This is a genomic window from Cyclobacterium sp. L-R (assembly GCF_056859355.1).
Map to the genome: position 1 here is coordinate 1 of NZ_JBSXOH010000094.1, position 53,679 is coordinate 53,679.

Genomic DNA, 53,679 nt, shown 5'->3' on the forward strand with positions numbered 1-53,679 from the left:
CCACTTCTGAACTGGAATTTTGAGGTTAATAACTGCAATGGGTAGGTTCCGAAGTACCCCTCCCCACTTCTGAACCTAGAAAATTTGACCTTATCCAATGACTTTTTCTGAAATTTTGTCATATTTTCCAGTTTTTACCCTTTTTCTTGTCAGTTTTTGGTCGAATTTTTCAGGTTTGAGGTGAAAAATAGGAGTTCTGAACCGGAAAATTCGAGTTAAAAGGTCCAAGCTTGTCAGTTTTAAGTACCCCAGCCCTGTTTTGAGGTGGGTAATTGAAGTTATAAACTCCAATGGGTAGGTTTGGATGTACCCTGCCCCTCTTCCGAAGTACCCCATAGGCTTTCCTAATACCTACAAATTGATAAGCCCCGTACCATCCGCCACGTTCACCTCATAGCTTTCCATTTGCCTATTGAACTTGTCGGCATAGGCGGCTGAAATGGCGGCGATAAATGCTTTTTTGTCGGTTTTCTTGATCAGGTTTAGGGTACATCCTCCGAATCCCCCACCCATCATTCTAGCACCCAGTACATAGGGCAATTGCCGGGTATAATCCACTAAAAAATCAAGTTCGGGACAACTCACTTCATAATCAAGGGAAAGCCCATCATGCGAGCCATAGAGAAATTGTCCTACCGCCTCCAGGTCCTGCTTGGCCAATGCCTCACAGGTTTTTATCAGGCGTTCATTCTCCTGAATCACATAGGCACAACGCTTGTAAACCACCGCAGACATATCCCCTTTGGCCTTGTCTAGCATTTCGAGGTTGATATCCCTAAGGCTATTTACCTCCGGAAATTGCTTCTTGAACTGACTTACGCCTTCGCGGCATTCCTCCCTCCTTTGATTATAGGCAGATTCTGCCAGGGAATGGGCCACTTTGGTATTGCATAGGATCAATTGGTAGTCCCCCAATTCCAAAGGGAAATAGAAATGCTCCAAAGAACGGCAATCCAGACGGATGACCTGGTCTTTTTTGCCCATCATGGAAGCAAACATGTCCATGATCCCACATTTTACGCCTACAAATTCATGTTCGGCCTGTTGGGAAAATTTCAGTAATTCCAGCCTTTCCAACTTTAAATCAAACAACTGATTCAGGCCAAAGCCTACTCCGTTTTCCAGCGCAGCAGATGAAGACAAGCCTGCCCCTATGGGAATGTCTCCGCCAAATACACAGTCAAATCCCTCCAACCGGTTTCCATTGTTTTGAATGGCATTGGCCACGCCCATCACAAAATTCACCCAGCCTTTAGCAGGTTTCAAGTCATCCAGTGAAAAAGTCATTTCTTCTTGAAAATCAAGGGAGAAAACACGACAATCTCTGCTGCTATTTTTAGCAAAGCCAAGGTAGATGGACTTGTCAATGGCCGCAGGCAACACAAAACCCTCATTGTAATCGGTATGCTCACCGATAAGGTTGATCCTTCCCGGAGAACGGACAATCAAGGGGCTTTCTTGGTACTTTTCCTCGAAGGTTTTTGAGATAAGTTCTGGAATGGTCATCTGGAATGAAGCGTTATATTAATAGTATTATTCTTGAAAAAGCGTAAACAAAACAGTTTGCCCAACTACGGAAAGGGTCTTCTTGTCTATGATCTCCATATTGTCCTTATGGGTATGGTGATAATGTCCAAAACCAAAATCAGGGCTGAAATCAATAATATTGATCATAGGAATATTGGCGTTCTGATTGACAAAAAGATGGTCGTCTGTGATGGGCTCTGCATTTCGCATTTGAAAGAAATCTCCAAAACCCAAATGATGGGCCTGAGTCCACACCTTGTCTACTATGTTTTTGGCAAATTGTACAGAATAGCCTTCTTTATAAAACCTTGCATTTTTTCCACCTACCATGTCCACAAGGATACCATAATAGGCAGAATAGCCTTTTACATGAGGTGTTGTGGACCAATATTGAGACCCAAGACACCACCATATTTGGCTATTGTCGCGGAAATTCCTGTGTTCAGGCTCTCCATCGTCTTCTCCATCGAAGAAAATAAAATCAATCCCTACATCGGGCTGCAAGCTATCCGTATGCAACACACGGGCTATTTCGAGCAAAACAGCTACACCACTTGCGCCATCATTGGCTCCATCTATTGGCTCATCCAATCGCTCGGTGTCCTTATCGGCAATCCTCCTGGTATCCCAGTGTGCCCCCAATAATATCCTCTTGCTCGCTTCCGGCTTATAACTTCCGATAATATTCCTCAATTGGAGTTCTATTCCATCGTAAGTTTTGTCTTTAAAAGTCTGTTCGGTCACACTCAGCCCAAAACTTTTCAACTTATTTACCATCCAATCTCCAGCCGCCTTATGGGCTTCCGAATTGGGTACCCTGGGACCAAAGTCCACCTGTTGCTGTATATAATGATAGGCCGAATCGGCATTAAAGTCCGGGGCCTGCTGATAGCTTATTACCGCCTCGGTTTTACTCTCGTTACTGGGTTTATCCCCACAGGCAGCTACCAAAAGCAGCAAGCCCAGGAATAAACCTGTACTTATATTATTCTTCATAAGCCCAATCCACACCATGCTTCATATCTTTAATTATCACTCCCAATCCTTTTAATCCAGCCCTGATCTCATCCACTTTCTGGTAATCTCGCGCCGTTTTGGCTTTGCTATACAAGTCAATGATCACTTTCAATAGTTCATCCTGATTGTCTCCCTTCTCTTCTACCAAGCCAAGAATTTCAGTAATAAACACATTAAAAGTCTGAATCAATTTATCAAATACATCTTTTCCCAGTTGAGCCGAATGCAGTTGTCCCGTATATAGGCTATTGATTTTTTTCAACAGATTAAAGAGATGACCTATGGCCTGTGCGGTATTGAAATCATCATTCATGGCATCAAAGGCAGCAGCAATACTCTTCTCTATTTGTCCCACATTCTTCTCATCCACAAGAATTTCAGGATCAGCCTTATATTGAATTTGCGAAGCTATTCTAAGCCCATTGATCAATTTTTTATACCCTTTTTGGGCAGCCTGCAGGGCTTGATTGGAAAAATCAAGGGTAGAACGGTAATGGGCCGTCAAGATAAAATACCGCACCGTCATGGGACTATAGGCCTGTTCCAATTTGTCATGATCCCCATTGAACAATTGCTGAAGGGTAATAAAATTCCCAAGGGATTTACCCATCTTTTGCCCATTGATGGTAATCATATTGTTGTGCATCCAATACTTAGCCGGGTCGGTATGATGGCTTGCATTGCTTTGCGCGATTTCACATTCGTGATGCGGAAACATCAGGTCCATTCCACCACCGTGGATATCAAATTGCTCACCAAGGTATTTGGAACTCATGGCCGTACACTCTAGGTGCCAACCCGGGAAGCCCACGCTCCATTTTGAATCCCAACGCATCAGGTGTTCTGGAGAAGCTTTTTTCCATAGGGCAAAATCTACAGGATTTCTCTTTTCAGACTGTCCATCTAGTTCCCTACTTCCACTCATTAATTCATCGACCACCCTGCCGGACAAGACACCGTATTGTTTTTCCTCCTTATTGTATTTCAAAACATCGAAATACACACTGCCATTTACCTCGTAAGCCAGGCCATTGGCAATAATCTCTTCTATAAGTTTTATTTGCTCAGGAATGTGACCAGTAGCACGAGGTTCTATGCTTGGTTTATGGGTATTCAACATTTCCATATCTCTATGGTAGGAAGAGGCATATTGTTGTGCCACCTCCATTGGTTCCAATTGTTCGAGCTTGGCTTTTTTGGCAATTTTGTCTTCCCCTTCGTCAGCATCTGCTTCTAAATGACCCACATCAGTAATATTTCGGACATACCGAACTTTATAATCCAAAAATCTTAGGTACCTAAAAACAATATCAAAAGACACAGCTGCCCTTGCATGACCAAGGTGAGCATCTCCATAAACCGTGGGTCCACAGACATACATCCCTACATTTGGGCTGCTAATCGGTTCAAATATTTCTTTAGTTCTGGAAAGGGTATTGTATATTTTTAACTTTTTTGATTGCATGGGGCAAATTTATCAAACTTTCAATACTTTTTTTAGGAAAATAATTTTATTACATTTGTGCCTGAGTTAATTCATGACAACAGAGGGGACACACAGTCCCCTCTTTCATTTATTGATCATTTTTGGGACAAAAACCAAAAGCAAGTAAGCAAAAAGATATGGATTTGAGGCAAACGATAGAAGAAATAGTGGAAAAACACCTGCCTGACAGCAGCCATTTTGTCGTAGATGTACAAATTGTGGAGAAGGGTAATAAAAAATCTTTACATATATTAATTGATGCTGACCACGGCATCAATATTGATACTTGTGCTTTGGTTAGCAGGGCCGTTGGCGAGGAGGTTGAAGCTAAAGAGCTGATGGACACTGCATATGTAATGGAGGTTTCATCCCCAGGAGTGGATTTTCCGTTAAGTTCAAGAAGGCAATACGAAAAAAATATTGGCCGCAACTTGAAAGTAACCCTAGAAGAGGGCGAGGAAAAGGAAGGTAAACTCACTGAAGTAGACCAGAGGGCTATTCAGATAATGGTGAAGAAAAAAGAAAAGGGCAAAAAGTTTGTTGAAGAACCTCTCAGCATACCTTTTGACCAAATAAAGAAATCAATAGTATTAGTCTCTTTCAAATAAAAACAATGGATGCTAAAATTCTGATTGAATCATTTGCAGAGTTTGCAAGATCAAAAAATGTGGATCGACCAACAATGATCCGCATTCTCGAAGATGTATTTAGGGCGATGATTCGTAAAAAGTATGAAACTGATGAAAACTTTGATGTGATCATCAATGCGGACAAGGGTGATTTAGAAATCGTAAGGATTAGACAGATCGTTGACGACAATTCTGAAGACATCTGGGATCATGACAAGATCAGTTTGGCGGAAGCCAAGAAGATTGAACCAGATTTTGAGATCGGTGAAGAGACTTATGAAAAAATAGAATTAGAAGATTTTGGTCGCAGAGCAGTGATGATGGCCAGACAAACACTTATCCAGAGGATCAAAGATTTGGAAAAGGATTTGCTTTTCCAACAGTATGAGGAGCTGGTAAGTGAGATTATAACTGCAGAAGTTTATCAGATACTAGGTAGAGAAATTCTACTTATGGATGCTGAAGGCAATGAATTGATCATGCCAAAATCAGAGCAAATACCAAAGGACAGGTTTAGAAAGGGAGATACTGTCCGGGCAATTGTTCACAAAGTGGAGATGATCAATGGTAACCCAAGAATTATACTTTCAAGAACTTCACCAATCTTCCTTGAAAGGTTGTTTGAGAATGAAGTACCTGAAGTATACGATGGATTGATTACCATTAAGAAAATAGTAAGGGAACCAGGTGACAGGGCCAAGGTAGCGGTAGAGTCTTATGACGACCGTATCGATCCTGTTGGAGCTTGTGTAGGTATGAAAGGTAGCAGGATCCATGCTGTAGTTAGAGAACTACAAAATGAGAACATAGATGTTATCAATTATACGGACAATCTTGACTTGTATGTTTCCAGAGCGTTAAGTCCTGCAAAGGTAACTTCACTTCAAGTGAATGAAGAAGCCAAAAGGATTTCGGTATATTTGAAGCCTGATCAGGTTTCTCTAGCCATAGGTAAAGGTGGATTTAATATCAGACTTGCCAGTAGATTGGTAGGATATGAAATTGACGTATTCCGCGAACTATCAGGTTATGAGGATGAAGAAGATGTTGATCTATCTGAATTTTCTGACGAAATTGAGAGTTGGGTATTAGAGGAGTTGAAAAAAACAGGTTTAGATACCGCGAAAAGTGTGTTGGCATTGACCAAAGAGGACCTTCTTAGAAGGACTGAATTGGAAGAAGAAACAATCGCCGATATATTTAAAATATTAAAACAAGAATTTGAATAGCAAATAACGACAGATAATTCGTTATCCCCTTTATATTTGCATTATTATAAATACAGGAATAGGTATTAGTATGTCAGAAGAAAAAATGATGCGATTAGGCCAAGTAGCCAGAAAGCTCAACGTGGGTGTTTCCACCATCGTTGAGTCTATGGCCAAGAAGGGCTTTGAGGTAGAAAGCAATCCGAACTCGAAAATTAGTTCGGAGCATTATAATATGCTTGCCAAAGAGTTCAAGTCTTCTGCCCAAGAAAAGGAAGAGGCCTCCCATCTATCTATAGGCAAAAGGCACAATGAAAACTTTACCATCAAGGCAGAGTCGGAATCTGAGCCTGAAAAAGAAATCAAAAAACCAGAGCCAAGAAAACCGGTAGCTCCTACTCCTCCTGTTGAGGACAAGAAACCTGTGGAAAAAGCTACTGACAAAATATCAACTGAAGCACCCAAACTTCAGGGCATTAAAGTATTGGGTAAAATTGACCTGGATGCTAATAAATCCAAGCCAAAGCCTGAGCCTGTAAAAGAAGTAGCGCAACCTACTCCTGCTAAGCCTGTAGCGGAAGAGCCTAAAAAGCCTGCGCCTAAGCCTGAACCTAAAAAAGAACCAGAAGTAAAAGAGGAAAAACATAAACCTCAAGTAGCTGCTGAAACAAAACCGGAACCGACAACTCCGAAACCTACTCCTGCTCCAGTAATTCCCGAAAAGCCTGTAGAAAAAGCTGCTGCTCCAAAAGCAGAAGAAAAACAAAAACCTGCTCCGGCAAAAGCACCAGAAGAAAAACCTGCTGCCGCTGCTCCTAAAGAGACTACACCAGCCCAATCGAAGCCAATTACTGAAGAAAAAACAACTAAAGAACCGGAAAAACCTATCGAAAAGACTGAAGATAAGGTGATCTCTGCAAAAGCAGATTCCCTTAAAGGTTTGACTGTATTGGGAAAAATAGAACTTCCTAAAGACAAACCAAAGAAAAAATCCAAACCTGTTGCCTCTTCTGATGAACGCAACAAGGAGAAGAAAAAACGTCCGAGAAAACGGATTGATAACCGTCCTGCCAAAACTGCAGACGGAGCGAGACCTACGTCACCTGCCGGTAGAGGACCAGGTGGACCAGGGCAAGGTGGTGGAGCCAGAAAAGGCAATAACAGAGGCGGTGTCGGAAGACCTGCAGGAAGAGGTCAAAACCCTCGTTTTCAAAAAGAGGAACCAACTCAGAAAGAAATTCAAGACCAAATCAAACAAACTCTTGCAAGACTGCAAGGTGGTGGTAGATCTGGTGGAAAAAATAAAAATAGAAGAGACAAGCGCTCTGACAGAACGAAGGAGGTTAGCGAAACACCTGAGGAAAGCAAAATACTACGGGTAACGGAATTTATTTCCGCAAATGACCTGGCTTCCCTAATGGATGTTTCTGTTAACGAAGTAATCTCTGTCTGTATGGGACTTGGAATGTTCGTTTCAATCAACCAAAGACTGGATGCAGAAGCAATAACCATTATTGCAGATGAATTTAACTATGATGTAGAATTTACTAAAACCGACGAAGAAGAGACAGAAGTCATCGAGGAGGAAAGTGAAGACACATTGATTGAAAGAGCTCCTATTGTCACCATAATGGGACACGTAGATCACGGTAAAACATCCCTTTTGGATTATATCCGTAGAGCTAAAGTGACACATGGTGAAGCAGGTGGTATCACTCAGCACATTGGTGCCTATGATGTAGAAACCAAGGATGGAAACAAAATTGCATTCTTAGATACACCAGGACACGAAGCCTTTACGGCGATGAGAGCAAGGGGTGCTAAAATCACGGATGTAGCAATCATTGTAATTGCAGCGGATGACAATGTCATGCCTCAAACAAAAGAAGCTATAAACCATGCTCAGGTAGCTGGTGTACCAATGATATTCGCTATCAACAAAATAGATAGGCCAAATTCCAACCCGGAAAGAATCAAGGAGGAACTGGCCAATATGAACCTACTGGTAGAAGACTGGGGTGGTAAATACCAATCTCAAGATATTTCTGCCAAAACAGGTGCTGGTATAGACGAGCTTTTGGAAAAAGTTTTGCTTGAATCTGAAATTCTAGAGCTTAAAGCAAATCCGGATAAAAACGCTGTCGGTACAGTTGTAGAGGCTTCCCTTGATAAAGGTAGAGGTTATGTATCTACAGTCATGGTACAGGCAGGTACCCTACATGTTGGAGACACCATTTTGGCAGGCCAACATTATGGTAGAGTAAAAGCAATGTTTGACCACTTGGGTAAAAAACTCGATGCAGCAGGACCTTCCACACCAGTACAAGTACTTGGTTTAGGCGGTGCTCCTCAAGCAGGTGATGTATTCAAAGTATATGACTCTGAAAGAGAAGCAAGAGAAATTGCCAACTCTAGAGAGCAAATACAAAGAGAACAAAGCTTACGTACCAAGAAACATATCACACTGGATGAGATCGGTAGACGATTGGCCATTGGTAGCTTTAAAGAACTTAACATCATTATCAAAGGTGATGTGGATGGTTCAGTAGAAGCCTTGTCTGATTCCTTACTGAAACTCTCTAAAGAGGAAGTGAACGTAAATATCATTCACCATGGTGTAGGTCAGATTTCTGAATCTGATGTATTGCTTGCCTCTGCTTCTGATGCGATTATCTTAGGCTTCCAGGTAAGACCTTCTGTCAATGCAAAACGTCTTGCCGAGCAAGAGGAAATTGAAATCAGACATTACTCAATTATTTATGATGCCATCAACCAGATTAAAGATGCCATTGAAGGTATGCTTGAACCTGAGTTTGAAGAGGTAATCACAGGTAATATTGAAGTAAGAGAGGTATTCAAAATCTCTAAAGTCGGAACAGTCGCTGGTTGTTATGTTACGGATGGTTATATCAACCGTAAAAACAAAATTAGAATTATCAGAGATGGAATAGTAATTCATGAAGGTGAAATCAGTGCCTTGAAACGATTCAAGGATGATGTAAACGAAGTGAAATACGGCTACGAATGTGGTGTTTCCATTAAAGGGTTCAACGATATCCTGGAAGGTGATACCTTCGAAGGATACAAAATGGAAGAGATCAAGCGTAAAAAATAAATTTAAGATTCAATACAATTCTAGGGACAGCGTAAAGTTGTCCCTTTTTTTTATCTTTATAAACATGGAAACAGTAGCCACGGGCATAGACATCCTGTTTTTTATAGCCCTTTTAGGGACGATCCTAGGGCTGATTAGACCAGTAATTGTTCTTTGGTTTATGCACCGTTTCAATAGGCTTACGGTGCTTAAATACTATGGTCTTCCTGCAGTATTCATGTTTTTCATAAAATTTACCTTGGTCCATTGGGCTTGAAATAAGCGGAAAACACATCACGCTTTTTCAGTGCTTCATTTTCCAAATTCACAATAAAAATTCTTTTATAAGAAATTCTGATGGGGGATTTGCTGCAGAATGACATTTTAACCCGGATTATGTAATAGGATTTCTCCGCCCTGACAAGGTCAGGGGTGATGCCTGTCCCGTGTTTACGGGAAGTGTTGCAATCGCAAGAAAATCAGGTTGTTTGGAGATTTTTGCATAGCATCGCTATGGTGAAATTGAAAACAGCAACGAAGTGGCTGATTTTGAAGCGATTTCAGCACGTAATAGATTGTCTATTGCAAATTTCGGGTTTAACCTTTTTTGGTATCATTGAATTGGGCTGAAGAAATGTAAAAACAGATCCGAACTTGCAAGCCTTGAAAACTCAAAATCTATCAAGTCGTTTTCATTACCTTACATTTTTACACCTCTTCAAATCGAACTTAATTCACTTTTTTATAACTGTAAACAGCCAACCCATTCACCAAGATGGCGTAGGCAAAGGTCTTCCATAACTGCGGCAAAATATCGGAAAACCCTGCGCCCTTCAACATTACCATCCGCACTACCTCCACAAAATACCTGATGGGATTGAAGGTGGTTATCAGTTGTGCCCATTTTGGCATGCTCTCTATGGGAGTAAACAACCCACTCATTAAAATAAAAATGACGATGAAAAACCAAGCAATAAACATGGCTTGCTGCTGGGTTTCTGTGAAATTGGAAATAAAAAGACCAATACCCAGAATCACCAATATATAGATCGCAGTATAAAAATAAAGGATGCCCAAACTTCCAAGTAGGGGAATATCCAAGATAAGCTTTGCCAGCACCAAGCCAATACTCAACAAACCCAAGCCTATAATCCAAAAGGGGAATAGCTTGCCAATAATAAATTGACTTTTTTTGATCGGCGTAACATTAATTTGTTCCAATGTCCCTATTTCTTTTTCCCTCACAATATTCATCCCTGAAAGAAACATTGTGATCATAGTGACCAGAAGTACCAATATCCCCGGCACCATAAATGTTTTATAATCCAGTGTGATATTGTACCAATAGGAGGGAATAATTGTAATCAACCCAGCAAAGCCACTTCGGTTTTTACTAACAGCAGACTTCAAGGCTTTACTTTTGTTAAATTCCTGTACTATTTGTTGGATATAGGCAGTCTCTACTCCTGCTGCTGCCCCATCTATGGCGTCGACGGTGAGTCCTATTGACGTTTTTTCATTGTTTACCAGTTTTCGTTCAAAATTATTGGGGATTTCCATGATCACATTTACTTTTCCCTCCAACATTCCTGAATTCGCCTCAGCATAGGATGAGTAGGGATCAAGCAGGTTGAAATAGGTCGATGAACGGAATTTTTCAATCAATGCCCTGGAGGAAGAGCTACGGTCTGCATCGATGTAGCCAAATTTTATGTCCTTTACTTCATAAGTAGCTGCATTGGACAGAATAAGGAGTTGAATGATGGGCAAAATAAAAATAATAGGAAGCATTCCCTTATTTCTAAAGATCTGTTTGAATTCCTTTTGTATCAAATATCCGATGGTTTTCATTATTCAAGCCTGATTTTATATTTGTAGGTACTGATTCCAATAAACAATAGCGTCATGCCTACAAGGATAACCGTCTCTTTCCATATAAAAGCTATTCCCACTCCCTTCAACATGATTCCTTTAATGATGATGATAAACCATTTGGCCGGAATAATATTGCTGATAACTTGTAAAGGAAGCGGCATACTGGCTATTGGAAATATAAATCCTGACAAGAGGATTACCGGCAGCATTAAGCCCATCAATGAGATCATCATGGCCGTTTGCTGCGTCTCTGTTATAGTTGATATTAATATCCCTAAGGACAAAGAGGTAAGGATAAACAACACACTTTCAGCACCTAATAAAATCAGGCTTCCCTGAACGGGCATTTTAAAAATAAATATACTTAGCAATACGATAACGATTGCATTAATGATAGAAAGCAAAATATAGGGAACCACCTTGCCTAATATCACCTGAAAAGGTTTAAGTGGAGAGACCAATAAAATTTCCATAGTTCCCAATTCCTTTTCCTTTGCAATGGATATGGAAGTCATCATGGCAGAAACCAACATTAAAATAATCGTCATCACCCCAGGCACAAACATAAACACACTCTTTATCTCAGGGTTGAAAGCCATATGGGTTTGAATCAAAACCTGTGGGCCTCCTACTTGATGGATGTTTATGGATTGATTGTACTGCTGGACAATTGATTGAATGTAATTGGTGATAGAATTGGCAGTATTGGGATCAGTCGCATCGGCAATTAGCTGTAGAGTAGATTGCCCATTTTTCACTCTTTTCTCGCCAAAGTCTTTTTCAAAAACAATGACAGCTTTAATTTTCCCTTCCTTGAAAACCCCTTCTACCTCGGATTCTGCATCTAAGTACCGGTTGATAGAAAAGTATTTGGAAGAGGCCATTTTATTAATAATCTCAATGGTGGTGGCATCCTTGGCATGGTCCAAAATAGCAATTTCCACCTTATTGATTTCATTGGTAATGGCGAATCCAAATAATAAAATCTGAGCGATAGGCATGCCAAAAAGGATAAAAAGTGACCTTTTATCCCTGTAGATATGGTAAAATTCCTTCCTTACAAAACCAATAAAACGCTTCATTTCGAAAAATTAAATTTCTTTTTATTTATTCGGGATTACTGTTTCTTGCCAGTTTTAAAAAAACCTCATTAAGGTTACTCGCCCCATATTGTTCCTTCAAAAGCTTTGGCCGATCCATTGCTTCAATTTTCCCATTGACCATAATGGATACCTTGTCACAATATTCTGCCTCATCCATATAATGGGTGGTTACAAATATGGTCGTTCCCATATCTGCTGCATGATAGATCATTTCCCAAAACTGTCTTCGGGTAATTGGATCCACCCCTCCTGTTGGCTCATCCAGAAAAACGATTTTTGGGTCATGTAGTAGAGACACCGAAAAGGATAATTTTTGCTTCCAGCCCAAGGGCAAAGCTCCAACCAATTGATCAATAATATTTTCTAATTTCAGGTCAGCCACCAATACCTTTATTTTCTCTTTTATAATGGATCGGGACAAGCCGTATATCCCACCAAAAAAGGTAATGTTTTCCCGCACCGTTAAATCATCATAGAGCGCAAACTTCTGGCTCATATAACCAATGTTTTTTTTGATAAGCTCCGTTTGGGTATAGACATCAAATCCCGCTACCATTGCTTCTCCAGAACTGGGTTTGGAAATGCCTATAAGCATTTTCATGGCCGTAGTTTTTCCCGCTCCATTGGCGCCCAGAAATCCGAAAATTTCTCCTGCCTTTACTTCAAAGCTTATGGCATCGACAGCAAGGAAATCACCAAACTTCTTTGTCAGGTCTTTGACGGTTATAACATTGTTTTCGCTCATTTTTTTGCCATTTCCATGAAAACATCCTCAATGGTAGTTTGGGTTAAACCAATATAAACCTCTGTAAGCCCATTTGCTTTCAGGTATTCTTCCAGTTCAGGCACATCCAAATTGGAACGCCTATCTGTATAATGTACATATTCGCCAAATGGATACACACTGTACAGATTAGGGAAACCCCGAAGCACTTGTATCAATTTATGCCTTTCCTTGGCCCCTATTTCATAAATTGCTTTGGGGTACTTTTGCACAATATGCTGAGGACTGTCAATTTCCAGGATGTGCCCATCCTGCATAAGGGCTACTCGATCACATAAAGCAGCCTCATCCATATAAGGTGTGGATACCAAAATCGTAATGCCTTTTGCCTGAAGGCGCTTCAGCATGTCCCAAAATTCCTTTCTTGACACCGGATCCACACCAGTGGTAGGTTCATCCAAAAAAAGCACTTTGGGTTTATGAATCAAGGCACAACAAAGGGCCAGCTTTTGCTTCATCCCCCCAGATAACTTCCCAGCCCTCCGGGTTTTAAAGGGTGCTATCTGTTCATAGATTTCCTTGATCAGAGCATAATTTTTTTCAAGGGTTGTACCAAAAATTGTTGCAAAAAATTGCAGGTTTTCCTCCACCGTCAGGTCTTGATAAAGTGAAAACCTACCTGGCATATAACCGACGGATTTTCGAATAGAAATATAATCCTCCACTACATCCATCCCTGCTACTACTGCCGTACCAGTATCTGCCAATAGCAGGGTGGTCAAAATTCGAAACAAGGTAGTTTTCCCTGCACCATCAGGCCCTATTATCCCAAACAGTTCACCTGGATTTACATCAAATGAAATGTCCTGGACAGCACTTATTCCGTTATAGGTCTTGCTGATTTGGTTGAGGGAAATACTCATTTTTATTCCTCTATTTTAATGGTAATGTTAAGGGAAATCTTTGATTTAATTGAATTGGAAATCAAGCAAGCCGCTTCAGATTTCTGAACAATTCGTTCGGCACGTTCTCTATCTTTTTCACTGGAGATGGTCACCGTAGGAGAAAGGATAATTTCTGTCATGGCAAATTTGCCTTCTTCTTTTGCCAAAATTCCTTTGGCATTACAGCTAAAAGCAGAAAAATCCAGTTTGCTATTTTCTGCTATGGCCAAAAATGTAGTCATCAAACAGCTACTCACCGAGGCAGTAAATAAATGCTCTGGGGACCAGATATTGGGCATTCCTTTAGGGAATTCCGGAGGTGTTGCCACAGCTATACAATTGGACGAATCAGAGTCGCCCATTTTAAGTTCTGGGGAACATATAAGCCCTTTTCTATCTACATTCCAATTGATATCTACATTGTACTGATGGTTTTCCATGGTGTTTTTTTGTTAATTATAAATTGCTTTCCTTACTTAAGTCATCCTCAATCCACATTTCTGCAGGCATGCCTATTTTTAAAGCACCATCATTTTTTACCTTAATTTTTACTGCATAAACCAGATTAACTCTTTCTTCCTTGGTTTGGATGATTTTGGGAGTGAACTCAGCGGTAGATGAAACCCAACTAACTTTGCCATCATATGCCTTCATTCCCTCATTTAAATCTATTTTTACAGTTACTTCTTGCCCAATGCTGAGGCTAGGTAATTGTGTTTCGCTTATGTAAACCCTCAAAAGCATATTGTCCAGATCCGCAATTTTATAGAGAGGCTTCCCAAAAGAAACCACTTCCCCAGCTTCAGTGAATTTCCCCAAAACAGTTCCATAAATTGGGTTCTTTAAAACACTTTGAGCGATTTGTTGATCGATCTGAGCTATTCGCGCATCAAAAGACAGGGCTTCTTTCTTAATAGGCAATTGCTGACTTTGAACATTTTTAATCTGCTTTTTTAAAACTTCCACCTGATTGCTTCCTCTATCCAACTGCTGCTGAGTAGCTGCCCCATCAGCAAACATTTTTGAGACACGGTCAAATTCTAAAACTGCGTTTTTCAATTGTTCTTTAAGCACATTAATCTGCGAAGTAATGCTACCGGATTTTGAGGATACCGTTTCCTTGGAGGCCAACAATTGCTGCTTTGACAAAAATAAAGGCAGGGTATCCACCAAAGCTACAATGGTCCCCTCCTCGACCACCTGCCCTTCTTCTACTGCTAAAGACAATAACTTTCCGGAAGACTCTGCTGAAACAGTAATTTCAGTTGCCTCGAAATTACCATAGCCATCTGCTTTCTCTTCATTTTCACAGGATACAATACCAAGCAGAAGAATACTTGATAAAAATAGTTTGAAGGTTTTCATTTTGGATCTGTATTTAAAAGTCACCCTTAATTAATTTATACTTGGCTTGACTCATGACCAACTGTATTTCAGTCAACTTTTGATTGATTTTTGCATCATAAAGCTTGTTGAGATCAATGATGTAAGCCGAAGAAGTGATGGTTCCATTTTGAAATTGAGAGGTATTAGACGCGATTACTTCTTCTCGCAAGTTTACTATGGCCGCATCCTGCTCTAGAATTTCTTTGTACATGCTTATGTCTTCCCAAGCTTCTTGCAGTTGAATTTCATTGTTGAGCACAAAGGTTTCTTTTTCCGTGGCTACTACCTGCTTTAACACTTCTACACCGAGCTTTTTTTCCTGATTTTTGCCCCAGTCAAATAACCTCCAATTGAACTTTAAGCCTACCATATAAAATTCCTGGAAGGAATTGTCCAACATGTTCAAACCAGGATTACCATATCCCGCTTGTGCAAAACCCATTAGACTGGGGGATTTTTCTTTATCAATTAACTCCTTAGAAATATCTAACTGCTGTGCCTTGTACTCAAATAGTTTTAGTTCCGGCCGATTTACAGGGGTTTTAGAGGCCAACAGAATTTCAGGTTTCAACAGTGTGTCACTGAGCGCGATATCCTTAAAGATGAGTGAGGAAAGGCTTTCCAGCGCTTTTTTGCGTTCATATTTAAGTTGAACTTTTTGTTGCTCCAATAGCAAGAGCTCAGCCTGCAAAAGTTGATTGGAGGAAGGCAAGGCCATTCCATTTCTAATTGCCGAAACCGCTTCCTTTGCACGCTCCTGTAATATTTTCATTTTTGAATCCAGAAGTTTTTCCTTTTCCTGAAGGAGTAAAACTTTGAAATAGGTGCCATTGACTCTTTCCTTTACTTGGTAAATGGTAACCTCCACCTCCTGTTGCCGGGTTTTTAATTCTGCTTGTTTTAACCTGGCGTTGGCCGCAATGCTACCTCCATTATAAATCAACTGGTTGACATCTAGTGTTGCTCTATATTGATCTTTGTTAGGAGGTTGGATATCAGCATTCGGTAATTCTATAGGAATCCTTGTAACTTCAGATTGATAGGTAGATTGCGCATTCAGGTCTAGCTTTGGAAGCTTCTGCAATTCGAGCACATTGACCTCAGATTGAAATTGTTGCTCCAACAAAACCTTTTGACGTGCAAGCGGATAATTCGTTTTAGCAAGGGTGAGGCACTCTTCCAAGGTGAGTACCTGCTGTGCAGGTAAAAGAAGGGGAACCATCGCCAGGATAAATATTAAAATCCCTTTCATGTTTTTTTAATTGAGTTGATAATAAAATCTGAAACAACCCTTTTACGTTGTTCCATTAGCTGCTCAAAGTCATCCTCTCCCATTTTCAAAAACCCTTTAATAAGAGGCTTCGCAACAAAGGGAAATATATTCATCGAGACAATGGTTACAAATAACTGCTCCCCATCTGTAGGTCTCAAAATTCCTTGTTCGACCTCAAGTGCTACTTGTTTTTTGAATTTATCAAGGGATGGAAAACCATTATTATTCTTGATCATTTCAAAAAACCCAGGATTGCGATTAGATTCTTGAATGATGAAATTGGGTAGGTAAGGGTGCTTCTTCATAAAGGAAATATAATTATGGGTAAAGCTTTTTACTTTTTCCTCAACCGAAGAATCATCATTTAAGACCTTATTGAGCTGTGGAGCCAATAAGGAAAATGCATTTTTAAACACCGCTTCAAAAAGCAATTGCTTGCTTCTGAAATAATAATGCAACATGGCTTTATTGATGCCCGCTGCATTTGCGATCTCCTGCATTCGGGCTCCATCCATTCCTTTATGGTGGAAAACCTCCTTGGCTGCCTCCAAAATTTTCGCCTCTGTATCTTGATTAAACTTTTTCTCTATCATTTAACTGTATGGTTTAACCATATGGTTAACAAATGTAAAATTTTTTCCAACAAAAGAATATTGAATGAAGAAAAAGTTTACAATTAAGTTAAAATACTCTAGCTCAGTGTGCTAATAAAAGGTTTATCGTCACTGCGAACCCTTTTTGGGGAGATTCTGAGGCGGAAAAGGGTGTGGCAGTCTCGGCTTAATGTCATACTATTTCAACCCGAAATATGCAATAGACATTCTATTACGTGCTGAAATCGATTTAAAATAAGCCACTTCGTTGCTGTTTTCAATTTCATCATAGCGGTGCTATGCTAAAATCTCCAAACAGCCTGATTTTCTCGCGATTGCAACACTTCCCGTAAACACGGGACAGGCATCACCCCTGACCTTGTCAGGACGGAGAAAGCCTATTACATAATCCGGGTTCAAGCTTATAGTTTAGAATGTTTACGAAAAAATCCCCCTTTAAACCAAAGGGGGATTTTGACTTATCTGCTTTCTTGAAAAAGTTTACACCTTAAAACTGAAGTTTGTCCATCTATTAAGGTACAAGCAATTAAATATTCATCCCCCCCATCTTTAAGCTTGTACCGTTTTTTTATAAGATCAGGTTTTATTGGATAATTACGTGTCAATACATTCACCTTCCCATTCGGAAAACGCGTTTTAAGGATTTTCTTATCCAACTTCAATTCCTCCAAAACTTCAAAAACTCTACCATTGACCTGCTCGGGTAATTCATTTGCAGTATATAGATGAGTATGAGGATGCAGTTTGCTTAATCCAAAACGAACAGCAAAGCTTTTAAAAGCTCCGGCTTTCAAAATGCAAGAATAGGGCAACACCAGGAATTTTTTTGGCAAAGAATAATTGACAGAGGCAGTCATTTCTTCCTCCATGGTAAAGGAAAACTGTTGTTCCTTATTGTTCCCTAATTCAGTGGCTATCACTTTGGCTTTTTCATTTGTGCCATTGTAGAGAAACAACAATTCTTTAACCTCATTTTTTACAGCCATTACATGCACTTCATTCACTTCTGGCAAGTCCGTAAGCGCTGCTTGAATGTCAAGCATAGGCGAGGCTTTTATCAAAATCACCTTGGCTTTTTGACGAAACAAGTTCCAATTCTGGGTTACATCTGGTTCAAGGTCCTTAAGCTGATACATCTTTTGATTCCCGGTACCTCTCCTAGCAGGGTCAGCATAAAGCACATCGTACTTTGCCTGGGCCTCCTCAATAAAATGAACGGATTCCCCATGCAACACATTAAGTTTAATGCCCTGCTCCTTTAATAGCCTGGAAAGATTGTGTTGCGCAAGATCCACTAGTTCTTGCTGTCTTTCGAGATAGGTAATTTCTTTAAAATTCCTGCCTATAAAAAAAGTGTCTACAGCAAAGCCTCCCGTAAGGTCAACAAAAGTTTTGCCTGACACCAATTTGGCTTTGTATACCGCTGTTAGCTCAGAGGAACACTGTTCCATAGACAAGCTAGGTGGAAAAATTAGGGAAGGGTAACTGGCCCAAAAAGGGAGTTTTTTGGCCGCCTTTTGTCGCATAGCGATTTGTTGGGCAGCTACTTTTAAGTCTATTCCAGGCACAGACTTATGGCTTAAAAGCAAATGTGCAGGATCTTCCGTAAGATGATCCTGCACAAACTGCATCAATTGTTGATGATATATATTTTCAAGGTTCACTTAAACCATGCTGTGTTCCAATAAATACTCGGCTATCTGCACCGCATTTGTAGCTGCCCCTTTTCTTAGGTTATCAGCTACAATCCACATATTCAAGGTATTGGCTTGGGTCTCATCTCTTCTCAACCTTCCAACAAATACCTCATCCTTTTTATGCGCATTCAAAGGCATAGGATAGATATTGTTTGCCGGATCATCTTCTACGATTACCCCTGAAGTGTTGGCCAAGAGCTCCTTAACTTCAGCAAGATCAAAATCATTGTTGAATTCCACATTTACTGCTTCAGAGTGACCTCCCATGACAGGGATTCTTACGGCTGTAGCAGTAACTTGGATGGAATCATCACCAAAAATCTTTTTGGTTTCATTGATCATCTTCATTTCCTCTTTGGTATATCCATTTTCCTGGAACACATCAATATGAGGCAATACATTCAAATCAATTTTATAAGGATAAACCATCTTCGCGGTTTCACCTTTTCTCTCAGCCATCATTTGATCCACTGCATCTTTACCTGTACCTGTTACGGACTGATAAGTAGAAACTACAATTCTTTTGATGCCATATTTTTCATGCAAGGGTGCCAATGCCAATACCATCTGAATGGTAGAACAATTAGGATTGGCGATGATACGGTCATCAATTCTAAGGCTTTTACCATTAATTTCTGGTACCACCAATTTTTTTGAAGGATCCATTCTCCAAGCAGAAGAATTATCAATCACTATTGTACCCACTTCAGCAAACTGAGGTGCCCATTCCTGAGAAGTACCTCCACCGGCGGAGAAAATTGCCACATCAGGCTTTTCTGCAACTGCCTGTTTAAGGCCAATTACCGTATATTCCTTACCCTTATAAGCTATCTTTTTTCCTGCAGAACGCTCAGAGGCAACCAACAATAATTCATCGAAAGGGAAATTGTGCTCTCCAAGCACTTCCAGGATTTCTGAGCCTACCAGTCCGGTGGCTCCAACTACGGCTAACTTCATTTTGATTATAATTTTGACCGATTAAACTTTCCCGGTTCTGTCCCGGGAAAAAATTCTTTATGTAAGTACCTAATTAGTACAGTTTTAGTTATATTAATGTTATGAAAACCATCGCTTTAATTTGGACTTTCATGGCATTCCCCTTATTTGGTTTCACAATTTTACCAACAAGCGAAATTTTAACCAAACAAGACTTTGAAGCCGAATTTACCCTTGCCTCCTACCCTGATGAATTTTTACCCGGATGGTCAGCAAACTTGATCCGTCCAGGAAATTCCAGAGTCTTTCAGGCTGCAGGCGATGGAGTAAATCAATCCAAAGCACTGGGTATCCAAACTACCGGTAGTTTCAATGCGCAAATTTACATAAAAACATTGACTGTTGGGTTACAACGCCCTACAATTTCCTTTTGGGCCAAGACTAAAAACAACGGATCAGGCAACAGACCGGTTACTTTGACCCTCACTTTTTCTACAGATCAGGGAAATTCTTTTAGCACTCCCCTGCAAATTGGTACAGAAACCAGCTTTCCAAATGAAGACAGGGCCTATCAGCTTTACAGCCTTCCCTTGCCTGATTCGCTCAGCAACAGGCAAGCAATAATGCTTAAGTTAGAGGTCATATATGGAGAAGGGGCTGGTAGTGCCGCAAGGTTATTTTTGGATGACTTTAGCTTATCGGAATCAGAAGAACAAATTGACTCTTTAAGGGCAAAGCTTCTGAACACGGAAAAAGACAGTTCCATTTTATTGGAATTCAACCAACCTGTATCCCTGATTTCAAAAATTACAAGGCTGGACAATACTTATGGTCAACCTACAGAAGTCTCCCAGGTAAAAGACAATCAGGTACTCCTAAAATTTGACGATTACCTCTATAACAACACTTACCAACTTGTTTTTGAGCAAATAAAAGGCTTGGTTTCAGACAAAATATACACAGACTGGACTTATACTTTTGACCTTGATCAACCAACGCCAAAAGGAGCGATTGTTATCAATGAGATCATGCCGGATCCCAACCCGAAAGGATTGGAACCTCCCAATCCTGTCTTGCCCAATGCGGAATTCATTGAGCTTTTTAACCGAACAGACAAACCTATCAGGTTAAATAAATTCACTTATAACGAAGCCATAATTCCACAGCTAAGCCTCGGCCCACAGGCTTACCTGATCCTTTGTTCAAACACAAATCAGGAATTGTTTGAGCCTTTTGGTCAGGTTGCTGGCATGGAGGCATTCAAGACACTGGTTAATAGCGGGGGAGAGATCATCTTGAAAGATGGCTTTGGAAACCTGATAAATAGTCTGCAATATGATCGCTCACTTTATGTGGACAAGGAAAAAGAAAACGGCGGTTGGTCCATTGAACAGGTCAACCCATTTCTCAACTGTAGCGATCCTTACAATTGGAAAGCTTCTCAGGCCATAGAAGGGGGAACTCCTGGAAAGATAAACGATAGGTTTAGCGAAGCCCCAGACCAAAGGGTTTTTGAAGTGCTGGAAATCCGGCCTATCGCAACCAACCGGATTCAGCTCACTTTTTCTAAAGCACTGCCACAAAAACTCTCACCCCTAGTAACTTTCTCACTCAATGGACAGGAATTGGAACTGCTGGAACTCACTCCTTATACCCTGCTTCTTTCAATTCCAGCCCCATTGATCTCTGGAGAAGGCTACCAATTGAACATCGCTAATCTACAAGATTGCAATGCTATGCCAATGCAAGAAAGCACACTTACCTTTACCTATGATGGCAGCCCTCCGAAAGTAATAAATCTTTGGGGGATAGATGAAAAAACCTTGGTTTTGGTTTTTGATGAGGCCATTGATCCAGTTGAAGCCCTGAAGTCAGCTAACTATCAGTTTGTGCAAAGCGAGGAAATAAGTTTCCAAGCCAGTGTTAGGGAAGAAGCGCCAGAGGAAGTTCAGCTTGACCTTTCAGAAGCGCTGATCATAGGTAAAACTTATCAATTGAGCCTTACAAATATTGCTGATCTATCAGGAAACCAAATCCTTTCAGATACCATTTCCTTTGATTGGGAAGATGTATTGGATACGGTCATGGTTCATTCTCCCAATTCGGTGAAGGTGATTTTTTCAGAAACCCTAAATCTGGAGACGGTCACAAACCCGGAAAGTTATCAGGCTGGATCAGCCCTTTCACATCCTGTCAAAGTCCTGCTAGATCAAGAAGAAAAAAACAGCTTTATTCTGGTCTTTGATGTGGAAATTCCGGAAAATGAAATCCAACATTTGCTTGTACGCGGTATAAAAGACAGAGAAGGTAAAGACAGAATCACCTTAAAAAAAGCCTATATACGGGATACTAGACCAATCACATTGGATCAACTGGAAATCCCTTCCGACCAAAGCCTCCTGTTGACTTTCAACAAAGCACTGGATCCAAAATGGGCTTTGTTACCTCAGGTTTACAGGATAGAAGACAAGAATGAACATCCCAATAACCTAGAAATGCCCAATAAACATCAAGTTTTACTGCAGTTCCCTTTTAAATGGATTACCGGTGCGGAGTACCAATTGACCATCGATGGCCTTGAAGACGGCTATGGAGAAAAGATGGCCAAGCCGATAGAACGAACCTTTATCTGGGATACGCTTGCCCCGGCAATTGACACGGCCTTTGTGATCAACCCTTATGCTTTGGAAATCATTTGGAGCAAAAGCATTGATCCGCCGGATTCATTGTTGATCAACAATCAATTGTATACCCAATTTGAGCTTACGGAGGCTGGAAAAAAAATAACGGTCAACCACGAGGCAGGCTGGCCTGTAACAACATTAGAAATAAAACTTCCTCTCGTTACCAGCAAAAGTGGAGAGGCTGCGGAAAACCTTATATTCACCATCGACAACAGTCTACTGTTAGTAGCAGAGGCCATGATTTGGGATGAGAAATCCATCCTAATTACTTTCACGAAATTCTATGATGCAGCTACGGTTTTATTCCGGGAGCAATATAAAATCGATGGGGAGTTCCCAAAGGAGCTTAGCCAGGAAAACACCTATCAGGTCAAACTACATTTGTCCGAAAACTTAACATTGGGAAAAACCATTTCCCTTGAAATAGCTCCCATTCAAGATGAGCCAGATCTGTCGGGAAATTTATTCCAAGAGGAATTGCGCTACGAAGATGGAGTGACGGATATTTGGCTGGAAAACGAGCAACTACTCATAATCAACCATGAAGCAGGGCTTCAAAAAAACCAGCCCTGGCTCAATGCTTTTCACTTCATAGAGGAAGGATACCAATTGGAACCGTTTTTAAGTCAGACCTATGCCAATCAAATTCAGGTGCTGATTTCTCCTCCACTTCCCACTGGCCTTCAATTGACCTTGAAAATCCCTCCACGAATATTAAACAGCAATCGAATTTTGCCTGGAAGTTTAAGGGAGATATCCTGGAACCCGCTCCCTCCTAAATTATTGGATGTAGTGGTGCTACCAGACAAGCAACTGGCCTTGTATTTTGACAAAAAACTGGATCCTATTCTGGCCATAGTCCCTCAATTCTACAGCATAGGCAATAAAGCTCCGCAATCCGTACATTTGGAAGAAAACGGAAAAGAAGTGATTTTGGAATTCGAAAATACCTGGTCAGACAGTACTACACTTTCCTTAGAAATCCATCAACTCGAAGACCTGGACGGGAATGAAATCGATCCAATTATTTTTGACTTTGTCTACCAACAAGTAGCGATTCCCGGTTTTAAAGATTTGCTGATCAATGAGGTCATGCCCGCCCCTAGGGATGGTAGTATATTGCCTGCTTCTGAATTCATAGAACTATTCAATTCCACCGACAGCACATTTAATCTTGGAGGCATGAAACTGGCCAACTCAAGAAACCAAAGCACGCTTCCCCGGGAAGATATAAAGCCAGGAGAATATATTATCCTTTGCCCATCCTCTTCAGTAGCCGCTTTTACCAACTACGGTAAAGTGATTGGCTTAAGTCCCTGGCCTACCTTACTGAACGGAGGAGACGAGATTTCACTTCTGAATCACAAAGACGAGCTTGTGGACAAGATGAATTATGGACCTGAAATCCCACTAGCCAGTGAGATTCTAACCAATGGTTATAGTTTGGAATTGGTCAATCCTTGGGCCACTTGTGAGGGGCTAGGCAATTATGCACCCTCAAGGAGTGAGACCAAAGGTACCCCGGGAAGCACCAATTCCGTTTTTGACAACAGCCCGGATCGCATTGCTCCCCAACTGATCAAAGCTTTTGTCAGAGACAAATACCAAATCGTATTGCAATTTTCTAAACCTTCTGCTGAAAATACTGGAGAGGTAGCCGATTTTGAAATTGTCCCATCCATCAAAATCCAAAGTGCTGTAAAAGATCCCAATGATCCTTTTCAGTGGATCCTAAGTCTTGAGGATTCTTTAAAAGTAAATCAATCCTATGAAATTACGGTTGAAAATTGGAGGGGTTGCTCGGGAAATGCTTTGGACAAGGAAAGCAATACAGCCTTTATAAAAATACCGGGTTTACCCGCTGATGGAGACATCGTTTTGAATGAAATCCTTTTCAATCCCCCAGGTGGAGCGCCCAAGTTTGTGGAGATTTACAACAATTCAAGTAAGCTGATCAACCTTAAAAACTGGAAATTGGCCAATGTCACAGAAGGAGCAATAGACAACAGGAAAATAATAGCAACAGAAGACCTTATCCTCGACCCCTTTTCCTACCTGGCACTTACTACAGATCGACAAAGCCTGATCACCTACTTTCCAAAGGCGGTAAATCGTCCAGTTTTGGAAATGAGTCTACCTAGTTATCCCATCCGCTCAGGAACAGTAGTTTTATTGGACCCGGAAGAAAAATGGCCAGAAAGGTTCGATTATGATGAAAACTATCACCATGGATTTCTGAGGGATGCAAAAGGAATTTCTTTGGAAAGGTATGCGTTGGACAAATCTGCAAATGACCCTAACAACTGGCATTCTGCCGCGGGTACTGAAAATTTTGCTACTCCCGGTTATAGAAACTCTCAGGTATTTGATGGCAAAACGGCAGGGGTTGGATTGACGATCTCACCGGAAATATTTGTTCCCGATGCAGCAGGAGAGCAACCCTTTACGACCATTTCCTACAAAATGGACCAGCCCAATTATCAGGCAACACTAAGAATTTTCACTCCTACTGGCATACAAGTAAGGCTCCTATGTCAAAATGAACGCTGGGCGGCCAATGGATTTTATACCTGGGATGGTACAAATGAAAAGGGAGAAAAGGTAGGCGCGGGCTATTATGTGATTTCCGCAGAACTCTTTCATCCCAATGGTCATGTGCAGCACATCAAAAAAACCGTGGTGGTAGGGGCTAAATTTTAAAAATTGAATGCCATCGGTTATAATTTTTTGTACTTTGGATTGATTTTCCAGAATTGAATGGAAAATTTAATAAGAACAGTTTTATAATGAACCCAAACCGATCAATTCCCTTTCTGCTCCTTTTTTTGGTAGCCAGTTTTTGGAGCTGTGCACCTTCTGATGAAAAGAAACCCGAATACGTCCTTCGCTTTGGACATTTGGCCAACAACCAGCACGGCTGGCACCTGGCCAGTTTGAAATTTGCAGAGGAAGTAAAAAAGCGTTCCAATGGCAGAATAGAAGTAAAGGTCTACCCCAACGAACAACTGGGCAAGGAGATGGACGTTTTGACGGGGCTTTTGGTGGGAAGTGCGGACATTATGATTACCGGGGAATCCTTACAGAGTTGGAGTCTGCCAAAGGCCATCCTTTGCGCTACCCCCTTTGCCATCCGGGATTCTGATCACTTAAAAAAAGTCGCCGGTGGCCCATTAGGAAAGGAAATCGAACAGCATATTTTGGATGGGGCCGGATTCAGACCCATCGCCTGGTTTGAAAGAGGCGCCAGAAACCTTACCTCCAACCGAATTATTCGGCATCCCGACGATCTTCAGGGAATGATTTTGCGGGTACCTCCTGTATCCCTTTATGTGGATACCTGGAGCGCGCTGGGAGCCAAACCTACCCCTATGGCATTTTCAGAAGTTTTTACCGCCTTGCAACAATCCACCATCCACGGTCAGGAAAATCCTTTTGCCTTGATCAAAGATGCTGGACTGTATGAGGTGCAAAAATATTGCATGCTGACCTCCCATGTGAAAAGCTGGGCCTATGTGGTCATGAGTGGTAAAAAATACGATAATCTTCCCAAAGACCTGCAAAAAGTAATCGATGAATCCGCTGAAATAATGCAGGAATACGAACATGAGTTGTTTTTAGTCCAGGAAAAGAAAGACTACGATTTCCTTGTAGAAAAAGGAATGGAGTTCATCGAAGTGGACAATGAAGCTTTTCAAACTGCTGCAAAAGAGGCCGTTTTGCAATCCTTTGATGCAGAGCAAACAGATCTTTTAAACAGAATCCTGCAAGTGAAATGACAAAATCTCCCTTCCCTACCCTTGATAAAGTACTGGGTTTTCTAGTTAACCTGAGTTTTATATTAATGATTGCAGTGGTTTTGTTGCAGATCATTGCCAGGTATGCCTTGCCCTGGTCCCCCAACTGGACAGAGGAATTGGCCCGTTTCTGCTTCATTTACCTTGTCAGTATGGGAGCAGCCCTTGCGGTAAAAGACAACGGATATGTAAGTGTAAATTTTTTACTGGACCGTCTTTCGCCCAAATACAAGTCCCTTTTGGAGAACATTATTTTGGTCTGCATTATTGGCTTGATGTTTACCCAATTTGTAGTAAGCCTGCCATTAATGGAGATCGTAAGCATACAAAGATCCCCTTCCATGAACCTTAACATGGCCTTTATGTATGGTGCGATGGCCATAATGGGACTATCCGTAGCCTTTTACAGTACCTTGAAATTAATTGAAAAAAATAGATGACTGCACTTTTATTCATTGTCTTTTTGGTTCTCTTGGCCATAGGCTTTCCGATCGCCTTTGCCTTAGGCATTTCTGCATTTACCTATTTGCTGTTCAGTGATATCCCCCTAATGGTGATCCCGCAAAAAATGTATGCGGGCATTGATGTATTTGTATTGCTGTCCATTCCCGGGTTTATTTTGGCGGGAAACCTCATGAATGCCAGTGGCATCACCAGCAGGATTATCAATTTTTGCAATGCCTTATTGGGACATATTCGGGGAGGGCTGGGATTGGCCAATGTGGGTGCATCCATGTTATTTGGAGGCATATCCGGTACGGCCATTGCCGATACCGCCAGTATTGGTTCCGTAATGATCCCCGCCATGAAAAAAGAAGGCTATGATGTTCCTTTTGCCTGTGCCGTTACTGCTTCATCCTCCACCATAGGTCCGGTTATTCCTCCGAGTTTGCCCATGATTATTGCTGCCACACTTACCGGGCTTTCCGTTGGGAAGCTATTTGTGGCTGGAATTGTTCCTGGTTTGCTATTGGGGGTAGGTTTTATGCTGATTACTTACCTTATCTCCGTAAAAAGAAAGTACCCCAAAAGAGAACGGAAATCACTTGGCTTTATCTTCAAAAGCTTTTTTCAGGCCTTTTGGGCCATTATGATGACGGTGCTTATCCTTTTTGGCATCATCGGTGGGGTATTTACCCCAACAGAAGCATCCATTGTAGCGGTGATTTATGCCATCGCCATCGGTCTTTGGGTTTACAAAGAGTTAAAAATAAAAATGATCCCTGCCATATTGCTTCAGTCGGCAAAAACTACAGCCGCTTTGATGGTACTGGTAGGCTTTGCCAATCTTTTTGCCTGGATCATGACCGTGGAAGAGTTGCCACAGTTGATAGCCAATAGCTTGCTGGAGTTGACTAACAACAAGATCATGTTACTCTTATTGATCAATCTTCTCTTGCTGTTTGTCGGTGCCTTTATGGAAACCATTGCCGCCTTGCTTATACTGTTCCCCGTTTTATTAGGAGTAGCAGTAAATGTGGGAGTAGATCCTGTGCAGTTTGCTATAATCATGGTTTTTAATCTGGTAATAGGCCTGACCACACCTCCGGTAGGCGTTTGTTTGTTTGTGGCTTCCAGTATAGGTGGCATATCCCTTGAAAAAATAGCGGTAGCAGGCTTGCCCTATCTGATGGTGAGTATTTTTGTACTCCTATTGATCACCTATATCCCTGAAATAAGCCTATGGTTACCTGGCTTGTTTTACGATTAAGTCTCGAACAGTTTTTTACTTCCAATCAAGGAGGTTTGCGGAAATGAGAACTTATTGCTGAATTGATGACATTGAAACCGGCTGACTTAATTTAAAGCCAGTAACGCACTCGTCAATTTGGAAAATAGCAAAATCCCCCTTCTAAGGGGGAAAAAGGGGGATTTCTAACGCAAACATGCTGAAATATCAGGTTGATATAATGGGACATTCAAATTGGGGTGTTGCATAATAAATCCCTCCCTCCCCTGTCGGGACAGGTCCTCCTCCCTTACCAAGAGAAATTTGTGGCAAAATAAATTTGAAGCTTTTTTGGTGACATTAAAACGCCTGGCCAAATAAATTTCATCTATCGGTAAAAATCGAAATCGATATAACTGACTGCTAAATATTATTATAACGGAGAACCCCGGCAGGGGTGACATTTTTGTAGACACGGGTGATAACCCGTGGATAGCTAATTGAATACCAATTGATTTTGGCGGTATTGTTGCTTTTTTTTCGCAACAATGCTGACAAAATCACAACCAATATTAGCTACCTAAAACCGCATCCCCCATCTCTATCCATGATTAATCTTTATGGCAAATAAGTTCGCTGTCCCTGATAAATAAATTTCACGCTTGAAAACCCTTATTCTCAAAATGATATCCCTAATCTACTGTTTGATTTGTCTTCAATAGATAAAAACATTAAAAAAATTCTAATATTAATAATTCCTTTGGCTAAATTAAAGCATTGAAAAATAAGCTGCGATTGCAAAGCACAAATACATAGTTAATGCAAAGCCAAAACTTATGCTTCTTAGCCTTGCTTCAAAGCATTCATTTTATACCACAAACCACACAGCCAAAACCATGAAAAAAATTATCACAGGAGCCAAGACATTTATTTTTTCCTTATCAATGATGGCACTTTTCACTTTCTGTGGATCTCCACAAAACCAAGAAAAAATGGCTGAGCAAACACAAGATACTTACTATACCATGGAAGATTTTGGGAAGGTAAAGAAGTTTGATACCCATGTACACTTTCGCAGCCAATTCGACACCCTTTTCATAAAGCAGGCAGCCAAAGATAACTTCGGTATGTTGACCGTAAGTGTATATACCTCACCGAACAGGACACCAGAAGAGCAGGAAAATTTCGCTTTAAAAATGGTCCGCGATTATCCTGATATCGTTTCCTATGCCACAACATTTTCTCTGGATGGATTCAATGATAAAGATTGGGAAAGCAAGACCCTGGCCTATTTGGAAAAATCCATTGCCCATGGGGCCATTGCGGTAAAAGTTTGGAAAAACATAGGCATGGAATTGAAAAATGAAAGTGGTGAATTGGTCACCATCAATGACAAGAAGTTTGAGCCCATCTTTAAGCTCTTAAAGGAGAAAGACATCACCTTATTGGGTCATCTTGGCGAACCCAAAAACACTTGGTTGCCATTGGAAGAAATGACCGTACAGGGAGACAAGGATTATTTTAGTGAAAACCCCAAGTACCATATGTACAATTTCCCGGACTTCCCTTCCTACGAGGACCAGGTTGGAGCACGAGATGAGATGTTGGCCAATAACCCTGACTTGAGATTCGTTGGGGCGCATTTGGGAAGTTTGGAATACGATGTCAAGGAACTGGCAAAAAGGCTGGACCAATTCCCCAATATGGCGGTGGACATGGCCGAGAGAATCTCCCACTTGCAATACCAGGCCATCAGCAATTGGCAAGAGGTACATGACTTCTTTATCAAATACCAAGACAGACTAATTTATGGAACGGATTTGAGAACTGGAGCATCAGATATACAGGCCAAAGGATTGACCGAATCGGATGAGATTGCGGCCCATGCCCACGAGGTTTGGTTGAGGCATTGGCAATTTTTCACTGGGGACGATGAAATGAATGTGCCAAAAGTCGATGGTACCTTCAAAGGGCTGAAGCTGCCTAAAGCAGTTGTAGATAAGATTTACAGGTACAATGCTGAAAAATGGTACCCCGGACTCCTCCGTTAGTTTTTAAACACGAATTCGATAACATTGGAAAGACGTATGGTAGAAAAGCAAATCTGAAGAACTTAGCTTTTTCTTAGTTACCGCACTCACCATATTCCTCAAGAAGAAGAAAAAAAAGCATAAAAATTACAATTTAAGTTATTGAAAGAAAGGATGGTTTTCGTTATCGAAGCACTGCAGGACAACATGATATATAAGGCATTTTACGGCCTTCAAAGATTATGGTTTTTGGTGCAGGATGTAGGGCGTAAAAAAAATGCGTTAGCTCCAACAAGGAGATCCACTCATTTTTAGCCTGGAATTCTGCACCAAAAATCAAATGATGGCAACCTAAATGGACTTTATTCCTTACATAATGTCCATCATTTGAAATAAGATTTGACAGCCTTGATTTTTTTGGTTCGTTTTTTCATCAAGGAAAAAATGAACAGAGAAAACAAGTTTCAATGGCTTGAGTGCTATAATGATTTTAATTATACGGTTAACTATTAATATAGAAAAATACAAATATTAAAGAGTTAGAGGTAATACTACAATAGGGTTTCCGGACTCCCTAAAAAAGTGGAGTAATCATAGGGAAATCTAGCCAATGCCTGTTTCTGGTTAAAACCTTAAAAAATAAAAACACTATGAATTATCTGGACCGAAGAAATTTCCTCAAACTATCCACCTTAGCCCTCGGAGGCATGTCCGCAGGTTTGCTATCCAACCCTTCCATGGCAAGGGGCTTCAAAAAAAACCTAAGGCTCGGCTTTGTCGGTATAGGAGGGCGAGGCTCTTACCATCTTGACACCGCACTAGGTATTAATGGGGTAGAAATCCCCGCCATTTGTGACATTGATCCCGAAAACCTTTACCGGGCCAAGCGATGGATTGAGGAATCCGGTCAAGCGAGCCCAAAGCTTTATGACAAAGGGCCGACAGATTTTATCAGGATGTGTGAAGAAGAAGAGTTGGATGCAGTAATCTGTGCGACCCCTTGGGATACCCATGCACCCGTTTGTCTGGCGGCCATGAAAAATGGGAAACATGCAGCCTGCGAAGTCCCTCTTGCCCAAACACTGGAAGAAGCTTGGGAATTGGTAGAAACTTTTGAAAAAACGGGGAAGTGGGCCAGCATTGTATTGGGCGGTTTTGGAGACTTGACCATGCTGAACATGGTGCGAAAAGGACTTTTAGGAGACATTCTCCATGCTGAAAGTGGTTATATCCATGACCTGAGAATGGTAAAATTCAATCCAGAAGAAGAACCCTGGAGATTACAACCCGCCATAGACAAGAACGGCAACCTCTACCCTGACCACCCCATGAGAAACATGATGCCTTTATTGGACATCAACCATGGAGACCGATTTGATTACCTGGTTTCCATGAGTACCAAATCGGGCATGCTCAATGAATACGCCAAAGCCCAATACGGAGAAAAGCACCCTTATGCCACTAAAAAAATGGCTCTGGGAGATTATAACGCTTCACTTATCCGTACTGTAAAAGGAAAAATGATCACCCTCAACCATGATACCCATACCCCGCACCCCAGAGAAAGTTTCCGACTTCAGGGCACCAAAGGGATTTATTTAAAGGAAAGGGAAAACCAGCGCATTTATATTGAAGGAAGAAGTCCCGAAGCACATCAGTGGGAACCTGCAGCACCTTATTTAGAAGAATACGCGCATGATATCATGAAAAACTATGCGCCTCCGGAAAGAAAGGGAGGCGCCATTCGCGGACATGGTAGTGGTGGCATAACCCAAACCCCCATCAACTGGCACCGACTGATCCTTGCCCTACAAGAAAACAAACAGCCGGACTGGGATGTATACGATTCAGTAACCAGCGCCGCCATTATCCCCCTTACTGGCACTTCAGTAGCCGACAAAAGCAGGCCAGTAGATTTCCCTGATTTCACCCGAGGAAAATGGGAAACCAGGGCAAAGCTTTATTCTTAATTAAAGAGGGGTTCAGAAAGAATAAACCTAAATTTTTAAATTCATGACATCTGAATGGTCTAGCTGGTGTCAAGCTAGCTATTTATGCGGAATAGCAAGGGATTTAATAGGGACATAATCGCTCTGCTTAAATAGATAGGTAGGGTTGATTTTTGGTAGGTTTAAGGTGATTTGGGGTAATCGGTGATTAATTTCCCGCCATAAATTCTTAATTTGACAATAAAATTTCGGAAGGATCTTGGTATATCGTAAATACAACACTAGGCCCTGGCCTGATAAATGAATATTTACGCTTGGTATATAATACAATGGCGAAAAGCAAAGGAATAACAATCACAAATTACTTAGCAACTGGAGACCCTGAAGGTGTCATCTTCGCATACATGTCCAATTGGACTGGTCAAGCCATTAAGATACCAAGAAATCTCTTTGCTGAAAATAAAGACATTAACGAACTAAAAAGACCTGGAATTTACTTCCTTCTTGGTCACAACACAACCAATCCTGATGACAGAATGGTTTACATTGGGGAAGAAAATAACCTTTCAGAAAGAATAATCCAACACCTACGAGATACAGAAAAGGCATTTGCAGAAACAATAATTTGTTTTAGTTCAAAGGACGAAAATTTGACTGTTTCGCATACTAAATACCTCGAATTAAAAACTATAAGACATATTTCCTCATCAAGTGAATTTCGATTAACAAATAGGAAAGATGGAAATTCGATAAATTTACCGAAGATGGTACAAGATGAAATGGATGATTACTTTGATAATATAAAGGTCATTTTACCAACTCTTGGATATTCGGTCCTTCATCAAACTAAGTCTACATCAAAGAAATCTGAGGTTTTTCATTTAGAAGTAAGTGGGTATAAGGCAGTAGGAATTTTAACTTCTAATGGAATTGAAATTCAAAAAGGAGTGAAATGAAAATTGACGAAACACCCTCATTGTCTGGAAGTTACTCTAAACTTAGAAAAACCCTTCAAGAAAAAGGTGTAGTTGAAATAAAATTTGGAAAACTAGTATTCATTGAGAATTATGAGTTTACAAGTTCTTCAACTGCAGCAGCAATTATTTTAGGATATTCAGTAAACGGGAGAGTTTCATGGAAAGATAAATATGGTAAAACACTCAAAGAAATTGAAGATGAGAAAATAGGCACTGTATAAAAGAGGTGGCTTGAGGTAAATTCCTTCATTGAACTCTTCAACAAAAATGACAAAATCTTTACCGAAATAGTAATTCCTTCTAATCCAGCAGTAATTGTCCTATTTCTATTTGATTCCTTGTACTAAATCTTTATTTTAGTATTTAAATATATAGTAGAAGAAAATTAAAACCATTCCGAACCAAGGCTAAATTTATACCGTCTAACTTTAATAGAGAATCAAAATGAAGACAACAATTCTTATTGCCATCTCATTTCTTATATTTTCATGTAGTTCTTATGACAAAGAATTAATGTTAGATGGTGAATATTCTATCGCTGATTTTACAATGACCCCTGAGTTTGCAAAAGATTCAATTGCACGAAAAAATATATTGCCTATTATTACTAGTCCCAATGCCACATTTATTTTTTCAAAGGACCATTCATTTGTAAAAATAGGTCCCAAGTTTGGTATGGAATTCTTTGGAGATTCAATTTATCAATATGAGATGGAGAATAAATTTATTGCCTTAACAAATAACGATAAAACCATAAACATCCCATATAAAAACGATAATGGAATAATAAGGCTATTTATTGAAAGAAAAGGAATTGAGCGATTTTCAATTATTCCAGCTAAGAATTAGTATTCATTTGGTAGATAGATTAAACCAAAAATTTTCTTCCACCACAAAAGTTTTTAAAAATGATGGAGGATTATGAAAATTCCTTCTGGAGAAGTATCAAGATTTGAACCTTGGATACGAATGATCTTTTCGTCGAACTTAGTAGTGGATTTTTCTGATTTTGAAGGTGGACTCTCAATACTATTTACAACATAACTGACAAAATACTGACTCACATCAGCAATAAAACTTCCCTACCTCTCCAATAAAAAAGACAACAAATCCTTAAGGTCGCTATCGGTAAGGCCCTTTTCTAATCCTTCGGGCATCAATGAATTTTTGATCAAGCCATAATCGGCTATGTCCTCCTTAGAAAAGGTAACAAAGCCCTTTGCTAAGTTCTATAAATCTTTACTGCCTTCAAAAGGAAAGGACTCCTATTACAGTATCCTGCCACATCGTCACACTCAACTAAAAAAACAAGCCATTATGTCATTAATCAAATGTATAAATATGACGTATTGTCTTGTTTATCAATGCTTTGACCAATTTTCCCAATTGGCATTTACTTTGATTAATAGGTATAAAAAGAAGTTAAAAAATTAAAACATTTATAGCCATGACACTTATAAAAACAAACGGAAGTAAACCACAGGTTCCTGATTTTAACAATTGGTTGGATCAGTTATTTGATGTACCCTCCTCTTTTGTTTTAGGAAATCCTGAGAAACGATTCATTGGTAACAGCCCAGCAGTAAACATTAAGGAAAACGACAATGAATTCCTTTTAGAAGTAGCTGCTCCTGGATTGAAGAAAGAAGATTTTAACATCTCTTTTGAAAAAGATCACTTGATCATTTCTGCAAGTAAAAAGTCCGAAACAGAGGAAAAAGATGAGACCCATAAGGTAAAACGAACTGAGTTTCATTACGAAAGCTTCGAACGGTCTTTCTTACTTGAGGAAGACAGGGTAGATGTGGATAAAATCAACGCTCAATACCAGGACGGTATCCTTAAATTGGTCATTCCTAAAAAAGAAGAAGACAAAAGAGTGAAGCAAATCACTGTATCTTAATCGGGAAAAAGTCCTGAAGTAAATTATAGAAAGTTCCTTGGTTAGCCAAGGAACTTTTTTTGGTTTTATATCCAATAGACTCCATAGGTTTGGAATTCATCGGGAAATACCTGGAATCCCAAAACTCGTTTTATTCCAGCCATAGGTATTCGGTCAAATCGAATTGTATAACCGATAGGTGTTGATTTCATTAAATTACAAACTAAGTTCAGTTATTGAGGGGGCTTGACAAAGGATTACCAATTCCATAGTGTTTGCTTAGCTCCAGCCGAAAAGTTGTGCTGCATTACCACCGAGTATTGCTGTCTGCTCCTGTGAGGAGAGGTGCGAGAGGTGCCCCAACAAGTCCTGACGGTAGCGGCGGTAGGAGTCTGGTGTCGCATCTGTATTGAAGCCCCCGCCATAGATCATCCGTTCTGCGCCCCAGGCACTGGTCAATTGGCGGATGATTGGCCTGATATCCTGGTGAGGATAGCGCTCTGCTGTGGGGATCGAGGCTAACTTCATTACTGTGTTAGGATAGTCAGCCCAGCGCAATACCCTGGCATATTCCTCTCGTGATCCTTGAAACGGACGCCCAAGATGATCGATGATCACGGTGGTGTCAGAGAATTCCTGAATGTAACGCTCGAAGCCCGGAGCATAGCGGGGTTCGAAATGCAACTGCACAGCAACGCCGGCATCAGCAACACTACGCCACCATTTACGGAGTTCCGGTTTCCCAAACGGAGGTAACCGATCGGGAGCGTAAGCATGAACCCGGGACGCAATAATACTCCCTTCACGGTCCTTCAAAAATGATGGCATCGCAGCCAGCGATTCAGGCTGGTCAGCGAAAAACAAGCAGGTACCCTTCAGTCGGCCCCCACCAACTTCTAAACAATGGTCAAGGTAGCGATGGTCGTCCTGGTACGGTTCCGGATGGACTACGATTGCGTACTTGATCTCTGCTCCGTCCATGCAGCTCAGCAGGTGTTCTACGGTGGCAGCGGAATCAGGTCGATAGGGTCCGTTGGGATGATAAGGAAATTTATTGTTGTCGGGGCCAGCAAAACAGTGCAGATGGGTATCGACAACCGGCAGGTCGCTGTGGGCCTTCTCCGCCCTCGACCTCGAAGTAAGGGCAAGGCTAGCAAGTGATCCACCTAAGATCCCTAGGCAGTCACGTCGGTTAATGCAATTCCCCTCGTGGCCTTTTTCCGGATGGTTCTCTTGCCTGCCGAAATAAATGGCTGTTGGATGGTCATTTGTATTAAAGGATTTCAGTATCAAGGCTATATGGGTTTGTTTAAACTACCTTCAAAAGATACTACAGTCTTCCTAAAAACCAAAATGAATAACTGAATGGACTGGTAAATTATTTCTTGAAAAGAGTTGGCTGATTATAGGTATAGTAAATCGTTTCTACAGACCAATGAAGAATAATCAATACGTATCAGTATAAAACCCTAGGTCCGGACAATGATTATTAATTTCCCCCAGCAATCAGAGTAACAGGCTTTTTCTAATGCCTCTTGTTGTGACCAAAATACTTTCAAAATATTATTATCCCGCGTCTCTGATTTAACTTCTAAGTAAAATTTGGTAAATCCCTCCTATAAGGTGTAAAAGGATTTTACTAAATTATAAATTGAAATGGTAGTTTTTGACACGTTTTAAAATAAGCTTACAGATTATGAATTAAATATTATATAGGTTTACAGTTTCGAAAACGTCCCCCATCCCCTTAAAGGGGATAGGCTCCATTTTTTTCCAGCTCTGGTTAATAATGTCTTCAATTTTACCAAAGGTCTTCTCCGTAAGACCACCCTTCGCGAACAGGTTCTTTAATGTATGCATCTAACTCTGGACGGCCAATGGCTTTCATGTTTTTTTCGTCGTATTTAATCGTTCCGCCAAAACGTTGGGCAAGTACACCTATAAGTCCCATTTCTGTTAAGTCTGCACCATAATCAAAGTTTGAGCCCGGCAAGGTGTCGTTTTTAATGGCAGCCACCCATTCTTGTACTGGTTTTTCTTCGGCTACTCTCGGAATCGTTTCTGCTGGTTTATTCTTTTGGAAATCTGCCCATTCTTCTTCAGGAACAAGTAATCGAGGATTGTTTGGACGCCCTCCATGGTAAAGTGTCTTCTTAGAACCAATCATAATCATCCCATTGTCCGGCATTTCTTTGAGCCCATACTCTTCCTTTAATTCGGGTGTGCCCATGCCTTCAATCCATTTCATAGTAACAGGTGGTTTATTACCACGAGCTCCAAATTGCCATGTTATCGTTGATTCCCGGGCAATCATACTGTGGTCTGGAACTTCAGGGTTTGGAACCACGGCATCTACTGTATGTGGCATTCCAAGATCCAATGCCCAAAAAGGAGCGTCTAAAGTATGACAACACCAATCAGCCATTGCTCCGCTACCGAAATCGTAAAAAGCTCTCCATGATTTGGGTGCATATTCATTATTAAAAGGACGATCAGCTGCAGGACCCTTCCATAAATCCCAATCTAAACCCTCAGGTACTTCATGTTCTGGAAATGGAAACCCTTCGGGCTTGGAGAAATATCCGTCCGGATTAAATGTTGTTGGCCCACCCCATCTAATTACTTCTTTTACATCTCCAAGAATACCTGCATCAAACCATTCTTTTACTAATCTAATTCCATGGGTTGTATGTCCTTGATTTGCCATTTGCGATACGATACCATAATGTTTTGCTGCTTTTTTCATGGTGCGGCATTGCCAAATATTATGCACTAGTGGTTTTTCAACCAATACATGTTTTCCAAGTTGCATGGCAGCCATTGCCGCTGGGAAATGGGTGTGGTCAGGTGTAGCAATCATAACGGCATCAATTTCGTTGGCCATTTCGTCGAACATCACCCTGAAATCTTTGTACTTTTTAGCATTAGGTACAGTTTTGTATGCTTGCTCAGTCATTCTGTCGTCAACATCACACATGGCCACAATATCCTCTACGGCAACCTGGCTCCAACTGGCACGGCCTCTGGCTCCTACACCAATCATTGCAAAACGCAATTTTGTACTTGGTGGACGTTCAATAAAATTAGGGATGAATAATGCTCCTAAACCGGCTGTTGAAGCTGATTTTAGAAATGTTCTTCTTGTCGATTTCATTACATTCTTTTGATTTAGGTATAACTTGGCTATCTAATTTAAAAACCCAAATTGATTTTTTTTTAAGCCGGTTTAAGCACTGGCAAAAAGACAAAGGGTATCTAATTGGAGCCAATTTGGTTTATCTCCAGTCAAAATACTTTATTTTTTTGTCTTTTGGGCATAAAACACCTCTGATTTGTATATTTTGAGCTAATAGATTGTACAACCACCGTATACCCATAGGTTAATCCTCCGATCTGGTCTAAGTTTAGCGAAGCGTAACTTAGACCTAAAATGAGGAAAGTTTTCAACTTTCGGTATTGAAGAGAAGCGCTTTTTAGGTTGACTTCGGCTCCGCTCAGTCACCTATACCATAGTCGAAGAAAACAATTGAAGAGGGATAGGATTCATTATAAGTTGTAGATAAATTTCCGCCATATAGATTTTCGGCGTTAAGAAATTTAAGTAGGAATTGGCAAAGCCACAAACATTGTTTGACGAAGTTTTTGGAGTCTGAACCCTATAAACAACAAGTACTAAATAAAAAAAACTAACGCAATTTCATTGATGTGGGAAAACTAGATGCTGCACCACGATATTTCTAATCAATTCTTATTTTCGTTTTGTCCATCTGCCGGGATCAAGTGAAGTATGAAATACACCCACAATAATCACAATCTTCTTAAAATCATCAACGGTATAATGAATCATAAAAGGAAATATATCCAATACAGCAGTTTGAACGGTATCGTATCGAATGGATGAAATTTTAGGGTTTTGTCTTATAAGCATAACCTTGTTTCGTACTGCCTGGATAAAGCGATTACCCAAACCTTTTTCTTTAGAATTGTACCAAGATGCCGCCTCTGAAATATCTTTTTTTGCAAATGGTAAAATTTCTGAATTGTACATTTACAGGTCTTTTTCAATACTGTCCATAGCTGAATCAAAATCCAGTGCTTGTTCAGCATTATTCTTGAAGTCATCAAGACGTTTCTTCACTTCTTCCTTTTGCCAATCCGGAATGTCAATCTTTTCCTGATCTATTCCCTTGTATTTAGCCTTGAGTTCGTTCCATTCGGAGATGGGAATATATACACCCGTGGTTTTGCCCGTACTATCTGAAATATATTGAAGCTTCATAATCACATTAATTAATTTGAGCGTTCGCCACTTGTAAAACAGCATCGAATTTGTTCAACTTTTTCTTTTTTGATCTCCTATTTTACCTTAAATAAGGATAAAACAGTACTTTTAAGATTATCAAAAAAAACTGCCTATCTTAATGATAACACTAAAATCCATTTGATTTTCGCTCTTTCCAAGCGGTCTTTTTTCACAACTATCGATTGAATACCCTTAAAATTAAGGGTTTTTCTTTATTTTAATAATTGAGTATCAACCAATCAACGGAAAAATTTGATTTATAGTTTACCAGTTCTTTTTCTACTTTGATGTCAATACTTGGTAAAACTAATATCTATTCGGGTTCAATGGATAATTACATGGCCCTGAAAGCTGATCACAGTAGAAACACATAAGTTGTGAATTATTAAAACTGAATACTTTAATAAATTAAGTCCATAAATTTACAGAAGGAAAAATATTGAATCAGAGCTATTTCGAGTTAAACATTCAATGGATGGTTTAAACAGCTTTTATTTTTTATACATAAACTGACTGTAAAACGTCCATTTCTTCTCCCCAGATCCACTACCACTATGTTTCTCAGGGCAGGCGCTGAGTTGAATTGCTTCAGGACAGGCCCTGAATAAGACAGGTTAAACATGATGAAAAGAAACGAACCAAAGAAAAATCTAGCCATAAGAAATCTTCTATAACAAGGCCCTCGCACCCTCGTAGTTTTGGCCCAGCCACCGCGCTCTTAGTTAGGAAATTCCATTAAATTTCCACATCTGGTCTAGGATTAGCGAAGCGTACTTTAGACATTATAAGTGATAGATAATTTTCCCCCTTGTAGATTTCGGCATAAAGAAATTTAAGCTAGGATTGGCAAGGGCACAGGCTAATTTGATCAAGATTTATCAATGGGCTTCAAAAAAAGACAAACGTAATTGTGAAAGGCTAAAATTCAAGAGGTACCAGTGAGCGTCGCCATAAATTTTAGCCAATAAATACTTAGCGGCGCAAATTTTCTTGGAGTCTCGGGACAGCTGAGTTACTTTTTAAACCACTGATCCAACTCAGGGCAAAAAATAACAATGGTCTTAGAAATCGCATTTGGATTAATCATACATAGGGTCCCAAAACCTAATTTAAAGACGTCAAAACTGAAAATCTATCACTGAAAACCCCAATTCATCTGCTACATTAACATTGCTCCAGAGTTTGCCCTCTTTAAAAAACCCACTATGAGGCACATTTGTAAGTCCTTCCAACCTTGTCTCTCCAACAAGTTCCAGCTCTTTTGAAAAAGCCATCAAGAATATTTCCATTTTGCTTTCTTTATATTCGGTCCTGTGTGAAAGCACTCTACTAGCAAATCGAAAATACAATTGGGAAGCCTCGTCCCAAATAAAATTCCAGTGACTGATTTGAGTTGCTATTTTTTTGACTTCTACTTCAAATTCTTCATTACTATGAACACGGTTTTTTATTTCTCCCTTTTTTTCCAATGGCACAATTTTGAGAGGAAATTCCCGATAGGAAATGCTATCCAAGGAGGGATCATATCTATAAATGCCGTTCCCCACAGTACATGAAATAATGACTTCGTCATTCAAATGCTGCAAATAAGGAAATTCTATTTTTAAACCACCCCCTTCACCACCTCCGGTCCTGATAGTGAATGCATTGGCTTTATTGAATTCAGGTAAGGCTATAATTCTTTTTCTTTTTCCATAAGAATTAAGGACGGCAAGGTAATACTCCCTAGTTTCATAATTCACCGGAAGTGAATACAATTGATCCATAGTTGAATTAAACACTATTCTGTTAGTTAGAGAGTTTAGGTCAACAGAAAACCCATCAATTATATCCGGCAAATTAAGGTTCCACGACCTTATTTTTTCTCCTGATGCATTGATAATACTCGGTCTCTGAAAACTGGGAAAAAAGAACTGGTCTTCAGATATAGGCTGGAAAATAAATGTGTAGCCAGGACTATTCGGCCCTTCCTTTTCGATGAAAAATGAATCAATAAACGCTAGTGAGTCAAGGTCAATTTGATGTATTTTGAAAGTTTTATTATCCAAAATATAAAAATACCTGGCTTCTGGAGACAGGGTGCTTATATAGGGAATTCCATAAGTTATAAGTTCTTCCCCAGCATCTACCATTATAGTATCCACCGAAATAGTTAACCCCTCTAAAATATTGCTTTTTTCAATAGCTAAGGTCTTCTTCTCAGAAACTGGTTTTTCTTTACAAGAAAAAACCATTAGAAAACTAATTATTAGAAATAACCTACTCATTATTATAAAACTAGATAATTAATACTTAAAAACCTAACCCTTAACTCTAAACAAATTAACTAATTAGTTTTATATCAGTAAGCCAATAAGTCCTCCAATAAGTCAGGATTTACCTCTTTTATATAGGCTTTCATCTGAAGGTCTAGTTCATTCGCTTTACTTGGATCTATCTCATACAAATCCTTTAATTCCCCAAAATCTAAAGCCAGGTTATAAAGCTCCAATTTTCCGGTTTTCCAAAACCTGATAACTTTGTAATCTCCTTGAATAATAGCAGAATGTGGATAGGCCTTGCTGTACCGGTGAAAGATCAGGTAATCCTTTTTTCTGCTAACTTTTCCTTTTCCTCCTGAATGAACAATACCTGCAAAACTTCCACCATCCAGGTTCTCGGGCAAAGGCTGGCTATAACCTGCCAATTCACCAATGGTCGGTAAAATATCCCAACCTCCCACGGATTCGTGACTCATTACCCCTGGTGCTATTCCAGGGCCTTTAACCATAAAAGGTACCCGTATGCCTCCCTCATAAAGGGTCCATTTTCCACCACGTAGGGGAAAATTCCGCATGGGTTTATCGAAAGTTTCAGGATGTAGCATTTTTTGCTTGGATGAAACCGGAGGAAGGAATTCAACCCCTCCATTGTCAGCCATAAAGATGATATAGGTATTTTCCGAAATACCGAGCTGTTCCACCTCCTCCATTATTTCACCCACAGTTCGGTCCATGTCCTCCAACATCCCTGCCCACCCAGGATTATTGTGCTTCACTCCTTTTGCCTTATTCAGGTATTTATCAAGGGTAGTTTGCTTGGTCTGAATGTCAACATGAGGGGCATAATGGCTAATTTGGAGGTAAAAAGGATTGCCTTCCCGGACCTGTCTTTGCATGAAATTAATTGCCCTTCCTGTTATGGTGGTGCTACGCTTAGGGTCATCATTGATGAACAATCCCTCCCACTTATCTTCTTTATTAGCCATTAGATTTCCGTGGGAATTGCGGGTATCACCGTCACTTTCATCATAGCCCAAGTCTTCCGGGAAAATCTCTGCCCTTAAGTCCCACTTGCCAAAATGTGCAGTTTTGTAACGCGGATCTATGGCTTTCAATAAAATGGGAATGGTAATTTTCTGCTCCTTGGAATAGGGCTGGTAATTTTCGGAGAAGGTTTCATCTCCCTGCCTTGCAGGCGTCTGACCAAATAAAATACTCCGTCGGGAAGGAGAGCAAATGGCTGCGGGTGCATAAGCATTGGTAAAACGAATCCCTTCCTTACCCAACCTGTCAATGTTGGGCGTCTCATAATAATCACTTTTTGATTCCCGAATCCGGTCATCCATGCCTAAAGAGGTGCTGCTCCAACCCTGATCATCGGTAAGTATAAAAATAAAATTTGGCGGAGCTAACTTCTCTGGTTTATTGATAAGTTTAAAGCTCCCTGCACCAATCAACGTTATAACGAAGAGCATAAAAATTAAAAGTATTCTTTTCATGTTTTGGGTGTTTTTCGGTTGAATTGAAAGCTTAATAAATTAGAAACCATGGTTCACTTCTGTTGGCCTTTTTGAAAATAATTGAACCGGGATATCATTTCATTGGGAAATTGGTCTTTGATCTCCAAGAACAAAGGGGAATTGTCTTTAATAATTCCCATTCGGGTACTCCCCGGATGTTCACCACTAAATATTTGATCTCCTAACTGAAGAGAATTTCCATGTGAAGAAAAAACCGTCTCTGTTGCCTCGTTATGGATTTGAAGACCAAGTTCAATCTCTGATGCCAGATTTGCAGTTATGTTCCAATCTCCTATCTTGATTGTCGCAATTCCATTTTCAATTTTTCCTTCCATCAATTCAGTATCTTTAACTACTTTCCCAGCTTGAATGACAGCAAAAAACCGCATTTTAGCCGCTTTTGATGTGCTGCTTGCCTTGAGATGATACTGGTTATCCTTATAGGACTTTAGACTCCCATCTTCCTTTAGCGTTTTTCTCCAATTTACTGCTGCTACCTCAAAAGTGTCGCTTAGGTGAAAGGTCAAATCTTCTGAAGCCCAGAGCCTTCCTTTTCCTGCTCCATTCTCCAGCTGTACAGCAAAGGTTTGGTTATTCTCGTCAATTGTCATTTCCTCAAGGCTATGGATGAGCCAGGACCAATCCACCTCCTTGGTGGCCTCCAACTCATCATAGAAAAGGACCACATCAGGCTTTAGCATTACCAGGTGCCTAAAGTTTTTCATTACGGAATATTCCTCACCAGTTTCTTTACTCTGATAAGCTTGAGAAGCATCTCCTTTGGCATAGGCCAGCTCATCCGCCTGCAGAAACCTGGCAATCCATCCAAAAGCTTCTGTGCTATAAGGTTGGCCTGCCCCGTCTACCAGTATGCCATTCTGACTTTTTGTATGCTGGTACCAGCCTGTACGGTGAGGGTCTTTCATAGATACCTTATAACCGGTTCTGTAAAACAGTTTTTTCCCACCATAGAGAATATTGAAAACGTTTTGGTCGGAAAGCATGTGCCCATAGGAGCCAAAGGGACTGGAACGCATCGCTACCATGAGGTTATCTTTGGTGTTGGTAATCTCACTGTGCATGGCCACCAAGCCTATATCTGTAAAAGACCTTCCCATAGGCAAGTCCAGTTGCGTAGGTAAATCGGGAATAGGTAAATTACGGGTCTTTGTAAGCCGTATCCACCTGAGGACGGGCTCCTCTGATAGGTGCGATTTATCGTATTTTAAACATTCATTTGAATACCAAACAGCCCTTGGGTTTCCCGTTAATTTTGCCAGTTCCAGGGCAAAGGCCACATAGTCGACACCTGGTGCATTCACTTCTTCTGAATTGTCAGCAAATCCATCTGAGGCAGAACCTGGAGGAATATGGTAGATCATCCAATCGGCTTGGTTTTGGTACCAGGGATGTGCATTGATAAAGTCAAACCCTGTGAATTTTTTTATGTACAAGGGAATGTCTATCATGGTCTCCATATTCATACGGAAATAAGAGACGCCTTCTGACCACCCACCATCCATACCTCCCAATACTGGAGCTCTTGCCAGAAACAATTCATAGGCATAAGCCATCCACTTGGCTGCCTCAGGTTCATCCCCATAAACGGCCAGGCTTGTTTGAAAAAAATAATGAAGAATATGTTGCCATACATGCCCACTCAATACCTTGGCCTCTATATTGTTTACCCAGTCCTCGTAAAAATGGGATGCCCTTGCTTTAATGGATTCAAGTAAGGTTGATTTTTGCTTTTCACTAAGCCTGTCATAAAAAGTGTCATAAACCATGGCCATGGCAAGCATGCAACGTGCATCACTAAAATCATTGGTACTCGATACGCCCTTTGGGTCCCAATTGCTTACTTCAATGGCCATTTGAATGGCTTTCTCAGCATAGACCTCTTTGCCACTTAAAATATAGGCCTCGGATAAGGAAACTACAGCATCATAAACTTCAGTACCAAGTTCCTTGCTGGCATCAAGGCGAAGCTTTCTTTCCTGTTCTGCCTCTTCTCCTTTTCGTTTAGGCATTCCATCCTGCTCTTTAGGTATACCTGCTAGAAGGGCTAATTCAGCATTATTAATAATGGCTCGGGTATCTGCATTTGGCTCCAACCGAAGAAGTTGGCCTAGTTCTGGTGCAGTAGCAAGTACTCTTGGGTGCTGCTTTGGCAATGACCGTAAAAATTGTTCGGCACTGTGGGATACCATCGGAATGGCTCCATCGTCCACTTTAAAATGCTGCACATTAGACCAATCCTCTCCACTTTGCTTGAATTGCCAATACCAGGAACCGCTTTCCAGTATTTGGTGGGGGTTAAACATTGCCCAAGGGCTGTTTTTTATTTCAAGAATTTTATTCGGCGTAGAAAAATCTTTTTCAGTAGATAACCGAACATCGTAGTGGATATTCTCCCCCTTTATTAAAGGCCATCTCAATACAGGGGGATTTAGCTGAGCAAGCATTCCTGCAGATGGTTTAGGGTAATCCAGGTAGCGTGGATAAACCACTTTCAAAAGATTGGGTTTTTGAAGAAATGCCAACTCTTGCATCTTTTCCCCACATCCGAGAATTATTAGGCCACAAAACAGAACAAAACCTAGGGTAAGAAAGCTATAATTTTGGATAGGCTTGCTGCTTAAGCCATATGGAACCATTAAATTATCTTTAAGCTTTTTCATTTACCAAGCTCCCACACCTTAAAGTTTTTGTACCTAAAATGGGTCCACTGCATCTGTCTAAACCCTATTTTCCCCCCTTGTAAAACTGGACCATAATCATTCTTATCCGTCCAGTCTATTATTTTCCGACCATCGACATACATGATTATACGAGAATCGTCTTTTACCAATTTAAGTTTATGAATTTCTTTTGAGGCTACAGGAATGCCAGGTTCTTCTTGCTGCACCAGATGAAAGCCACTGTTTTTTCTTAGATGTGAAACCTCTCTTCCGGGATTGTCCCTCCCGTTGGCATAGTAGGAAATGTGGTAAGTATTAAAATCTTCACTCTTGGTATATTGACTAAATGTCCCATCTCTCAACGGAAAAGAAGAATCAAATAGGTTCTCTCCATTTTTACCTTTGGCAGCAAAAAACAGGATACACAGGCCGGCCTCAGTATTTAGGTTTTGAGCCTCCCATTCGGCAACAAAACTCCCTGGAAAATCTTCCGGGCACCAAAAAACATGGTGAAATTCCTCTTGGGGCGAGTACATTTCCATCCAGCCATTCTGAAATTCCACTTTACCGGGGCCTTCCATTACCCAATCACCAACAGCTTCTGCTGACCTCATAGTGTTTTCATAGATCAGTTGACCTTTTTGAATTTCCGGCGATTGTCCAAAGCCTCTGTTCTGGAAAAAGCAAAAGACAATAAGCAGGAAAAGTAACCTTTTCATTTTGGATTGAAAATTCATATGACTTTATTTTTAAGTTTCATAAACCTTTGATCTGAAATAGGGAATTCATTATAGCCTATATTTAGCGGAATGACTCCAAAATGTCAGATATCAAAACGGGAGAAAATTTCTTTTCCCCCATTTTAATCATTTTTCTATAAGATCATAGCTGTCAATAACCTGGATTTTGCGAAATAGAAGGTTGAGACCTGTCAATTTCATGCTGAGGAATCGGTCTCAACAAATGCATTTCCGATAAATTCCCATTTGCCTTGGTCCAGAAATTGTACTTCTCGGTTCTTTCTATCAGTTTTTCTGTTCTTTTCAGGTCGAACCACCTGTTGAATTCCCCCATCAATTCCCTGGCACTTTCATCAAGGATCATATCAATGGAAATAGTAGAGGGAGTGGCCCGATATGACTCTGTTTCCAATGAGCTGAGGATCTCAGGAAATTTTGCTTTCTGGGGATTTACTCCTTCACCTACGGAACGATCCAGGACTTTATTATAGTAGACATCTGCGCTTCCCAAGGCTCCTCCTGAGGCCCCTTTCACAATGGCTTCAGCCGCCAAAAGATAAGCCTCTGCAGATCTGAACAAAGCAAAGTCGAAAGTACCATAACCATCCCCATAAGGAATATTTGGTTCCCAGAATTTCCACATGGATGGTCTGGTAGCAGTTAGTCTTGAAATGGCTACCCCACTTATAATTTGCTCATGATTCATCACTGCATATTTTTTTGATCCTCCCTCATCAATACCTTTATCTGCACCATAAGCAGGCTGGTTCCATGGCGTCCAATATGCAACCGTATCACCTATTTCATAGCTTACCGTCAAGTTGGGATCTTCGAAACTATAGGCATAATTATTTACGGGTTGTAAAGCATAAATCACCCTTAAAAAATTATGGGAATACCGTACATCCAATTGAGGGTCAAACATTCTATACAAAGAAGGGGTCGGTTCGTTTTGGGCCAGATTTCTGTTATAATCACTAGTCCTACCGTTACTTCCCACCAATTCCCCATTTCCAGGGAAAATGGAATGGTAATAATTACCTGGTTCTCTGTTGTCCCCCTCATTGGCATTGGTCAAAACATCATCGTTGTATTGAATTGCAAAAACCACTTCACTGTTTCTCGCATCCTGCTGACCAGTATATTGAGTGAGCGGATTTTCGGATCTGATAGGGAAAAGATTCTTGTAATTTTGCACCAAGGGGTAATCTGCGATCACTTTATCTGCATAGGTCAAGGCCTTGTTAAAATCATCCGGACTACCTCCCAAAGAATTATTAAAATTCCAACCTCTTGTCAAATATACTTTTGCCAAAAGAAATTGGGCAGCTCCTTTGGTCACCCTTCCATAATCAGTGGCCTCGACAGGAAGTGCAGCTTCTGCTTCTGTCAGGTCTTTTAAAATTTGGGTATAAATATTGGCAGAGGATTCTCTCACTACCGCCTTATTGGCCGTAATGGTTTCTTCCAAAGGCATGGGAACATCTCCCCAAGTCTGTACCAGATAAAAATACGACAAGGCTCGCAAAAACTTGGCTTCACCAACCCTAGCGGCTTTAGTGTCTGGATTGGCAAATGTAATGTCATCCGCCCTGCTGATGGCGGCATTCGTTCGACCTATCTCACGGTAAAATATATCCCAAGGCCCGGTAAAGGTTTCTGAAGTAATGTTCACATAAGTATCAAGCGAAGGGCCCTGTCCCACTGCTTTTTCACTCCAGCCTCCATTTTGGAAAAGGTCTGTTCCGGGTAAAGCAATGGGGTATTGGAGAACAAAATCCCGCAATAAAGGATAACATGATTTAATTAAGTCCTCATATCCGGCTTCTGTGGTAATGTAGGAATCTGTAGTAATATTTGAAATGGACTCTTCCTTTAAGAAATCCTGGCATCCTGCTCCACCAAACATCAGTAGAAAATACAGGACTATATATTGAAGGTTATATCTTTTCATTTTTAAAATATTTTAGGTTTCAAATAGGGAAATTAGAAGGATGCACTAACTCCAAACTGAATTATGGAATGGGGAACATCATCCTGATAGGTGCCTGAATTAAATTCCGGGTCCATCCAAACATTTTTTTCCTTAGTAAAAACATAAACATTATTGGCCTGTCCATACAGTCTCAAGTTGCTGAACTTAATGGCATTAAGAAAATTACTAGGTAAGTTATACCCCAGCGTAATGTTTGAAATCCTCCAAAAGCTAGCATCTTTATATTGTATGGCCTCCCTGTACGGATTGTTTTGCCAAACGCCATAATAATCATTGGTAGGATTATTTTCTGTCCAGTAATTGAGGTTTAAGCCATTGTAACGGTTACTACCAAGGTCTCCCATGGTACCTTGCAACAAGCTGTTCCTATACTGCACACCCTGTCTGGTATAGATAAAAATGGAGAGGTCCCAATCTTTGTAGGTAAAGGTATTGCTAATACCTGCCATCCATTTCGGCAACTGATTTCCTAGGATAACCCTGTCATCTATCCCTCCTGAAGAAGAGATCGTACCATCATTGTTTTGGTCCACCACTTTTACTGATCCGGGAACCTGTCCATAAGTCAAGGCTTCTTCTGTTTCATCCAATTGCCAAATTCCATCAAACTCATAATAGTAATTTGAATTTAACGACTGCCCTACAAAAAGTTTATTGGCGATGTCCTCCTGAACCGTTCCCCCGTACAATTCTAAAATTTCATTGTGATTTGAGGAGAAATTTATAGAGGTATTCCATCTGAAATCTTGGGTTTGAACATTCACCGAATTAATGGTTACCTCAATTCCTCTATTAAGTAATTTTCCAACATTCGAAGTTACAGCCCCAAAGCCTAGTGAAGTAGGAATGGCCACATTTTGAATCAGGTCATTGGTTTTCTTATTGTACAGTTCAACTTCTGTATTGATTCTGTTACCCAAAAAACCCATATTGATACCCAAATTGAATTCCTCACTGTTTTCCCATCTAAGATCAGCATTACCAATATTCCTAGGCGCATAACCATAAGCAGGATTACCATCAAAATCATAGGCCGTTCTACTCAGGTAAGCCTGCGTAGAATAAGGAGCAACTACATCATTCCCAACCCGACCATAACTTAATCTCAATTTTAAATCAGAGAAAAAATTCAGATTTTGAATAAATTCCTCATCACCAAGCCTGTAGGCAATGGCTGCGGATGGAAAAAAAGCCCATTGGTTGCCTTCTGCCAAAACGGATGAACCATCATACCTGCCTGTTAAAGTCAATAAGTATTTGTTATTGAATATGTAATTTAACCTGCCCATATAGGACATTATTGATCTTTCCACCAAATCACTACCTACACCGTTGATTTGAGCCGCAGTATTCAAAGCATAAAAACTTGAATTATAGGCCAGGTTTTCCACTCGAATGGTAGAGGTTTCGAACCTTTCCTGAAGGGCACTTTGAACTGCAGTAATATTAAAGTCATGCAGCCCTCTTTTTATTTTATAATTAATGATATTGTCCCAGGTATAAGAACCATTGAAGGTAAAATCATTCCCAGCACTGGGAAGTTTATTAATCCTGCTTTTGGAATCGGCTCCTCGAAATTCTCCTCTTCTGCTGTTGAATACAGATGCTGACAAAGAAGATTTAAAAGAAAAGCCTTCAAAAGGGGTGAGTTCTATGTATCCATTGCCAAGAAAATTGGAAACCCTTGTTTCATCCTGAAAATTTTTGGCAGCCACTTCCGTCAACGGGTTGTTGACCTGAGTATCCTTAATTCCCATCCAAAAGGCATAGCCATCAACGTTTTTGTCATTGGTTTCGGTAGGGTTGCTTAAATCATCATAGAAGATAGTACCGGTAGGTCTTGCCCTGTAAGCATTTCGTAAGGTTTCAAATGAACCAGTACTTAGAATACTATAAGTATAATAGGTATTAAAGCCTACCTTAACTATATTATTCAATTTGCTATCCATACTACCCTTAAGGTTAAAGCGTTCATATCCGGTATACAAGACATTGCCTTTTTCATTTAAATATCCAGTGGAGAAATAATGGGTAGTATTTTCATTTCCACCTGAAAGCGCCACCACATGGCTGGTTTGGAGAGAAGGAGCAGTTACCTCATCTACCCAATTCACTGACTTGCCACTTTGAACATTTTCCAATTGTGCAGTAGTCCAAACCACCTGGGCATTGGGATTCTCAGCAATTACCACATCATTATAAGCAGTATAAAACTCTTGAGCATTCATTAGGTCTGGTAAGAAGGCTGGTGTTTTAACTCCAGCATATCCTTCATAGGTAACTTTTGTTTTACCTTTAACTCCTTTCTTGGTAGTGATTATTATTACTCCATTGGCTCCCCTGGCTCCGTATATCGCAGAAGAAGAAGCATCCTTCAAAACATCCATTGAAGCAATGTCACTTGGATTTAAGGTGTTTAATCTCCCTCCCATAACCCCATCAATTACAACCAACGGTTCGTTACTGAATCCTATGGACTGCAAACCTCTGATATCGATAGTATAATCAGAACCTGGACGGGAATTGATTTTATTTACATTGACACCGGCGACCTGACCTTGAAGGGCTTTAGCTGCCTGGACAGGATTTTGTCTTACAATCGCTTCTGAATCGACAGAACCTACTGCTCCGGTTAAATCACTTTTCTTTACTTCTCCATATCCCACCACCACTACTTCTTCAAGAGCAGAGGCGTCAAGCACCAATTGAATATCCAATGTGGACTGATTCCCTACCTTTACATTTTGGGCTTGATAACCAATGTAAGAAAAAACCAAGGTGGCTCCTTCTTCAACTGTAAGGGAATATTTTCCATCCAAATCAGAAACCGTGCCCGCAGTAGTTCCTTGAACAGTTATAGTTGCACCTGGCAAAGGTGAACCTTCATCATCCGTTATAGTACCCGAAACAGTGACGTCTGCCCAAACTTTGTCTACATCTATTTCCGGTTTAGAAGAAGATTCGGCTTTTCGAACATGGATATTGTTATTTACCTGCCGGAATTGAAGTTTGGTTTGTCCGGAAATTGATTTCAAAAGGTCGTAAAGACTTTGGGTTTGATTGGTTGCAGAAACTCTATCCACATTTTCCATTTCTTTGGCTGAATAGACAAAGTTAAAACCTGAAAGGTCCTCAATAATACTAAAAGCTTCTTCAACTAGAATATCGTCTAATGAAAGCTTTATCATCACCTCTTCTATATCCTTAATTTGGGCATTCCCATTGTGACCAAAAAGGAAACTCATGGTAAAACACTGAATTAGAAAGGCATAGGTGAACAGTTTTGTCATGCGTATAACATGGAATAGTACAAGTTTTTTCATATCTTTACTATAATTATTTTAGACTATTGAACAATGGTTTAATTAATTTAGGCGGCTTACCTATCACAAAATTTGTATCCGCTAATTTTGCAAGCCGAAGATGTTGACGCATCTTCGGTTTACTTTTATACTTCGATTTTAATTCATAGGCATTTAATATTGGGTTAAAATCTAATTTCAACTTTATCTTTATTGATTGTAAATTTAAATTTGGAGGCATAACTCAAGCCTTTTAATACATTTTTAAGCGTTTCTTCTTTAAATTTTCCGGAGAAGAAAATTTCTTCTCTAGGTATATCGTGAACAACAATTTTAACCCCATACCAATTTTCCAAGACGCTAATGGCTTCCTTCAGAGAGGTTTTATCGAAAAAAATCGTTTTATTTGTCCAGCTTAAAATTTTATCACGGTTAAACTCCCTTTTCTTTAGTATTCCCTTAGTATGATCCAATAAAAGCGCCTCTCCAGGGTTCAGTAATTGGGATTTAGCATCAAATGCAGTTTTAACAGCAACTTTACCTTCTATCAATGCTATGTCAATTTGATCGGTATTATACGCATTCACAATAAAAGAAGTCCCCAATGCAGTCACTTTCGAATCTCCACTATGAACAATAAATGGTCTTAGGCTATCTTTGGCAATTTCGAAATATGCTTCACCAGTAAGGAAAACAGACCTAGTCTCCAGGTCAAAATTCTTAGGATAACGAAAAGTAGAACCAGAATTAAGCAATACTTTTGTACCATCTTTTAAAGTCAATTGCATCTTTACACCAGGTTCAGATTTTTTCACCTCATATACGATAGGTTCTTCCTCAATTTGAACGGTTTTAGTGAAAAAAGAATGGGCTAAAGCACCAACAAAAACGAGCATAATGGAAATTACTGCCACCTTAACCCATACAAAATTTTGCCGATTATTCCTGAAATGTTTTTGTGTCGATCCCTTTAAAATACCAACAGGATGAAGGGGAATAATCTTCAACCTCTCATCTTCTTTGTCCATTGATAAATGCTTATCAATACTATCCCAAAGCAACATTTGGTCAATTTCAGAAAGATTAAATTTTTTATGGGAAAGGTTTATGATTATTTCTCTGGCATGGATTGCTTCATTTAATTTAAAAGGCATTTTCTCAAAAACACCCTCCCAATATAAATTGTCAGATATAGTTGGTTTTAGAACCCACCTTTTGAAATTGGGATCCAAAACAAAATCTTCCACTTTATATCGCCTAATATCCATAATTATTGAATTCGGGGATATAATACATGAAAGGGACAAACCTATCCTTCGTTTGACAGTTATTTTTAAAAATTTACATTTTAGACAAAATCAAACCAGTATTATATCTAAAAGAGCAATTAAATCAAAAAGATTTATAGTTTTAATAAATTGGAAGTTAGAAAAGTTAGACCAGAGTTAATTAATCTTAAAGATGATACTATAACTTAGAAAATTAATAATAAAAAAATAACAGCTGTCATGTTTCTTTTTAATGAATTTAGGGACTTCCAGGCAAGAGTATAGGCTGATTGAAGATTTAGGCCCATGATATGGGCAATATCTTCGTAGGATTGATTGTCAAAAAAAAGATAATGAATAATTTCTTTTTGACGCATGGGTAATTTATCAATAGCTATTAGTAATTTTCTCTTTTTCAATTCATCTGTTTGTCCATCAAATGACTCATCGGCTATGCCATCAAGTATCCCCACTTCTTCATAGTCATCAAGTGTTTGGGTACTGTACCGTTTTTTGTCTCTGCCAACTTCTCTGTAAATTCTATTGCTTAAACATTTGAAAAGGTAAAGTTTGATATTGTCTGTATTCCCGAGTCTATTTCTGGAATTCCAAACAGTTAAAAAGACATCATGAATGCAATCTTTAATTAAACTTTTGTCTTGTTTGATAGACATGCCCATACTGTAAAGTTCACGTGAATACCTTAGATAAAGGCCTTCCAGACCTTTCTTGTCTCCATTTTTTATTTGTTGCCAAAGGATCACTTCATCAGAATGATCAATGGAATTAAACTTAAATGACTTGGTATACATTCTAATTAAATTGGGCTTATCAGAATGTTAATGTAAATATTAATCTATTAAAAGAAAAATATTTCAGACGAAGTACGGAGTATTTTATGAATAGTAAATACTCATATTGGGTGAAAAGAGATCGTTTTCGATATATATTTAATTAGAAAAAAGAGCAAAAAAAAAGACCCTTAGATTTCTCTAAGGGTCAATGAAGGCGGCGACCTACTCTCCCAGGTGTAACCCCAGTACCATCGGCGCTGCAGGGCTTAACTTCTCTGTTCGGGATGGGAAGAGGTGGGTCCCCTGCGCCGGGCCG

Annotated in this window: 39 protein-coding genes and 1 rRNA gene; 14 read left to right on the forward strand and 26 right to left on the reverse strand. The window is 40.1% G+C overall.

Translation table 11 applies throughout. The features are described from left to right. Positions 1 to 351: 351 nt before the first annotated feature. From galK to cysS, 3 genes are read right to left on the reverse strand one after another with little or no spacing between them, the layout of a single operon-like run. The gene (gene galK, locus AC13EX_RS19910; RefSeq protein WP_482894031.1) at positions 352 to 1,506 is read right to left on the reverse strand and encodes a galactokinase; all 1,155 of its coding nucleotides are present in this window, start codon (positions 1,504 to 1,506) and stop codon (positions 352 to 354) included. A 27-nt stretch (positions 1,507 to 1,533) separates the two neighbouring features. Continuing rightward, complete coding sequence (locus AC13EX_RS19915) at positions 1,534 to 2,523, reverse strand: M28 family peptidase (protein WP_048641655.1); 990 nt, start codon at positions 2,521 to 2,523, stop codon at positions 1,534 to 1,536. Next, on the reverse strand, positions 2,513 to 4,009 hold the full coding sequence (gene cysS, locus AC13EX_RS19920; RefSeq protein ID WP_482894032.1) for a cysteine--tRNA ligase: 1,497 nt from the start codon (positions 4,007 to 4,009) through the stop codon (positions 2,513 to 2,515). The genes AC13EX_RS19915 and cysS overlap by 11 nt, the downstream gene beginning before the upstream one ends. Positions 4,010 to 4,167: 158 nt before the next feature. On the opposite strand from cysS, the gene AC13EX_RS19925 reads away from it, so the two are divergent. The 4 genes from AC13EX_RS19925 to AC13EX_RS19940 all read left to right on the forward strand — a co-directional run bounded on the left by AC13EX_RS19925 (position 4,168) and on the right by AC13EX_RS19940 (position 9,238). Beyond that, entirely contained in the window at positions 4,168 to 4,638 is a 471-nt protein-coding gene (locus tag AC13EX_RS19925) for a ribosome maturation factor RimP (protein ID WP_048644451.1), read from the forward strand. Positions 4,639 to 4,643: 5 nt separating this feature from the next. Further along, a complete protein-coding gene (gene nusA / locus AC13EX_RS19930) occupies positions 4,644 to 5,888 on the forward strand; it encodes a transcription termination factor NusA (RefSeq protein WP_048641653.1) in 1,245 nt (414 codons plus the stop codon). A 70-nt stretch (positions 5,889 to 5,958) separates the two neighbouring features. Further along, on the forward strand, positions 5,959 to 8,982 hold the full coding sequence (gene infB / locus AC13EX_RS19935; RefSeq protein ID WP_482894033.1) for a translation initiation factor IF-2: 3,024 nt from the start codon (positions 5,959 to 5,961) through the stop codon (positions 8,980 to 8,982). Between the two features lie 64 nt (positions 8,983 to 9,046). Continuing rightward, complete coding sequence (locus tag AC13EX_RS19940) at positions 9,047 to 9,238, forward strand: hypothetical protein (RefSeq protein ID WP_482894034.1); 192 nt, start codon at positions 9,047 to 9,049, stop codon at positions 9,236 to 9,238. A gap of 452 nt (positions 9,239 to 9,690) precedes the next feature. On the opposite strand, the gene AC13EX_RS19945 is transcribed toward AC13EX_RS19940, so the two are convergent. From AC13EX_RS19945 to AC13EX_RS19990, 10 genes are all read right to left on the reverse strand, one after another. Then, complete coding sequence (locus AC13EX_RS19945; RefSeq protein WP_482894035.1) at positions 9,691 to 10,812, reverse strand: ABC transporter permease; 1,122 nt, start codon at positions 10,810 to 10,812, stop codon at positions 9,691 to 9,693. Then, positions 10,812 to 11,918: an ABC transporter permease gene (locus AC13EX_RS19950; RefSeq protein WP_482894036.1), complete on the reverse strand. Its 1,107-nt coding sequence runs from the start codon at positions 11,916 to 11,918 to the stop codon at positions 10,812 to 10,814. Before AC13EX_RS19950 ends, AC13EX_RS19945 begins: the two co-directional genes overlap by 1 nt. A gap of 25 nt (positions 11,919 to 11,943) precedes the next feature. Further along, positions 11,944 to 12,684 (reverse strand): ABC transporter ATP-binding protein, encoded by a 741-nt coding sequence (locus AC13EX_RS19955; protein WP_482894037.1) that lies wholly within the window; start codon positions 12,682 to 12,684, stop codon positions 11,944 to 11,946. Continuing rightward, a complete protein-coding gene (locus AC13EX_RS19960; protein WP_482894038.1) occupies positions 12,681 to 13,586 on the reverse strand; it encodes an ABC transporter ATP-binding protein in 906 nt (301 codons plus the stop codon). The genes AC13EX_RS19955 and AC13EX_RS19960 overlap by 4 nt, the downstream gene beginning before the upstream one ends. Positions 13,587 to 13,588: 2 nt before the next feature. Further along, positions 13,589 to 14,047 (reverse strand): OsmC family protein, encoded by a 459-nt coding sequence (locus AC13EX_RS19965; RefSeq protein ID WP_482894039.1) that lies wholly within the window; start codon positions 14,045 to 14,047, stop codon positions 13,589 to 13,591. Positions 14,048 to 14,063: 16 nt separating this feature from the next. Continuing rightward, positions 14,064 to 14,972: an HlyD family secretion protein gene (locus AC13EX_RS19970; RefSeq protein ID WP_482894040.1), complete on the reverse strand. Its 909-nt coding sequence runs from the start codon at positions 14,970 to 14,972 to the stop codon at positions 14,064 to 14,066. A 13-nt stretch (positions 14,973 to 14,985) separates the two neighbouring features. After that, a complete protein-coding gene (locus AC13EX_RS19975; protein ID WP_482894041.1) occupies positions 14,986 to 16,245 on the reverse strand; it encodes a TolC family protein in 1,260 nt (419 codons plus the stop codon). Continuing rightward, a complete protein-coding gene (locus AC13EX_RS19980; RefSeq protein WP_482894042.1) occupies positions 16,242 to 16,859 on the reverse strand; it encodes a TetR/AcrR family transcriptional regulator in 618 nt (205 codons plus the stop codon). The genes AC13EX_RS19975 and AC13EX_RS19980 overlap by 4 nt, the downstream gene beginning before the upstream one ends. Before the next feature lie 479 nt (positions 16,860 to 17,338). Then, positions 17,339 to 18,511 carry a THUMP-like domain-containing protein gene (locus AC13EX_RS19985; protein ID WP_482894061.1) on the reverse strand — a complete coding sequence of 391 codons (1,173 nt, stop codon included), beginning with the start codon at positions 18,509 to 18,511 and terminating at the stop codon, positions 17,339 to 17,341. Positions 18,512 to 18,544: 33 nt separating this feature from the next. After that, the gene (locus AC13EX_RS19990) at positions 18,545 to 19,534 is read right to left on the reverse strand and encodes an aspartate-semialdehyde dehydrogenase (RefSeq protein WP_048641643.1); all 990 of its coding nucleotides are present in this window, start codon (positions 19,532 to 19,534) and stop codon (positions 18,545 to 18,547) included. Positions 19,535 to 19,665: 131 nt separating this feature from the next. On the opposite strand from AC13EX_RS19990, the gene AC13EX_RS19995 reads away from it, so the two are divergent. The 10 genes from AC13EX_RS19995 (at position 19,666) to AC13EX_RS20040 (ending at position 34,519) form a co-directional block, all read left to right on the forward strand. Beyond that, positions 19,666 to 24,897 carry a lamin tail domain-containing protein gene (locus AC13EX_RS19995; RefSeq protein ID WP_482894043.1) on the forward strand — a complete coding sequence of 1,744 codons (5,232 nt, stop codon included), beginning with the start codon at positions 19,666 to 19,668 and terminating at the stop codon, positions 24,895 to 24,897. Positions 24,898 to 24,983: 86 nt separating this feature from the next. Continuing rightward, positions 24,984 to 25,973, forward strand: coding sequence for a TRAP transporter substrate-binding protein (locus AC13EX_RS20000; protein WP_482894044.1), 990 nt, complete (start codon positions 24,984 to 24,986; stop codon positions 25,971 to 25,973). Next, positions 25,970 to 26,431 carry a TRAP transporter small permease gene (locus AC13EX_RS20005; RefSeq protein WP_473340029.1) on the forward strand — a complete coding sequence of 154 codons (462 nt, stop codon included), beginning with the start codon at positions 25,970 to 25,972 and terminating at the stop codon, positions 26,429 to 26,431. The genes AC13EX_RS20000 and AC13EX_RS20005 overlap by 4 nt, the downstream gene beginning before the upstream one ends. Next, complete coding sequence (locus tag AC13EX_RS20010; protein ID WP_048641640.1) at positions 26,428 to 27,702, forward strand: TRAP transporter large permease; 1,275 nt, start codon at positions 26,428 to 26,430, stop codon at positions 27,700 to 27,702. Before AC13EX_RS20005 ends, AC13EX_RS20010 begins: the two co-directional genes overlap by 4 nt. Before the next feature lie 854 nt (positions 27,703 to 28,556). Next, the gene (locus tag AC13EX_RS20015; RefSeq protein WP_482894045.1) at positions 28,557 to 29,711 is read left to right on the forward strand and encodes an amidohydrolase family protein; all 1,155 of its coding nucleotides are present in this window, start codon (positions 28,557 to 28,559) and stop codon (positions 29,709 to 29,711) included. A 629-nt stretch (positions 29,712 to 30,340) separates the two neighbouring features. After that, complete coding sequence (locus AC13EX_RS20020) at positions 30,341 to 31,660, forward strand: Gfo/Idh/MocA family protein (protein ID WP_482894046.1); 1,320 nt, start codon at positions 30,341 to 30,343, stop codon at positions 31,658 to 31,660. A gap of 308 nt (positions 31,661 to 31,968) precedes the next feature. After that, positions 31,969 to 32,595 carry a GIY-YIG nuclease family protein gene (locus tag AC13EX_RS20025; protein ID WP_482894047.1) on the forward strand — a complete coding sequence of 209 codons (627 nt, stop codon included), beginning with the start codon at positions 31,969 to 31,971 and terminating at the stop codon, positions 32,593 to 32,595. Next, a complete protein-coding gene (locus AC13EX_RS20030; protein ID WP_482894048.1) occupies positions 32,592 to 32,837 on the forward strand; it encodes a DUF4357 domain-containing protein in 246 nt (81 codons plus the stop codon). Before AC13EX_RS20025 ends, AC13EX_RS20030 begins: the two co-directional genes overlap by 4 nt. A 223-nt stretch (positions 32,838 to 33,060) precedes the next feature. Beyond that, the gene (locus AC13EX_RS20035) at positions 33,061 to 33,465 is read left to right on the forward strand and encodes a hypothetical protein (protein WP_482894049.1); all 405 of its coding nucleotides are present in this window, start codon (positions 33,061 to 33,063) and stop codon (positions 33,463 to 33,465) included. 598 nt (positions 33,466 to 34,063) lie between these two features. After that, positions 34,064 to 34,519, forward strand: coding sequence for an Hsp20/alpha crystallin family protein (locus tag AC13EX_RS20040; protein WP_482894050.1), 456 nt, complete (start codon positions 34,064 to 34,066; stop codon positions 34,517 to 34,519). Between the two features lie 258 nt (positions 34,520 to 34,777). Here the strand turns inward: AC13EX_RS20040 and AC13EX_RS20045 are convergent, their stop codons facing one another. The 13 genes from AC13EX_RS20045 to rrf form a co-directional block, all read right to left on the reverse strand. Next, entirely contained in the window at positions 34,778 to 35,791 is a 1,014-nt protein-coding gene (locus AC13EX_RS20045; RefSeq protein ID WP_482894051.1) for an amidohydrolase family protein, read from the reverse strand. A 508-nt stretch (positions 35,792 to 36,299) separates the two neighbouring features. Next, complete coding sequence (locus tag AC13EX_RS20050; RefSeq protein WP_482894052.1) at positions 36,300 to 37,652, reverse strand: Gfo/Idh/MocA family protein; 1,353 nt, start codon at positions 37,650 to 37,652, stop codon at positions 36,300 to 36,302. 594 nt (positions 37,653 to 38,246) lie between these two features. Next, positions 38,247 to 38,546: a type II toxin-antitoxin system RelE/ParE family toxin gene (locus AC13EX_RS20055; protein WP_048641634.1), complete on the reverse strand. Its 300-nt coding sequence runs from the start codon at positions 38,544 to 38,546 to the stop codon at positions 38,247 to 38,249. Continuing rightward, positions 38,547 to 38,777, reverse strand: a complete 231-nt coding sequence (locus tag AC13EX_RS20060; RefSeq protein ID WP_048641633.1) for an addiction module protein — start codon at positions 38,775 to 38,777, stop codon at positions 38,547 to 38,549. It lies immediately after the preceding gene. Positions 38,778 to 39,919: 1,142 nt separating this feature from the next. Beyond that, on the reverse strand, positions 39,920 to 41,068 hold the full coding sequence (locus tag AC13EX_RS20065) for a DUF4221 family protein (RefSeq protein WP_482894053.1): 1,149 nt from the start codon (positions 41,066 to 41,068) through the stop codon (positions 39,920 to 39,922). Between the two features lie 74 nt (positions 41,069 to 41,142). Continuing rightward, positions 41,143 to 42,561, reverse strand: coding sequence for a sulfatase (locus tag AC13EX_RS20070; protein ID WP_482894054.1), 1,419 nt, complete (start codon positions 42,559 to 42,561; stop codon positions 41,143 to 41,145). 53 nt (positions 42,562 to 42,614) lie between these two features. Beyond that, positions 42,615 to 45,263, reverse strand: a complete 2,649-nt coding sequence (locus AC13EX_RS20075) for a DUF4962 domain-containing protein (RefSeq protein ID WP_482894055.1) — start codon at positions 45,261 to 45,263, stop codon at positions 42,615 to 42,617. Then, positions 45,260 to 46,000 carry a DUF1961 family protein gene (locus tag AC13EX_RS20080; RefSeq protein WP_482894056.1) on the reverse strand — a complete coding sequence of 247 codons (741 nt, stop codon included), beginning with the start codon at positions 45,998 to 46,000 and terminating at the stop codon, positions 45,260 to 45,262. The genes AC13EX_RS20075 and AC13EX_RS20080 overlap by 4 nt, the downstream gene beginning before the upstream one ends. Before the next feature lie 154 nt (positions 46,001 to 46,154). After that, positions 46,155 to 47,957, reverse strand: coding sequence for a RagB/SusD family nutrient uptake outer membrane protein (locus AC13EX_RS20085; RefSeq protein WP_482894057.1), 1,803 nt, complete (start codon positions 47,955 to 47,957; stop codon positions 46,155 to 46,157). A gap of 32 nt (positions 47,958 to 47,989) precedes the next feature. After that, positions 47,990 to 51,322 (reverse strand): SusC/RagA family TonB-linked outer membrane protein, encoded by a 3,333-nt coding sequence (locus AC13EX_RS20090; protein WP_482894058.1) that lies wholly within the window; start codon positions 51,320 to 51,322, stop codon positions 47,990 to 47,992. Between the two features lie 164 nt (positions 51,323 to 51,486). Next, on the reverse strand, positions 51,487 to 52,569 hold the full coding sequence (locus tag AC13EX_RS20095) for a FecR family protein (RefSeq protein WP_482894059.1): 1,083 nt from the start codon (positions 52,567 to 52,569) through the stop codon (positions 51,487 to 51,489). Positions 52,570 to 52,775: 206 nt separating this feature from the next. After that, on the reverse strand, positions 52,776 to 53,381 hold the full coding sequence (locus AC13EX_RS20100; RefSeq protein ID WP_482894060.1) for an RNA polymerase sigma factor: 606 nt from the start codon (positions 53,379 to 53,381) through the stop codon (positions 52,776 to 52,778). 191 nt (positions 53,382 to 53,572) lie between these two features. After that, a 5S ribosomal RNA gene (gene rrf, locus AC13EX_RS20105) occupies positions 53,573 to 53,679 on the reverse strand; the annotation flags it as partial.

What these genes read in the sequence shown, in the direction of transcription:
- infB (WP_482894033.1), top strand. Translation starts at nt 5,959, where the DNA reads ATGTCAGAAGAAAAAATGATGCGATTAGGCCAAGTAGCCAGAAAGCTC.
- AC13EX_RS20015 (WP_482894045.1), top strand. Translation starts at nt 28,557, where the DNA reads ATGAAAAAAATTATCACAGGAGCCAAGACATTTATTTTTTCCTTATCA.
- AC13EX_RS20025 (WP_482894047.1), top strand. Translation starts at nt 31,969, where the DNA reads ATGGCGAAAAGCAAAGGAATAACAATCACAAATTACTTAGCAACTGGA.
- AC13EX_RS19955 (WP_482894037.1), bottom strand. Translation starts at nt 12,684, where the DNA reads ATGAGCGAAAACAATGTTATAACCGTCAAAGACCTGACAAAGAAGTTT.
- nusA (WP_048641653.1), top strand. Translation starts at nt 4,644, where the DNA reads ATGGATGCTAAAATTCTGATTGAATCATTTGCAGAGTTTGCAAGATCA.
- AC13EX_RS19960 (WP_482894038.1), bottom strand. Translation starts at nt 13,586, where the DNA reads ATGAGTATTTCCCTCAACCAAATCAGCAAGACCTATAACGGAATAAGT.
- AC13EX_RS20035 (WP_482894049.1), top strand. Translation starts at nt 33,061, where the DNA reads ATGAAGACAACAATTCTTATTGCCATCTCATTTCTTATATTTTCATGT.
- AC13EX_RS20060 (WP_048641633.1), bottom strand. Translation starts at nt 38,777, where the DNA reads ATGAAGCTTCAATATATTTCAGATAGTACGGGCAAAACCACGGGTGTA.
- AC13EX_RS19950 (WP_482894036.1), bottom strand. Translation starts at nt 11,918, where the DNA reads ATGAAGCGTTTTATTGGTTTTGTAAGGAAGGAATTTTACCATATCTAC.
- AC13EX_RS19995 (WP_482894043.1), top strand. Translation starts at nt 19,666, where the DNA reads ATGGCATTCCCCTTATTTGGTTTCACAATTTTACCAACAAGCGAAATT.
- AC13EX_RS20080 (WP_482894056.1), bottom strand. Translation starts at nt 46,000, where the DNA reads ATGAATTTTCAATCCAAAATGAAAAGGTTACTTTTCCTGCTTATTGTC.
- AC13EX_RS20090 (WP_482894058.1), bottom strand. Translation starts at nt 51,322, where the DNA reads ATGAAAAAACTTGTACTATTCCATGTTATACGCATGACAAAACTGTTC.
- AC13EX_RS20050 (WP_482894052.1), bottom strand. Translation starts at nt 37,652, where the DNA reads ATGAAATCGACAAGAAGAACATTTCTAAAATCAGCTTCAACAGCCGGT.
- AC13EX_RS20065 (WP_482894053.1), bottom strand. Translation starts at nt 41,068, where the DNA reads ATGAGTAGGTTATTTCTAATAATTAGTTTTCTAATGGTTTTTTCTTGT.
- AC13EX_RS20055 (WP_048641634.1), bottom strand. Translation starts at nt 38,546, where the DNA reads ATGTACAATTCAGAAATTTTACCATTTGCAAAAAAAGATATTTCAGAG.
- AC13EX_RS19975 (WP_482894041.1), bottom strand. Translation starts at nt 16,245, where the DNA reads ATGAAAGGGATTTTAATATTTATCCTGGCGATGGTTCCCCTTCTTTTA.
- AC13EX_RS19965 (WP_482894039.1), bottom strand. Translation starts at nt 14,047, where the DNA reads ATGGAAAACCATCAGTACAATGTAGATATCAATTGGAATGTAGATAGA.
- AC13EX_RS19945 (WP_482894035.1), bottom strand. Translation starts at nt 10,812, where the DNA reads ATGAAAACCATCGGATATTTGATACAAAAGGAATTCAAACAGATCTTT.
- AC13EX_RS19990 (WP_048641643.1), bottom strand. Translation starts at nt 19,534, where the DNA reads ATGAAGTTAGCCGTAGTTGGAGCCACCGGACTGGTAGGCTCAGAAATC.
- AC13EX_RS20005 (WP_473340029.1), top strand. Translation starts at nt 25,970, where the DNA reads ATGACAAAATCTCCCTTCCCTACCCTTGATAAAGTACTGGGTTTTCTA.
- AC13EX_RS20000 (WP_482894044.1), top strand. Translation starts at nt 24,984, where the DNA reads ATGAACCCAAACCGATCAATTCCCTTTCTGCTCCTTTTTTTGGTAGCC.
- AC13EX_RS20085 (WP_482894057.1), bottom strand. Translation starts at nt 47,957, where the DNA reads ATGAAAAGATATAACCTTCAATATATAGTCCTGTATTTTCTACTGATG.
- AC13EX_RS20100 (WP_482894060.1), bottom strand. Translation starts at nt 53,381, where the DNA reads ATGTATACCAAGTCATTTAAGTTTAATTCCATTGATCATTCTGATGAA.
- AC13EX_RS20020 (WP_482894046.1), top strand. Translation starts at nt 30,341, where the DNA reads ATGAATTATCTGGACCGAAGAAATTTCCTCAAACTATCCACCTTAGCC.
- cysS (WP_482894032.1), bottom strand. Translation starts at nt 4,009, where the DNA reads ATGCAATCAAAAAAGTTAAAAATATACAATACCCTTTCCAGAACTAAA.
- AC13EX_RS19980 (WP_482894042.1), bottom strand. Translation starts at nt 16,859, where the DNA reads ATGATAGAGAAAAAGTTTAATCAAGATACAGAGGCGAAAATTTTGGAG.
- galK (WP_482894031.1), bottom strand. Translation starts at nt 1,506, where the DNA reads ATGACCATTCCAGAACTTATCTCAAAAACCTTCGAGGAAAAGTACCAA.
- AC13EX_RS19915 (WP_048641655.1), bottom strand. Translation starts at nt 2,523, where the DNA reads ATGAAGAATAATATAAGTACAGGTTTATTCCTGGGCTTGCTGCTTTTG.
- AC13EX_RS19940 (WP_482894034.1), top strand. Translation starts at nt 9,047, where the DNA reads ATGGAAACAGTAGCCACGGGCATAGACATCCTGTTTTTTATAGCCCTT.
- AC13EX_RS20095 (WP_482894059.1), bottom strand. Translation starts at nt 52,569, where the DNA reads ATGGATATTAGGCGATATAAAGTGGAAGATTTTGTTTTGGATCCCAAT.
- AC13EX_RS20075 (WP_482894055.1), bottom strand. Translation starts at nt 45,263, where the DNA reads ATGAAAAAGCTTAAAGATAATTTAATGGTTCCATATGGCTTAAGCAGC.
- AC13EX_RS20030 (WP_482894048.1), top strand. Translation starts at nt 32,592, where the DNA reads ATGAAAATTGACGAAACACCCTCATTGTCTGGAAGTTACTCTAAACTT.
- AC13EX_RS20070 (WP_482894054.1), bottom strand. Translation starts at nt 42,561, where the DNA reads ATGAAAAGAATACTTTTAATTTTTATGCTCTTCGTTATAACGTTGATT.
- AC13EX_RS19985 (WP_482894061.1), bottom strand. Translation starts at nt 18,511, where the DNA reads ATGCAGTTTGTGCAGGATCATCTTACGGAAGATCCTGCACATTTGCTT.
- AC13EX_RS19925 (WP_048644451.1), top strand. Translation starts at nt 4,168, where the DNA reads ATGGATTTGAGGCAAACGATAGAAGAAATAGTGGAAAAACACCTGCCT.
- AC13EX_RS19970 (WP_482894040.1), bottom strand. Translation starts at nt 14,972, where the DNA reads ATGAAAACCTTCAAACTATTTTTATCAAGTATTCTTCTGCTTGGTATT.
- AC13EX_RS20040 (WP_482894050.1), top strand. Translation starts at nt 34,064, where the DNA reads ATGACACTTATAAAAACAAACGGAAGTAAACCACAGGTTCCTGATTTT.
- AC13EX_RS20010 (WP_048641640.1), top strand. Translation starts at nt 26,428, where the DNA reads ATGACTGCACTTTTATTCATTGTCTTTTTGGTTCTCTTGGCCATAGGC.